This is a genomic window from Cohnella luojiensis (genome assembly GCF_004564235.1).
GTDB classification, from domain to species: Bacteria; Bacillota; Bacilli; order Paenibacillales; family Paenibacillaceae; genus Cohnella; species Cohnella luojiensis.
The window spans coordinates 1-57671 of sequence record NZ_SOMN01000015.1; the positions used below are offsets into that span (position 1 = coordinate 1).

The 57671-nt window shown below is 52.2% G+C and carries 49 protein-coding genes, 1 rRNA gene, 1 other RNA gene, 1 riboswitch and 1 other annotated feature (1 of these 53 running past the window's edge); of the genes, 12 read left to right on the forward strand and 39 right to left on the reverse strand.

All coding sequences use genetic code 11. The features are described 5' to 3' along the window. The 17 genes from E2980_RS12115 to rpoE form a co-directional block, all read right to left on the reverse strand. Nucleotides 1-125 (reverse strand): 16S ribosomal RNA (locus tag E2980_RS12115); the annotation flags it as partial. Nucleotides 126-510: 385 nt separating this feature from the next. After that, nucleotides 511-777: a pro-sigmaK processing inhibitor BofA family protein gene (locus tag E2980_RS12120; RefSeq protein ID WP_135152444.1), complete on the reverse strand. Its 267-nt coding sequence runs from the start codon at nucleotides 775-777 to the stop codon at nucleotides 511-513. Next, nucleotides 774-1031: a DUF2508 family protein gene (locus E2980_RS12125; protein WP_240703008.1), complete on the reverse strand. Its 258-nt coding sequence runs from the start codon at nucleotides 1029-1031 to the stop codon at nucleotides 774-776. Before E2980_RS12125 ends, E2980_RS12120 begins: the two co-directional genes overlap by 4 nt. A 160-nt stretch (nucleotides 1032-1191) precedes the next feature. Next, nucleotides 1192-1791, reverse strand: coding sequence for a recombination mediator RecR (recR, locus tag E2980_RS12130; RefSeq protein WP_135152446.1), 600 nt, complete (start codon nucleotides 1789-1791; stop codon nucleotides 1192-1194). Nucleotides 1792-1829: 38 nt separating this feature from the next. Beyond that, nucleotides 1830-2141 carry a YbaB/EbfC family nucleoid-associated protein gene (locus tag E2980_RS12135; protein ID WP_135152447.1) on the reverse strand — a complete coding sequence of 104 codons (312 nt, stop codon included), beginning with the start codon at nucleotides 2139-2141 and terminating at the stop codon, nucleotides 1830-1832. A gap of 20 nt (nucleotides 2142-2161) precedes the next feature. Beyond that, a complete protein-coding gene (dnaX, locus tag E2980_RS12140; RefSeq protein ID WP_135152448.1) occupies nucleotides 2162-3961 on the reverse strand; it encodes a DNA polymerase III subunit gamma/tau in 1800 nt (599 codons plus the stop codon). 83 nt (nucleotides 3962-4044) lie between these two features. Continuing rightward, on the reverse strand, nucleotides 4045-5172 hold the full coding sequence (locus tag E2980_RS12145; RefSeq protein ID WP_135152449.1) for a two-component system sensor histidine kinase NtrB: 1128 nt from the start codon (nucleotides 5170-5172) through the stop codon (nucleotides 4045-4047). 210 nt (nucleotides 5173-5382) lie between these two features. Continuing rightward, nucleotides 5383-5648, reverse strand: an RNA gene (gene ffs / locus E2980_RS12150) — signal recognition particle sRNA large type. Between the two features lie 72 nt (nucleotides 5649-5720). After that, nucleotides 5721-6125 (reverse strand): hypothetical protein, encoded by a 405-nt coding sequence (locus tag E2980_RS12155; protein WP_135152450.1) that lies wholly within the window; start codon nucleotides 6123-6125, stop codon nucleotides 5721-5723. A gap of 112 nt (nucleotides 6126-6237) precedes the next feature. After that, nucleotides 6238-6435: a 50S ribosomal protein L31 gene (gene rpmE, locus E2980_RS12160; protein ID WP_120979354.1), complete on the reverse strand. Its 198-nt coding sequence runs from the start codon at nucleotides 6433-6435 to the stop codon at nucleotides 6238-6240. Nucleotides 6436-6542: 107 nt separating this feature from the next. Continuing rightward, nucleotides 6543-7793: a radical SAM family protein gene (locus E2980_RS12165; protein WP_135152451.1), complete on the reverse strand. Its 1251-nt coding sequence runs from the start codon at nucleotides 7791-7793 to the stop codon at nucleotides 6543-6545. A gap of 20 nt (nucleotides 7794-7813) precedes the next feature. After that, nucleotides 7814-9130 (reverse strand): transcription termination factor Rho, encoded by a 1317-nt coding sequence (gene rho, locus E2980_RS12170; protein WP_135152487.1) that lies wholly within the window; start codon nucleotides 9128-9130, stop codon nucleotides 7814-7816. Between the two features lie 52 nt (nucleotides 9131-9182). Continuing rightward, the gene (locus E2980_RS12175) at nucleotides 9183-10433 is read right to left on the reverse strand and encodes a UDP-N-acetylglucosamine 1-carboxyvinyltransferase (RefSeq protein ID WP_135152452.1); all 1251 of its coding nucleotides are present in this window, start codon (nucleotides 10431-10433) and stop codon (nucleotides 9183-9185) included. A gap of 116 nt (nucleotides 10434-10549) precedes the next feature. Next, entirely contained in the window at nucleotides 10550-11404 is an 855-nt protein-coding gene (gene fba / locus E2980_RS12180; RefSeq protein ID WP_135152453.1) for a class II fructose-1,6-bisphosphate aldolase, read from the reverse strand. 140 nt (nucleotides 11405-11544) lie between these two features. Continuing rightward, nucleotides 11545-11940, reverse strand: a complete 396-nt coding sequence (locus E2980_RS12185; protein WP_135152454.1) for a response regulator — start codon at nucleotides 11938-11940, stop codon at nucleotides 11545-11547. Nucleotides 11941-12171: 231 nt separating this feature from the next. Further along, complete coding sequence (locus E2980_RS12190) at nucleotides 12172-13776, reverse strand: CTP synthase (protein WP_135152455.1); 1605 nt, start codon at nucleotides 13774-13776, stop codon at nucleotides 12172-12174. 240 nt (nucleotides 13777-14016) lie between these two features. After that, nucleotides 14017-14607: a DNA-directed RNA polymerase subunit delta gene (rpoE, locus tag E2980_RS12195; protein ID WP_135152456.1), complete on the reverse strand. Its 591-nt coding sequence runs from the start codon at nucleotides 14605-14607 to the stop codon at nucleotides 14017-14019. A gap of 465 nt (nucleotides 14608-15072) precedes the next feature. On the opposite strand from rpoE, the gene E2980_RS12200 reads away from it, so the two are divergent. Continuing rightward, nucleotides 15073-16206, forward strand: coding sequence for a S8 family peptidase (locus E2980_RS12200; RefSeq protein WP_135152457.1), 1134 nt, complete (start codon nucleotides 15073-15075; stop codon nucleotides 16204-16206). A gap of 7 nt (nucleotides 16207-16213) precedes the next feature. Here the strand turns inward: E2980_RS12200 and argS (E2980_RS12205) are convergent, their stop codons facing one another. Together argS (E2980_RS12205) and E2980_RS12210 are read right to left on the reverse strand one after the other, a co-directional pair. Next, nucleotides 16214-17890, reverse strand: coding sequence for an arginine--tRNA ligase (gene argS, locus E2980_RS12205; protein ID WP_135152458.1), 1677 nt, complete (start codon nucleotides 17888-17890; stop codon nucleotides 16214-16216). Then, entirely contained in the window at nucleotides 17887-18309 is a 423-nt protein-coding gene (locus E2980_RS12210) for a YwiB family protein (RefSeq protein WP_135152459.1), read from the reverse strand. The genes argS (E2980_RS12205) and E2980_RS12210 overlap by 4 nt, the downstream gene beginning before the upstream one ends. 119 nt (nucleotides 18310-18428) lie before the next feature. Next, nucleotides 18429-18643: a binding site (T-box leader), on the forward strand. Between the two features lie 39 nt (nucleotides 18644-18682). On the opposite strand from E2980_RS12210, the gene argS (E2980_RS12215) reads away from it, so the two are divergent. Further along, nucleotides 18683-20383 (forward strand): arginine--tRNA ligase, encoded by a 1701-nt coding sequence (gene argS / locus E2980_RS12215; protein WP_135152460.1) that lies wholly within the window; start codon nucleotides 18683-18685, stop codon nucleotides 20381-20383. A gap of 70 nt (nucleotides 20384-20453) precedes the next feature. Here the strand turns inward: argS (E2980_RS12215) and E2980_RS12220 are convergent, their stop codons facing one another. The 3 genes from E2980_RS12220 to speE all read right to left on the reverse strand — a co-directional run bounded on the left by E2980_RS12220 (nucleotide 20454) and on the right by speE (nucleotide 24620). After that, on the reverse strand, nucleotides 20454-22679 hold the full coding sequence (locus E2980_RS12220; protein WP_135152461.1) for a methyl-accepting chemotaxis protein: 2226 nt from the start codon (nucleotides 22677-22679) through the stop codon (nucleotides 20454-20456). A 180-nt stretch (nucleotides 22680-22859) separates the two neighbouring features. Beyond that, nucleotides 22860-23732 (reverse strand): agmatinase, encoded by an 873-nt coding sequence (speB, locus tag E2980_RS12225; RefSeq protein ID WP_135152462.1) that lies wholly within the window; start codon nucleotides 23730-23732, stop codon nucleotides 22860-22862. 60 nt (nucleotides 23733-23792) lie between these two features. After that, the gene (speE, locus tag E2980_RS12230; RefSeq protein ID WP_135152463.1) at nucleotides 23793-24620 is read right to left on the reverse strand and encodes a polyamine aminopropyltransferase; all 828 of its coding nucleotides are present in this window, start codon (nucleotides 24618-24620) and stop codon (nucleotides 23793-23795) included. 296 nt (nucleotides 24621-24916) lie between these two features. Between speE and E2980_RS12235 the strand changes: the two genes are divergently transcribed. After that, nucleotides 24917-26974 carry a transglycosylase domain-containing protein gene (locus E2980_RS12235; RefSeq protein ID WP_135152464.1) on the forward strand — a complete coding sequence of 686 codons (2058 nt, stop codon included), beginning with the start codon at nucleotides 24917-24919 and terminating at the stop codon, nucleotides 26972-26974. A 506-nt stretch (nucleotides 26975-27480) separates the two neighbouring features. On the opposite strand, the gene E2980_RS12240 is transcribed toward E2980_RS12235, so the two are convergent. The 3 genes from E2980_RS12240 to E2980_RS12250 form a co-directional block, all read right to left on the reverse strand. Then, on the reverse strand, nucleotides 27481-28536 hold the full coding sequence (locus E2980_RS12240; RefSeq protein WP_135152465.1) for an RNA-guided endonuclease InsQ/TnpB family protein: 1056 nt from the start codon (nucleotides 28534-28536) through the stop codon (nucleotides 27481-27483). A gap of 271 nt (nucleotides 28537-28807) precedes the next feature. Then, nucleotides 28808-28942 (reverse strand): hypothetical protein, encoded by a 135-nt coding sequence (locus E2980_RS25145; protein WP_420808648.1) that lies wholly within the window; start codon nucleotides 28940-28942, stop codon nucleotides 28808-28810. Between the two features lie 29 nt (nucleotides 28943-28971). Beyond that, the gene (locus E2980_RS12250; RefSeq protein WP_135152466.1) at nucleotides 28972-29475 is read right to left on the reverse strand and encodes a YwhD family protein; all 504 of its coding nucleotides are present in this window, start codon (nucleotides 29473-29475) and stop codon (nucleotides 28972-28974) included. Nucleotides 29476-29715: 240 nt separating this feature from the next. On the opposite strand from E2980_RS12250, the gene E2980_RS12255 reads away from it, so the two are divergent. Continuing rightward, entirely contained in the window at nucleotides 29716-31821 is a 2106-nt protein-coding gene (locus E2980_RS12255) for a HelD family protein (protein ID WP_135152467.1), read from the forward strand. A 37-nt stretch (nucleotides 31822-31858) separates the two neighbouring features. On the opposite strand, the gene E2980_RS12260 is transcribed toward E2980_RS12255, so the two are convergent. From E2980_RS12260 to E2980_RS12280, 5 genes are all read right to left on the reverse strand, one after another. Further along, nucleotides 31859-33853: an alpha-amylase family protein gene (locus tag E2980_RS12260; RefSeq protein ID WP_135152468.1), complete on the reverse strand. Its 1995-nt coding sequence runs from the start codon at nucleotides 33851-33853 to the stop codon at nucleotides 31859-31861. 31 nt (nucleotides 33854-33884) lie between these two features. Further along, on the reverse strand, nucleotides 33885-35552 hold the full coding sequence (locus tag E2980_RS12265; RefSeq protein ID WP_135152469.1) for an ABC transporter substrate-binding protein: 1668 nt from the start codon (nucleotides 35550-35552) through the stop codon (nucleotides 33885-33887). Between the two features lie 25 nt (nucleotides 35553-35577). Further along, complete coding sequence (locus tag E2980_RS12270) at nucleotides 35578-36474, reverse strand: carbohydrate ABC transporter permease (RefSeq protein ID WP_135152470.1); 897 nt, start codon at nucleotides 36472-36474, stop codon at nucleotides 35578-35580. Between the two features lie 13 nt (nucleotides 36475-36487). Further along, nucleotides 36488-37447, reverse strand: a complete 960-nt coding sequence (locus E2980_RS12275; RefSeq protein ID WP_167747099.1) for an ABC transporter permease — start codon at nucleotides 37445-37447, stop codon at nucleotides 36488-36490. 142 nt (nucleotides 37448-37589) lie between these two features. Continuing rightward, nucleotides 37590-39893 carry a helix-turn-helix domain-containing protein gene (locus tag E2980_RS12280; RefSeq protein WP_167747100.1) on the reverse strand — a complete coding sequence of 768 codons (2304 nt, stop codon included), beginning with the start codon at nucleotides 39891-39893 and terminating at the stop codon, nucleotides 37590-37592. Between the two features lie 219 nt (nucleotides 39894-40112). Here E2980_RS12280 and E2980_RS12285 point away from each other — a divergent pair, with 219 nt between their 5' ends. The 3 genes from E2980_RS12285 to E2980_RS12295 all read left to right on the forward strand — a co-directional run bounded on the left by E2980_RS12285 (nucleotide 40113) and on the right by E2980_RS12295 (nucleotide 43794). Then, a complete protein-coding gene (locus tag E2980_RS12285) occupies nucleotides 40113-42116 on the forward strand; it encodes a M1 family metallopeptidase (protein ID WP_135152472.1) in 2004 nt (667 codons plus the stop codon). A gap of 11 nt (nucleotides 42117-42127) precedes the next feature. After that, entirely contained in the window at nucleotides 42128-42943 is an 816-nt protein-coding gene (locus tag E2980_RS12290; protein WP_135152473.1) for a hypothetical protein, read from the forward strand. Nucleotides 42944-43155: 212 nt separating this feature from the next. Beyond that, nucleotides 43156-43295, forward strand: a riboswitch (cyclic di-AMP (ydaO/yuaA leader). 4 nt (nucleotides 43296-43299) lie between these two features. After that, nucleotides 43300-43794 (forward strand): C40 family peptidase, encoded by a 495-nt coding sequence (locus E2980_RS12295; RefSeq protein WP_135152474.1) that lies wholly within the window; start codon nucleotides 43300-43302, stop codon nucleotides 43792-43794. 186 nt (nucleotides 43795-43980) lie between these two features. Here the strand turns inward: E2980_RS12295 and fhuB are convergent, their stop codons facing one another. From fhuB to E2980_RS12320, 7 genes are all read right to left on the reverse strand, one after another. Then, on the reverse strand, nucleotides 43981-46086 hold the full coding sequence (gene fhuB, locus E2980_RS12300) for a Fe(3+)-hydroxamate ABC transporter permease FhuB (protein ID WP_135152475.1): 2106 nt from the start codon (nucleotides 46084-46086) through the stop codon (nucleotides 43981-43983). Further along, nucleotides 46083-46739 carry an ABC transporter substrate-binding protein gene (locus E2980_RS25245; RefSeq protein WP_476695913.1) on the reverse strand — a complete coding sequence of 219 codons (657 nt, stop codon included), beginning with the start codon at nucleotides 46737-46739 and terminating at the stop codon, nucleotides 46083-46085. The genes fhuB and E2980_RS25245 overlap by 4 nt, the downstream gene beginning before the upstream one ends. Next, the gene (locus E2980_RS25250) at nucleotides 46717-47127 is read right to left on the reverse strand and encodes a hypothetical protein (protein ID WP_476695914.1); all 411 of its coding nucleotides are present in this window, start codon (nucleotides 47125-47127) and stop codon (nucleotides 46717-46719) included. The genes E2980_RS25245 and E2980_RS25250 overlap by 23 nt, the downstream gene beginning before the upstream one ends. A gap of 59 nt (nucleotides 47128-47186) precedes the next feature. After that, nucleotides 47187-48050, reverse strand: coding sequence for an ABC transporter ATP-binding protein (locus E2980_RS12310; RefSeq protein WP_135152476.1), 864 nt, complete (start codon nucleotides 48048-48050; stop codon nucleotides 47187-47189). Between the two features lie 311 nt (nucleotides 48051-48361). Beyond that, nucleotides 48362-48688, reverse strand: a complete 327-nt coding sequence (locus E2980_RS12315) for a TFIIB-type zinc ribbon-containing protein (RefSeq protein ID WP_135152477.1) — start codon at nucleotides 48686-48688, stop codon at nucleotides 48362-48364. 26 nt (nucleotides 48689-48714) lie between these two features. After that, the gene (locus tag E2980_RS24920) at nucleotides 48715-48846 is read right to left on the reverse strand and encodes a hypothetical protein (RefSeq protein WP_276322271.1); all 132 of its coding nucleotides are present in this window, start codon (nucleotides 48844-48846) and stop codon (nucleotides 48715-48717) included. Then, nucleotides 48846-49628 (reverse strand): YheC/YheD family protein, encoded by a 783-nt coding sequence (locus E2980_RS12320; RefSeq protein ID WP_135152478.1) that lies wholly within the window; start codon nucleotides 49626-49628, stop codon nucleotides 48846-48848. Before E2980_RS12320 ends, E2980_RS24920 begins: the two co-directional genes overlap by 1 nt. Before the next feature lie 161 nt (nucleotides 49629-49789). Here E2980_RS12320 and E2980_RS12325 point away from each other — a divergent pair, with 161 nt between their 5' ends. The 5 genes from E2980_RS12325 to E2980_RS12345 all read left to right on the forward strand — a co-directional run bounded on the left by E2980_RS12325 (nucleotide 49790) and on the right by E2980_RS12345 (nucleotide 55046). Next, the gene (locus E2980_RS12325; protein ID WP_135152479.1) at nucleotides 49790-51019 is read left to right on the forward strand and encodes a phenylacetate--CoA ligase family protein; all 1230 of its coding nucleotides are present in this window, start codon (nucleotides 49790-49792) and stop codon (nucleotides 51017-51019) included. Beyond that, on the forward strand, nucleotides 51019-52002 hold the full coding sequence (sbnA, locus tag E2980_RS12330) for a 2,3-diaminopropionate biosynthesis protein SbnA (RefSeq protein WP_135152480.1): 984 nt from the start codon (nucleotides 51019-51021) through the stop codon (nucleotides 52000-52002). Before E2980_RS12325 ends, sbnA begins: the two co-directional genes overlap by 1 nt. Further along, the gene (locus tag E2980_RS12335; RefSeq protein WP_135152481.1) at nucleotides 51999-52970 is read left to right on the forward strand and encodes a 2,3-diaminopropionate biosynthesis protein SbnB; all 972 of its coding nucleotides are present in this window, start codon (nucleotides 51999-52001) and stop codon (nucleotides 52968-52970) included. The genes sbnA and E2980_RS12335 overlap by 4 nt, the downstream gene beginning before the upstream one ends. A 105-nt stretch (nucleotides 52971-53075) precedes the next feature. Further along, nucleotides 53076-53453, forward strand: coding sequence for an antibiotic biosynthesis monooxygenase (locus E2980_RS12340; RefSeq protein ID WP_135152482.1), 378 nt, complete (start codon nucleotides 53076-53078; stop codon nucleotides 53451-53453). A 381-nt stretch (nucleotides 53454-53834) separates the two neighbouring features. Then, nucleotides 53835-55046, forward strand: coding sequence for an IS4 family transposase (locus E2980_RS12345; RefSeq protein WP_135152483.1), 1212 nt, complete (start codon nucleotides 53835-53837; stop codon nucleotides 55044-55046). A 558-nt stretch (nucleotides 55047-55604) separates the two neighbouring features. Here E2980_RS12345 and E2980_RS12350 read toward each other — a convergent pair. Both E2980_RS12350 and E2980_RS12355 read right to left on the reverse strand, forming a co-directional pair. Continuing rightward, on the reverse strand, nucleotides 55605-57530 hold the full coding sequence (locus tag E2980_RS12350) for an ABC-F family ATP-binding cassette domain-containing protein (protein WP_135152484.1): 1926 nt from the start codon (nucleotides 57528-57530) through the stop codon (nucleotides 55605-55607). A gap of 106 nt (nucleotides 57531-57636) precedes the next feature. Next, nucleotides 57637-57671, reverse strand: partial view of a hypothetical protein gene (locus E2980_RS12355; RefSeq protein WP_135152485.1) — the end only. Its footprint extends 145 nt past the window's final position; 35 of the gene's 180 nt are visible here — the last part of the coding sequence; the start codon falls outside the window, past its right edge — the gene reads right to left on this strand; the stop codon is at nucleotides 57637-57639.

Genomic DNA, 57671 nt, shown 5'->3' on the forward strand with positions numbered 1-57671 from the left:
ACGTGTTACTCACCCGTCCGCCACTAACCTAAAAGTTAGCAAGCTAACTTCTAGATTCGTTCGACTTGCATGTATTAGGCACGCCGCCAGCGTTCGTCCTGAGCCAGGATCAAACTCTCCATAATAGTGAAGCCGAAGCTTCTTATTAAAGAGCCTTTGAGGCTCAATCTGCATTGCTGGTTTGTCTTAGCCGACTCGAAAGTCGACCTCGACGATTGTTTGTTTCTTACGCTCAATGTTCAGTTTTCAAAGAACAATTCGTGTTTCGTTTTCGTGTCTACCGCGCTAACGGCGACTTTTATAATATACCACAGCGCCTATCATCGTTGCAACAAGTAATTTCTGTCAGTTTCTGATGTTTCTTGTCAGCCGTTTAGGCTTGCCCAAGAGGCGCGAGATATAATGTATCACATCCTCGGACAGCCCGTCAACCAAATTACGCGAACAATTTTCGCCAAACGAGCACTCTCCATTGAAACCAATAAAAAATGCCTGCATCGGCAGGCGTTTTCACACAAGCAATGTCCATTGCAATCCCAGTACCAGGCCTATTCCCGGCAACCCGAGCAGCGCAACCGTCCCGATCGTAAAAGGATTCAACGGCACGTACCAGCCTGTCACCAAGCCCGAGAAATTCAAGGCATACAACGCCAGCGCGGCAATAATTAAGTGCAGACTGAAGCGCATCAACCAACCTTTGGGCACATTCCGCTTCAGCAACACGAGTCCTAATGAGGCACCCGAGACGATGAGAAGGACTAGCCAGAACGTTTTCATCCTATACCCTCGCCCTCTTCTACAGTTGCCGGGTGACTCCATTGCCACTTCGCTTGCCTCAGAAGTATGCTAAGTCTTTTCTCCGCGGCCTCTAAGCAATAAATCGCATAGTCTACATGGTCCTCTCCAAGCGCATGCTGAAATGTCCATTCCGCCTGGATCCATTCCTGTTCCGCTTTACGGATATCCGCAATGAGCCTTTGACGTTCAATCGATTGCACCGAGGCCGGTTCGCGCTTTTTTCCCAGTTGCACGACAATCCCTCCCGCGTCTTCATGCGGCGTCGTCCTTCATAGGACAACCCATTACCCTATTTGTATACCCGGGTTAATTCTCTTAGAACTTAAAGCACGGGTAAAAATAAAAAAGACGCCCGAAGGCGCCCGTTAAACGAAGGTGTATTGCAACTCCATGCTAGTAAAGCTCTCTGCGGCCCTCCAAAGCTTTGGAGATCGTAACCTCGTCCGCATATTCCAAGTCTCCGCCAACCGGTAGTCCGTGAGCGATTCGAGTCACTTTAATCCCGAACGGTTTTACCAATCGAGAGAGGTACATAGCGGTCGCTTCGCCCTCGATGTTGGGATTCGTAGCGAGTATGAGCTCCTGCACCCGCTCATCGCCGAGCCGCCTGACCAATTCCGCAATCCGAATGTCATCCGGACCCAAGCCGTCCATCGGGGATATCGCGCCGTTCAGCACGTGGTAATGGCCGTTGAACTCGCGCGTTCTCTCCATGGCGACCAAGTCCTTGGGTTCCTGCACGACGCAAATGACGGATACATCCCTCGATTTGTCCGAGCAAATCCGGCAAGGATCCGTATCGGTTATGTTGCAGCAGACGGAGCAATAGGTCAGGTTTCTCTTCACGTTCACCAGCGCCTTAGCGAAATCAATCACGTCTTCTTCCTTCATTCGCAAGACGTAGAAAGCCAGCCTAGCGGCCGTCTTCGGCCCGATGCCCGGAAGGCGGGAGAAGGAGTCGATCAGCTTGGCAATCGGTTCCGGATAAAACAAGGGCTCCAGTCTCCTCTATTCTTCTTATCTGCGGGCTCTTAGAACAATCCCGGGATTTTCATGCCGCCGGTATACTTGCCCATATCCTGGTTAGCAAGCTCATCCGCTTTGGTCAACGCGTCGTTAACCGCAGTCAGCACGAGATCCTGCAGCATTTCAATATCTTCCGGATCAACGGCTTCCGGTTTGATCTTGATGTCGAGCAGTTTCTTATGGCCGTTAACGGAGACGGTTACGACGCCGCCGCCAGCCGTTCCTTCGATCGTTTTGGAACCCAGCTCTTCCTGGGCTTTCATCATTTGCTCCTGCATTTTCTTCACTTGCTTCATCATTTGATTCATGTTGTTCATCTAATTAGCCTCCTAAATAGTTAGTCATCTTTAATCGTTACTAATTGCTCCCCGAATAATCGAACGGCCTCATCGACCCAAGGTTCGCTCTTGCCCTCGGCTTCATCCTCCGGCACGAGAAGGAGCTCTTCGCCAGCCGCGGGTTCCTTCGGCCTGCCGGCGCTTTCCGCGAGCGCATCCTGCCATTCCTTCTGCATGATGGTGACAAGCTGTGTCGGATTCCCGAAAATAGCGCTCAAAACCCCTTCGATGACCCCTTTGTTAGCTGGCCTCTCCGTCGTCTCGCGATGGATCGTATTCCGGAAAGCTACTACGATAGTGTTGTCCGCGAAAGATACCGGCTCGCCGTCGGTCAGCCAGGCGTGAACGGTGACTCGCTCTTCCTTGACTCGTTGCAGAATCTGCGGCCACTTGGCAAGCGATGCCCCCGAAGAAGCTTGCGCTTCTACATAAGCCGTCAGCTTCTGGCGGGGAATGGAGACAGGACGCGGCGCGCCGGAAGTCCCTGCGGAACTCCCGGACGAGCTTCCTCGTGCTCCCGAGTTCCCGCCGCTCGAAGCAGTGGATGCCCCGGCCGGAGCCGCAGAAATACCTCCGCTGATTAACGCCCCGATTTTATTCTCCAAGGCTGCGATTTGTTGCTTTAACTGGCTTAGCTCGCCGCGGCCCACGCCCGTTTCCGACGAAGAGCTTTTACCGTCTTGAGATGTCGACTCCGATGAAGTCGTTACGCCTAAACTATCCGAGCAAAGCTTTAAGAGAGCAATTTCGAACATCGTTTGCGGATGAGCAGCGTATTTCATTTCGCTCTGATAACGATTCAACAAATCTATGATAGCAAATAACCGCTCCCGAGAAAATCCGGCGGACATCTCTTTCAGTTCGCCCGGATTGGCGATGCGTCCCGAGGAATCTCCCGCATCGGGGGCTAATTGCGCCAACAGCAGGTCGCGGAAATAATGCATAAGCTGCTCTAAGCATTTGTCCGCGCTCTTGCCGGCTCTCATCATCTCGTCGATCTCAAGAAGAACCTTCGACGCATCGTTCTCGCGAATCGCGATGGCCAACCTCGCGAATTGCTCCGAAGGGAGACCCCCGGTCGCCTCGATGGCCTGCTCCAGGCTAACTTGACCGCCCGTAAAGGAAGAAATCTGATCCAGCAGGCTAAGGGCATCCCGCATCCCTCCGTCCGAAAGACGGGCAATATAACTAAGCGCTTCCTCCTCGGCATGGATACGCTCTTCCTCGCAGATTTCCCGAAGCCGTCCAGCTTGCTCCTCTAACGAAACTCGGCGAAAATCAAAACGTTGGCAACGAGAGATGATCGTCGGCGGAAGCTTGTGGGGTTCCGTCGTCGCGAGGACGAACATAACATGTCCGGGGGGCTCCTCCAAAGTTTTGAGCAGCGCATTAAAGGCTTCCGTCGTCAGCATGTGCACTTCGTCGATAATATAAACTTTACGCCGCACTTCCGTCGGCGAGTATTTGACTTTGTCGCGAATATCGCGAATCTCTTCTACCCCGCGATTGGATGCCGCATCGATCTCTACAACGTCCATAACGGAACCGCTTGTAATCCGCTCGCATTGCGAGCACTCGTTACATGGTTCAGGCGACGGACCGCGTTCGCAGTTAACCGCTTTGGCCAATATTTTCGCTGCGCTCGTTTTACCGGTCCCTCTAGGCCCGCTGAACAAATACGCGTGGGAAAGCCTATTCTCGCGAATTGCATTTTGTAAGGTCTGTACGATATGTTGCTGCCCGACCATGTCCTTGAACGTCTGGGGACGCCAGGCCCGGTACAAAGCAAGATGTGCCATTGCTCGTCGCTCCCGTCAGCTTGCCGTTTCACCCATTATACATCATCGGATGACCGCGCTCCACCGCGAGCTGCGAATTCTTGCTAATCCATACGCGCATCGGCATGGGGCATCAAAACCGTAAACTGCGTGCCGCCTTCGTCCGAAGATACCTCTATGCTGCCGCCCAGGTCGTGAACGATCCGCTGGCATACCGAGAGACCCAATCCCGTTCCTAGAGGTTTTGTCGTAAAAAAAGGATCGAACACCTTCTCCAGCACTTCGGCCGGTATACCGGATCCCGTATCGCAAATTTCCACTGCGACCCTATCCGGCTCGTATGGATAACTGCACTCGCGAATTATTAATGTCCCTCCCCCGTTCATTGCTTCGATTGCGTTTTTCCCTAGATTAAGAAATACTTGCTTCAACTGCTCCTTATCTGCCAAGATCGAAGGCAGCTCCGGTTTCGGGTAATACAGCACGGTCACCTTGTAAAGCATCGCTTCACTCCGGATCATGGGCAGGATTTCATGCAGAATTGTCCCCATCCTTATCGGCACAAGCTTGATCTCCTTGGGCTTGCTAAGAAGCAGAAATTCGCTGACCAGATCGTTTACTCTCTCAAGTTCCGATAAGACGATGCTCACGAATTCTTGTTCCTTGCTCATGTCGCGATCCGAGAGGGCTTTATTCAATAGCTGCATAAACCCTTTAATTGCCGTTAACGGATTTCGAATTTCATGAGCGGTGCCCGCCGCGATCTGACCGATGGTTTTCAAACGGTCCGATCGCCTAATTTGCTCTTCCAAAGTCAATAAGTGGGATACATCCCTAAATAGAATAAACGCCCCCGATACCATACCGTTCTCTCGAAGGACTTCGCCGTCCAGCATCAGCTTATGGCTGTGCTTATCGCGTTTCCGATTCAACACCCGGTTACGAAACGTTTTTCCCTCCAGCAAGCTTCGATCAAACGGATGAGGATGTAAGGACAGCGAATCAAACCATAACTCGGCAGATTGATCAATGATGTCAGCTCGGTTAAAACCGAACAGGGAACATATCATCTCGCTGATTTCCACAATGCGGAACTCGGAATCAAGCAGAAGTACCCCGATACCCTCCAACGACAGAAAACCTTGCGCGAATTGCCGTATGTAGAGCTCCTGCTTTATTGATTCCGAATTGACGTGATTGCCTTCCGCGATCAATGCCGAATCGTCCATCATTTGTATTCACCTCCGGTCAACGAGCCAGCACAATTGTAAATATTCGGTATATTTCGTTATTTCCCTCCTTTGGACCTAAGACACCGGAAGTATTTTACGGGTAGACTTTTCGTGAGAGGCCATGCGCAGCACATACAAAAGAAGCATCCCGGCAGGTATGCCAAGATGCTCCATTCACGCTATTCAGCGGTACGTATTCATTTATTAGGACCGTGCACCTGATCTCGATAATTGTGATCCAGCCGAATAGGAGTGAGTCGCTCGGGCCGAGCTACCCTCCAACACAAGAACTAAACCACTTATGGCTGCTTCCTTCCGGACCTGACCGGGTTCATGGCCGTCCCTCGCGGAGGACCCTGCCGTCAACACGGCACGAAGCCTACCGGAACCTGCATCACAAAACCTAAAACAGGAATTCAACCTCGCTGGAGCGGATTGCGAGTTACAGGGCACCGCTACCTCCCCGTCTAGCACGGCAAAACTAAGTATAGCGAATTCATGAGGGAAGTGCAACCGAAGGAAACAGTTCCCTCATGATTGGGCAACTCTTATTTCATTGATGTTACATGAATGGTGTACCTTGGATAATTGAATCTCAACACCGTGGCAGCCTGCTGCTCAACGGTCGGAATCTCCCGTGCTAGCAGCCCTGGCTCAAGCTTGATCGTCACATAAGCGTCGGCCCCGGTGAAAGTAATGTTCGAATCCGCAACGCCGGGTACATTCTCGATCGCTTCCCTCATCGAAACATTATCGACACCATAGTTAGTTACCGCGTGATGCCCGGGAAGCCGCGGCCGGTTATTCGTCATGCCCAGATACCCGTCGTCGCTGTAGCCTTGGGGCCTGACGCCGTTCGCGTTCGTCCCGGCATTGTTCCCGCAGCCAGTTATCAACACCACCGCGCTTAATAACGCAAACGTAAAGCCCATTGCTTTCCAATGCTTCCGCATGAAAAAACCTCCCTTTATATCCGGTAGGATTTCAAGGGAGGCTTATCTCTATACGGAAATTCTTTTTATGACTACCGAGCGTTTCGATCGAAACTTGCTATCGGTTGCATTATTAAATACCGTATTTTTTCTTGAACTTGTCTACGCGACCGCCGGCATCGATAAACTTCTGTTTACCTGTGTAGAACGGGTGGCAAGCCGAACAGATCTCTACTTTAAGATTCGATTTGATCGAACCTGTTTCGAAAGTGTTTCCGCATGCGCAAGATGCCGTAATCACATTGTATTGCGGATGAATGGATGGTTTCAAAGGGTTCACCTCTTTCTGCCCTGAATCAACATGTGGATCCAGAGTAATAAACACATGATGGGATTATAGCACGCATGAGGTTTAAATGACAAGCGTAATGTAACTGGTTAAGCTAGGCGAAGCGGCGGAACATGCGTGTAAGATCCGATGACCACGTCCGGAAGCTCTTGGCGATAAATATCGAGAAGCGCCTTCATCCCGTAGATCTCGCCTTGCGCCGGAGGAATCAAGCTAAGATACGCGTCGGGATCGATATTCAAGTTGCGCATCTGTATTAATTTCAATCCGGTTCTGCGGGCAAAACCGATCATCGCTTCGATCTCTTCCTCGCGATCCGTCACGCCGGGGAACACCAGGTAGTTGATGGAAGTGTAAACCCCTTTGTCCGTCGCGTATTTCAACGATTTCTCCACGTTCTTCAGCGTATATCCCCGAGGCATGTAGTACGCGTTATAATGCTCGTCGAGCGCGCTGATCGTACTGACCCGCATCAGATCCAATCCGGCGTCCGTAATCGCCCTCATATGATCCGACAGGCCCGCATTCGTATTGATGTTAATGTAGCCTAGCGAGGTTTGCGCACGAACTCGCTTCATCGCTTCGACGATCGTGCGGGCTTGCGTGGAGGGTTCCCCCTCGCATCCTTGGCCGAAGCTGATAATCGAATTCGGAGTCTTCAAATGCTCCAGCATGATTTCGACAACCTCGTCGACCTCCGGCTTGAACTTCAACCGGGATTGAGGCGCGACGAAGCCGCTATCGTCAGGTTGCTCGGATATGCATCCGTAACAGCCGGCATTGCAGGAGAAAGAGACCGGAACCGCCCCCTCAAGGCGTTGCAGGAAAGTATTGGATGCCGTAAGGCATTCGTACTCCAATGCGCAGTGGGACAGATGTTTGTACAGTTTGTTGTCCGGATACGTCTCAAGAAGACGCTCGACTTGAATTTCCAAGTCCTTGCGGTCGCAGTTCTCCGGATTCCAAGGTTCGGGATCGTCGCTTTGTCCGGCGGCTACGTAGAACCCGCCATCCTTCCATACGACCGCCGTATAACCGAACAACGGAAACTTCTGCGTCTTGTCCGTCTTGGAGTACCCGGGAACATAGTACCGGGTGAAGCCTTGCGGCAGCAAAGCGCCAACCGCCTGGTAGGCACCGGGAAGCAATTGCATTTTCCCGCTGACCGGATCCATTCCAACCGGACGTGTATAGGGAAGCCCGACTAACGTAGCTCCTGCCGGCAACGGAATAAGCTCTTCATCGAGTAGTTCGACGAGATCATTGCCGCTGCGGGCGATGCCATAAAGCTCGGGATGATCGAAAACATTGCCTTGTTCGTCTGCGTAGACTAGATGCATGGGTTAAGCCCTCCTCCACATTACACTCTAGGCGGGCTGCTTCTCGTCGGGCGGCGTGCTCCGCCGGATCCCATAGAGGATGGACTAGGAGCGCTCGGTCCCCCGCTCGTATCCAGAGAATCCAGGAACTCCTGGTTCGTCTTCGTGTTGGAGAGCTTCTTGAGGAAGCCCTCCACGAATTCCATCGAATCGTTCATGCTCTTGCGAATCGCCCATAACTTGTCGAGCGCTTCCTTGTCGAGCAACAATTCTTCCCGCCGGGTGCCCGACCGCCGAATGTCCAGCGCCGGGAATATGCGGCGTTCGGATAGCTTGCGATCGAGATGCAACTCCATATTGCCCGTACCTTTAAACTCTTCATAAATAATGTCGTCCATACGCGATCCCGTTTCCACGAGCGCGGTAGCGAGAATGGTCAAGCTTCCGCCTTCCTCGATATTACGCGCCGAGCCGAAGAACCGCTTCGGGCGATGGAACGCGGCTGGATCGATCCCCCCGGACAACGTACGACCGGACGGCGGAACAACGAGGTTGTACGCCCTCGCAAGCCTTGTAATGCTATCTAACAGAATGACAACGTCGCGTTTATGCTCGACAAGCCTAAGCGCCCGTTCCAGCACCAACTCGGCAACTTTGATATGGTTCTCCGGCACTTCATCGAAAGTAGACGCGATAACTTCTCCTTTAACCGAGCGCTGCATGTCCGTAACTTCCTCCGGACGCTCGTCGATCAGAAGTACGAATAGGTCGATCTCCGGATGGTTAATCGAAATGCTATTGGCAATTTCCTTAAGCAGCAACGTTTTACCTGCTTTGGGTTGCGCTACGATCAATCCGCGCTGGCCTAATCCGACGGGAGCTACAAGATCCATAATGCGAGTGGACAGATGGGTGGGAGACGTTTCGAGCTTGATCTTCTTCTGCGGATACAGCGGGGTAAGAGCTGGGAAATGCAGACGTTCCGCGGCGGTTTCCGGAGTAACGCCATTCACGGCGTTTACCTGAAGGAGTCCGAAATACCGTTCGCTTTCTTTCGGCGCCCGGCATTTGCCGGATACCAGATCCCCGGTGCGCAGATCGAATTTGCGAATCTGCGAGGCCGAGATGTAAATATCCTCGGCGCTTGGCAGGTAGTTTATCGGTCTTAAAAATCCGAAACCCTCGGGAAGAACTTCGAGAACGCCTTCCATGAACATCAGGCCGCTGCGCTCTGCCTGCGCCCGCAAGATAGCAATAATCAGTTCTCTCTTCTTCATCTGGGCGTAGTTAATGATTGTGTGCTGCTTCGCAAGCTTGTACAACTCGGTCAGCTTCAGCCCTTCCAAATCAGCCATCATTAAATCGGTCAATAGAATCCCCACTTTTAATTAGAAATCAACAATGTACTTATTAGCCTTGCCGCCATACTTCCGCGCCCAAGTTGCTAAGCTGCGTGACTAGTCGCTCATATCCCCGGTCAATGTATTCGACTCCGCTAATTTCCGTCGTGCCTTCTTCGACGGTTAGCGCGGCAACGACAAGCGCAGCTCCCGCGCGAAGATCGGCTGCCCTGACTTTAGCTGCATTAAGAGGTCCGCCTTCGATAATGGCGGATCGGCCTTCCACCCGAATTTGCGCGCCCATGCGGGCAAGCTCGGGAACATGCTTGAACCTGTTGTTGTACACGTAATCGGACAGCACGCTAACGCCGCGAGCTTGCGCAAGCAGGCTGGTCATCGGCGATTGCAAATCCGTGGCAAAGCCTGGGTAGACCAGCGCCTTAACGTCTACCGCTTCGTAGAGAGATTGCCCGACAACTCGAATCGCTTCGTCCATCTCGTACACATGGACGCCCATTTCTTGCAGCTTCGCTGTCATGGCTTCTAAATGCTTAGGAATAATATTATCGATAAGGACGTCGCCGCGGGTTGCCGCAGCGGCTATCATGTATGTTCCAGCTTGTATGCGATCGGGAATAATAGAATGCCTGCATCCGTGCATTTCCTGAACGCCTTCGATTCGGATCGTCTCCGTGCCTGCGCCTTTGATCTTGGCCCCCATGGCGTTAAGCAACGTAGCTACGTCTATAATCTCCGGTTCTTTGGCCGCGTTCTCGATCAAGGTTAATCCCTTTGCCCTAGAGGCCGCCAACATAATATTAATAGTGGCTCCAACGCTGACGACATCCAAATAAATCTTGGCGCCTCGCAGTTCCTTGGCTCTGATCCGAATGGACCCATGATCATTGGTTACTTCCGCTCCCAATGCTTCGAAGCCTTTGATATGCTGATCGATCGGGCGCGGCTCGAAATTGCATCCGCCGGGTAATCCGATCGTCGCCTCTCCGAATCTCCCCAATAAAGCTCCCATCAAGTAATAGGATGCTCTAAGCATCTTGACTCTTCCATTTGGCATCGGCACCGATTTCATCGCGGATGGATCGATAGACATCGTGTCATCCTGCCAAGATACCTTGCCTCCAAGCTCTTCTAACAATTCCGCATAAACCGCCACATCGCTGAGTTGAGGCAGGTTGTCCAGCCTCACTTCGGATTCTGCCAGTATTGCTGCGGGAATAAGAGCGACAGCGCTATTTTTCGCGCCGCTAATTCCGACCGTGCCTCTGAGCGGTCGGCCTCCCCGGACCATCAATTTATCCATGAATGCTGTCTTCCTCCTCGTGTTGTTGTCGACGGAAATCACCGACACATGAAGGAACGGGAAAACGCCTAAAGACGTTTTCCCGCGCATGATACGTTACATAATAATAGGTGAAATTATGCTTTGTTGCTGCTTCCGAACAGGCGGATTTTCTCCTGTACGACTGCTTTCATCGCATTGCGAGCCGGCGTCAAGTATTTGCGCGGATCGTATACGTTGCCGTCCTTCGCAAGTACGGCCCGGATGGCTTCCGTGCAAGCGACTTGGTTTTCGGTGTTCACGTTGATTTTGCCTGCGCCGGATTGGATCGCTTCGCGAATCATTTCATCCGGAACGCCGGAGCCGCCGTGAAGAACGATAGGTACCGGAATTTTGGAAACGACTTCTTTAATGATATCGAAATGGATTTTCACTTCGCCTTTGTACATCCCGTGAGCTGTACCTACCGCGATAGCCAAGCAGTCAACGCCGGTTTCTTCATAGAAACGGATCGCTTCTTCGGGCTTGGCAAGCGCCGCGTGCGCTTCGTCAACGCTGATATCGTCTTCGACGCCGCCGATCGTGCCCAGCTCGCCTTCAACGGATACGCCCATTGCATGAGCGGCTTTAACGACTTCTTTAGTCAAGCGGATGTTATCTTCGAAAGAGTGGTGCGAACCGTCGAACATAACGGACGAGAAGCCGGCACGGATACATTTCATAGCAATATCGAAATTGCTTCCGTGGTCTAAATGCAACGCGATCGGAAGACCGGATTTCTCGGCAGCCGCTTTAGCGATTGCAACCGTATATTCCATTCCCATGTACTTCAAGGCGCCTTCGCTGACCCCGAAGATGAACGGCGAATTTTCTTCGATCGCTGCATCGGTGATCGCTTGCGCGAACTCCAGGTTGTTCATGTTAAACTGGCCGACAGCATATTTACCTGCTTTGGCTTGCGGCAAAAATTCGGACATCGATACTAATGGCATAGTGTACAATTCCTCCTGCGGGTTTCATTCGTTTTCTCACGACTCGTACATACTGCGTTATTATAACACAAAATGACTTCGTGAAGTAAACCGAACGAAGTTTCGCGCCTATAGAGGAGTCGTAACATACGCCATCAGGGCTAGGATCCGGTCGCGAATCGCGAAGCGGAACCTTCTCCCATCTGCATGTTAACCGCGAGCCTCATCTCGTCGATATCGAACGGTTTCGTAAAATGCATCAAAGCTCCCAAGTCGGTAGCTTCCTTAATCATGTCGAGCTCTCCGTAAGCCGTCATCATAATCACTTTAATGCCGCGGTCGTATTCCTTGATTTGCTTGAGGATTTCCAGCCCGTCCATGCCGGGTATCTTCATGTCTAACAACACCAGATCCGGACGATGGTTCCTGACAATTTCTAGCGCCGTTCTCCCATTGGCCGCTTGGAAAGTGTCATAGCCTTCGGTTGCAAAGACCTCTAACAGCAATATGCGGATGCCCACTTGATCATCGACGATTAATAATTTCTTCTTATCCAAAGAGCTCACCCCCGAATCGCTATCTGTACCTTTATTCTAGGCCCAGGGTATAAATTCCTCCTGTTTCCATGTAAAAATTATGTAGAGCAACTTAAATATATATTATTCACCAAGATGCGCTCAGCGCATACAAGAAGGTGGAAACAGCCTAGAAAAAACCGCTCCGGCACGAAGCCGAAACGGTTTAATGGTTATTTAGTTCAGGGTATGAAACCGAAATGGCCTAAGCAATTAGACTTCGGAACGGCGAAGCGCCGCCTTCACGAACTCGCGGAACAAAGGCTGCGGACGGTTAGGACGGGAGGTGAATTCCGGATGGAATTGCACCGCGAGGAACCATGGATGATCAGGAAGCTCGATCATCTCTACCAGGCGTCCGTCCGGCGACGTACCCGAGATTCGCAGACCAGCCGATTCAATACGCTCGCGATACTCGTTGTTGAACTCGTACCGGTGGCGATGACGCTCGTAAACTAGCTCGTCTCCGTAGCATTGCGCAGCTAAGCTGCCCGGAACCACTTTGCAAGGATACAAGCCTAGGCGCATCGTGCCGCCAAGATCCTCGATATCCTTCTGCTCCGGCAGAAGATCGATGACTGGATAAGGCGTTGCCGGATGAATCTCGGAGCTGTTCGCCCCGTCCAGACCAGCCATGGAACGGGCATATTCGACGACCGCCACCTGCATTCCTAAGCAAATTCCGAAGAAAGGCGTTCCGCTCTCGCGGGCGTAACGTATCGCGGTAATCTTGCCTTCGATTCCCCTGTCCCCGAAGCCGCCAGGAACGAGAATCCCATGTACTCCGTTTAACGCTTCGTTCACGTTGCTTGGAGTAATCTCCTCCGCGTTAACCCAGCGGATTTTCACTTCGGAGTCCGCATCGATACCCGCATGGGCAAGCGATTCAACAATACTGAGATAAGCGTCATGAAGGGCAACGTATTTGCCGACGATGGCGATCTCCGTCGTCTTCTTAAGCGACTTCACCCGCGCGACGAGCTTTTCCCATTCCGTCATGTCCGGGGCATCGACGGTTAGGTTCAAATGCTTAACGACATAGTCGTCCAAGCCTTGCTCGCGAAGGTTTAACGGCACCTCATATAACGTAGAAGCATCGCGGCATTCAATTACCGCATTCGCGTCGATATCGCAGAATAAGGCAATCTTGCGCTTCAGGTCGTCCGCGAGCGGATACTCCGTGCGGCATACGATCATGTTCGGTTGTATACCGATGCTGCGCAGTTCCTTCACGCTATGTTGAGTCGGCTTCGTTTTCACTTCTCCGGCAGCCTTGATATAAGGAATAAGCGTAACATGGATGTACATGACATTGTCGCGGCCGATGTCGCTCTTTATTTGACGAATGGCTTCCAGGAACGGCAAGCTCTCGATATCGCCTACGGTGCCCCCGATTTCCGTAATGACTACGTCCGATCCGGCTTCTTTGCCCGCGCGGAATACGCGATCCTTGATTTCGTTCGTGATATGGGGAATAACCTGTACCGTGCCGCCAAGGTATTCTCCCCGACGCTCTTTGCTTATGACCGTGGAATAGATTTTACCAGTAGTCACGTTGCTGTTCTTCGACAGGTTAATGTCGATGAACCGTTCGTAATGTCCCAAGTCTAAATCCGTCTCCGCTCCATCATCCGTCACGAATACTTCCCCGTGCTGATAAGGGCTCATCGTCCCCGGGTCGACGTTAATATACGGATCGAATTTCTGAATGGTCACCTTGAGCCCGCGATTCTTAAGCAACCGACCTAATGATGCTGCTGTTATGCCTTTACCGAGCGATGATACGACACCGCCTGTTACGAAAATGTATTTGGTCACCCTGTACGAACCCCCCACCACATGCCCTTGCGGCATCTTTATTATCGTTACCCATTTTGCGCTTTACCCTCTATGAAAAAGGGCGAAAAAAGAAAAAAGTGTCACCCAATAAATGGGGGCACTTTTTAAATTCTTAACCTATGGAAATACTCACTTCTAAAGCCCAAGCATTAGTTTAACGTGTCGAATCCGCGGTGTCAAGTAAAACGGCTTCGCCGTTTTTGGACGGAGATATACGTTTTATTTGTCGTCTTCTTCCTCGTCGTCCGCCAAGTCTTCGTCATCGTCTTCTTCGAAATCATCGTCCTCTACGCCGTCTTTAACGTCGAGTTCTTCTTCGATTTCAGCGTCTTCGTCTTCTTCGATAATAACCTCTTCATCGGCTTCCGCCGCCTCTTCACCTTCTTCGAACACTTCCTCGCGTTCTTCGTCGAAGAGATCATAGGTTTCATCGTCCGGGGATGCGACTTCCTCATCCTCGCCATACAGGTCGTCATCATCTTCGTCGTCATCGTCATTGATGATGCGAGGACGCTTGGCTCCGCCGTTCATTGGATCATCAGAACGTTCAACCGGATACCAACGCTTCAGTCCCCATACGTTGCTTCCGACGCACGCAAAGCGTCCGTCGATGTTGATTTCCGTATAAAGCTGGGCAATGACATCCGTCACTTGGCTGTCGCTTAAACCGCGCATTTTGGCGATCTCGATCATCAAGTCACGATAGTAAAAAGGGGTATTAGCTGTCTTCAGCAATTCATATGCCAGGTCAACCATCGGCATCTCGCGAATTTTCTCGGAGTCGAGTTTCAGCACGTAGTCGGCGCTCACGTGACTTCCATCCTCTCTGTATGTGAACCAAGCTTAACGGCTTCGCCGTAAAGACCTTCACCTTGATTTGTCAACCTTTAGTAAACCGTATTTCGTATAAAAATGCAAGTCGCAGAGCAGGACTTTTCGCGATTTTATTTCCGGGGGCAATCTTGTCCGAACCTCGACGTCGAAAAAGCGAAGGCGCGTCCCCAGCGGACCGCACCTTCGCTTTTCGACTGTATCCCTTCCCGGCCGCTCCGCGGGCGGAGGAACCGGCATGACCAAGAGTCTCGCCGGGAAACTCTCCATTCATCCTATGTCAGAAGCTCAGAATTGACACGGAACGCCGCCTATTTCCTGCCGAAAAAGGTCACATTCCCAAGCTTTTATTCTCCCCTGCTCATACAGTAGAGGACACGGCAGAATGGCGTGCTTTACGCACCGTCCGCTTAGACTGCACACTCGTCCGGGAGGGAAGCCGCATTGGACGTAAGCGAAATCGTGGAGTGGCTTTTTTCCTCTCGATCTACAGGGGATTTCGGGCGAAGAAGCATCCTCCGTTTCTCTGATCCCGACGATTATGATCAATTCCTACAGGCGCTGCAGGTTAATGGTCCCCTCAGTAAGAAGCTTGAAGAAATTCGTCCTTTGGAAATGATTCAAGCGTTATCCATTCCCTCAAGTTACCGAAGCCTGCCTGCATCGTTATGCGGTAAGGCGTCATTGGAGGAAGATATTCCGGTCAGCGTTGGGGCATTGCCCCAAGGGTCCCTCGTTACCGACAAAGGAATTCCCTGGGGCGTCAAACACATACAAGCGCCGCAGGCATGGAGCCGGACGACCGGGTACCGCGTAAAGGTCGGCGTGATCGACACCGGAGTGGACTTTGGACATCCCGATCTGCGTCATTCTTTGGATCGAGGCATCAATCTGCTTCATCGGATGGCTCTGCCGCAGGACGATAACGGTCATGGCACGCATATTTCCGGAACGATCGCCGCGGCCAATGAACTGCAAGGAATGATCGGGGTGGCTCCCCGTTCGATGATCTATCCGGTAAAAGCATTCGACTATAACGGAACGGCATTCGTGTCCGATATCATTCTGGGTATCGAGTGGTGCATTCGCAATCAAATGGACGTGGTCAATATGAGCTTCGGAATGAAGACGCGCAGCAAATCGCTGTTGAATGCCGTCAATTACGCTTACCGTTCGGGAGTTCTCATCGTCGCCTCGTCCGGCAACGACGGCCGCATAGGAGATATCGACTATCCCGCCCGCTACAACCAAACCATCGCGGTAGGCGCCACCAACCAATTGAGCCGAATAGCCAAGTTTACCAACCGAAGCGGATTAATCGATATCTACGCCCCGGGCGATCGCATCGTATCCGCTTGGTTAAAAGGCAAACACCGCGAAATGAGCGGCACTTCGATGGCCACCTCGCACGTGACGGGAGCCATTGCCTTGTTGCTTGCTCTGAAGCCCGGGCTATCCCCCGCGCAAATCAAGGTGATTATTAAGAATTCCGCCAAGCCTCTAAAAAATAGCAAAGCTCCCCGGACGGCCGGAGAGCTGAACGTCATGCGTATGATTAGAGCGGCGGAACAACTCTGAGCTCGGACTACATTTTATCGGGAGCGGATACTCCGACAAGGGCGAGCGCGTTGGCAATGGCGATTCGGACCGCGGACAGAAGCTGAAGCCGAGCCTGGCTCTGCTCCGCGTCTTCGGTAATGACCCGCTCCGCTTTGTAATAGCTGTGGAACTGCGAAGCCAGCTCATAGACATAGCGAATCATGGTATGCGGCGCATAAATCCGGGCCGCTTCGGCAATCGTTTCAGGCAACTCGCCTATTTTCCTAAGCAGATCGAATTCCTGCTCCGTCGTTAGCCTGTCGATTGACGCTTCCTGCCAAGGCAATACGGCGATTCCTTGCTCCTCCGCTTGACGGAAGATGCTGCAAATGCGCGCATGGGCGTATTGAACGTAGAATACGGGATTCTCGTTGGACTTCGATACCGCAAGATCCATGTCGAAATCCAGGTGGGAGTCCATGCTGCGCATCGTGAAGAAGTAGCGAATGGCGTCGACGCCGACCTCATCCATAAGATCTTCCATCGTGACCGCTTTACCCGTACGCTTGGACATCTTTACCTTCTCGCCGTTCTGGAACAAGCTCACCATTTGCGCGATCAACACCGTCAGCTTCTCCGAATCGTTGCCTAGCGCAGCCATGGCTGCCTTCATCCGGGGAATATAACCGTGATGATCCGCGCCCCAAATATTAATCATTTCGTCATAGCCGCGTTTATACTTATCCATATGGTAAGCCGCATCCGGCGTCAAATACGTATAGCTTCCGTCGTTCTTGACCAGTACCCGATCCTTGTCATCTCCGAAAGTCGTCGAAGAAAGCCAGACGGCACCATCCAAATCGTATACATGACCTTGAGCTCTTAACGCTTCGAGAACTTCGGTAACTTTGTCGTTCTCATAGAGGGATGTTTCGCTATACCACTCGTCGAACTGAACGCCGAAGCGCGCCAAATCGCGTTTGATCTTGGCTAATTCCTTGTCGAGTCCGTACTTGCGGAAAAAGTCGAAACGCTCTTCGTCTCCCAACGTTAGAAGGCGATCCGCTTCTTGCTCCGCCAATTCCTTGGCGAAACCGACAATATCCTCTCCGTGGTAGCCGTCTTCCGGCATCTCCGCCGTTTGACCGAGCGCCTGGCGATAACGCGCCTCGATCGATCTGGCCAGATTATTCACTTGGTTGCCGGCGTCGTTAATATAATACTCCCGCGTTACTTCGTACCCTGCAGCCGACAATACGTTGCACAAGGCATCGCCTACCGCCGCTCCCCGGGCATGTCCCAAGTGCAGGCTTCCCGTCGGATTCGCGCTAACGAACTCGACTTGAACCCTTTTACCTTGGCCGGCATTCACTTGACCATATTGGTTCCCTTGCGCGAGCGCTTCTCCGATAACCGGGTGCAGGTAACTCTTGTCGAGTCGGAAATTGATGAATCCCGGACCCGCGATCTCGGCGGATTGAATGGACGCGCGCCCCGAACCCAGCTTCTCGATGATAGCTTCCGCGATTTGTCTTGGATTCTTCTTCGCGATCTTCGTCAGCTGCATGGCCAAATTCGTTGCCAGGTCTCCATGGGCCTTGTCCTTCGGTACTTCCAACGCGATCGTCGGCAGCTCGTCCTTAGTCGTTACGAGTCCCGCTTCCAACGCAGCTTCGGCCAGCGCCTCCTTCACGGTTGCTTGCAATTGTTCCAATACGCTCATTCCGCTTGTTCCTCCCGAATATCGAGTCGGATATGAAAGCTTCCGACCGGTTGATCTTGCATAAGCAAGTCATATTTCCATTCAATAACCCCACCGGACTCCGCCAGCTCAATGTTCAAATGGGAAGTTAAAGCTTCAACGCTATGCGTCCCATAGGGCGTTTCCATCTTCCCCGGCAACGATTCTCCCTGGCGAAAGCCCTGCTCCAAGAAAATCGTCCCGCGCCTCCTGAGTCTAAGCTCGTTAGCTTCGATGAACAAGGTGTTGATCGCGATGACCCCGTTCTCGTCCGGCGATTCCCGGTAAACCAGCGTCCACCCCAATTGGAGCCGGTACAATTCCCCTTCCAGGGTAAATTGCTGGGCGCCTTCCTGCTGCCAGCTTTGGAAGCCAACCTTCACGCTCCGTTTATCCGGCATATGCCCAACTCCAATTCCCTTTACTCTTGTTAATACTATATACAGATCGTCCGATCAATTCAAATTGAAATTTGGGGTTGTATGCGGACCGGGGAGATGGCTATAATGAGTAAAATAAAAAAACGACGATGAACGAGAGAGTACCTCATGTTTTCCTGTATTCAGCGAGCCGGGTTGGTGCAAGCCGGCACAGGCCATGAGCGAAACGCACTCGGGAGTTGGTTTCCTGAAATCGGAGTAGGGAAATCCGGCAGATGCCGTTAACTTAACGAGTGGATTCCCTATTCGGGAATGCCAAAAGAGTGGTACCGCGGAAACCCCCTCCGTCTCTTACGAGACGGGGGTTTTTTATATTCCAAGGAGGGTTTCCGTTATGTTAATGAGAAGCGCCGCATCGTTATTGGCACCCTACTTCTCCCTGTCGCCGGACGAATTGCTCGGCAAGCTCGAGATTCCGCCCCAGAAGGAGATGGGCGATCTCTCTTTGCCTTGCTTTACGTTCGCCAAGACGCTTAGGCAAGCTCCGCAGATAATCGCGGAACAAGCCGCCGAAAAAATCAATTCCGATCGGAACGACATCCGGGCCCAAGCGACGGGAGGATACTTGAACGTATACTTTCATGCTTCCCGCTGGAGAACCGATATCCTGGCCCGCGCGATCGAAGAGAACTACGGCCGCTCCGGCATCGGCAACGGAAAGCGCGTTATCGTCGACATGTCTTCTCCGAACATAGCCAGGCACTTCGGCATCGCCCACCTTCGCTCCACGATGATCGGGAACGCTCTCGTTAATCTTTACCGCGCGACGGGGCATGAGGTCCTCAACGTTAACCATCTGGGAGACTGGGGAACGCAGTTCGGCAAGCTTATCGTGGCCTACAGAAGGTGGGGAACCCGCGAAGCCTTGCAACGGGAACCGATCAATGAGAGCTTGCGGCTCTACGTGAAGTTCCATGAGGAAACGTCACTTCATCCGGAATTGGACGATGAGGCCCGGGAAGCTTTCGCGCTTCTCGAGCGCGGGGATGCGGAAACCCTCGAGCTTTGGAAATACTTCGTCGACGAAAGCATGAAGGAATTCCATCGGGTATACGAGCGTTTAGGGGTAAGCTTCGACTATTTTACGGGAGAAAGCTTCTACAACGACAAAATTAATCCCGTCGTCGCCCGGTTGCGGGAATTGTCGCTGCTTGAAGAAAGCGACGGCGCTCTGATCGTTCGCCTGGACGAAAAGGATCTTCCGCCTTGTATTATCCTTAAGAAAGACGGATCAACCATCTATGCCGTCCGCGATCTCGCAACCGCACTATATAGAAAGCAAACCTTGCTCGCGGATTCCATTCTCTACGTCGTCGGCGCCGAGCAAAGCCTTCATTTCCGGCAAGTGTTCAGCGTTCTCGGAAAAATGGGGCATAGTTGGTCGGAGCAATGCCAGCATGTGGCGTTCGGCCTTATGACCGTTAACGGGAAGAAGATGTCTACGCGGAAAGGAAGGGTCGTTTACCTGGAAGAGGTACTAGACGAAGCCGTCCAGAGGGCTCTCGAAATCATCAACGACAAAAGCCCCGAGCTGCGGGATAAAGAGCAAGTGGCCGAAGCCGTCGGCGTCGGCGCCATTGTCTTCGGCGATCTGAAGCATCACCGCCAGCTGTCCGTCGATTTTAACCTGGAGGATGTCGTGAATTTCGACGGGGAGACGGGGCCTTATTTGCAATACGCTTTTGCGCGCATCTGCTCTCTGCTTAGAAGAGGAAATTTCGATGCCTTATCGGGCAAGTATCAAGCGGATGGCGCATTCCTCTCGTCGGAGTCTTCATGGGAATGCCTCAAAACGCTATCGCGATACGAATCCGTTCTGCAGGATGCCGTTCGCGATAACGAACCGTTTATCGTCGCTAGATATCTATTGGATTTGGCGAAAGAATTCAACCGTTTCTACAACTCCGGGAAAATCATCACCGACGATGCCGACGAATCCGAAGTATTCTCGAAGTTAAGCCTTGCCGCAGCCGTTGCGAACGTGCTGAAGCATGGACTGGGCATTCTCGGAATCAAGGCGCCCCGGGAGATGTAACGTCACTCGCCGAATTGAAAAAAGCGGCGGAGCGAAGGGGGTTGAACCTCATCGTTCCGCCGCTTTCCCATTATCTCTTCCGCGTCTCGGTCAAACGGAATTGGCCGATGAGCTGTTGCATAAAACCCGTGATCGCTTCCACGTTATTCGAAGTGTGGCGAACGTTTACGATATCGGTTAGCAGCTCTTGGACCCTGCCTTCCACCTCTGTCGAGATGGCGCGGTTCTCGATGCTGACGGTGGCGACCTTCTCCATGAGAACGACCACCTCGTCGATGACTTGAGTCTTGAGGGAGTCGTCCGCCTTGGCATCGCCGAGAGTCTCGGTTGCCGCCGCGACAAGCTCGTTCCCTTCGAGAACCACCTTGGTCCCTTCCGTGATCGAGGAGTATGCTTCTTGCGCATGAATGGAAATCTTCTCGACGAAGCCATGCACCTCTTCGGTCGATTGCCGCGTCATGTCGGCCAGCTTGCGGATTTCGTTCGCGACGACCGCGAATCCCCTGCCGTGCTCGCCGACCCTTGCCGCTTCGATCGCCGCATTGAGGGCAAGCAGATGGGTTTGAGCGGATATCTCCTGGATGACGTTCAATACGCCGCGAATCTCGTTGGCCGTATCCATGAACACGCGAATCGTCTTATTGGTGTCGGCGACTCGTACGGATATCTCGGACATCTTGTCCCCGATTCGTCCGACCTCGCCCTGGGCGATCGTTATCTGCTGCGAGGCTTTTTCTTCCAGCATACGCAACGTCTGCCGCATCTCGTCCGCGACATCCTTAGCGATATCAATGTCCTTCAATTGTCTTCTTATGCTTCGGAGCATATCATTAACCTTGCCGCTAACCCGTTCCGTCGATGAAGCCGTCGTGATCGCGGATTCGCTCAGCAGCATTTGGCTGGCCGACACATCCGTCGTGGCTAGCTTAACCTTAAGCATGATCCCTTCGAGGGAATCGATCATGTTGTTAATCCACTTGGACAATTCGCGCGTCTCGTCGTTGTCGAAGTCCTTCGTATCCAGACGCTGGGTCAAATCCCCTTTCCCCTCGGCATTGATCCGGATAAACCGGTTGATTTTCCGAATGGGATCGACGATTCTTCTGCGCGTGCGGCGATGCACAGACCTGACCGCGAACGCCCCGAAAATAAGATTAAACGCCAACGCGCACAAAGCTATGGATAAAGCGGACCCTTGCTTGGCAATGAGGAACAACAGGATTGCCGAAACGATGCCGAAGCCTCCCACCAATGCAGCATGGGGACGGAATTGGCGTAAGGCGATACCACGGATCCTATAAACTTCCTCCAAATCCCCTTCGCACATCATCCCCCAAACGTCCGGGCAATGCGGCAATTGGAACGTCACTCCTTTGCCGATGACCGGAATGTGACGATAATCCGAATAGCCGGGGAAACCCGCGAACAGATTGCTGCCGTTACGTATCGTATTGGCCACGCCCGGATGCAGTTCGCCAGTCGCCGGGTCCGTGAACAAAAGCTCCAATTCCGTATGCTCCTTGACCGACACGATCCCCCAATCCGTCGTGACGCCATCCTTCAGATTCTCCCCGTGAGTGAAGGTCCGATCCTCGAAGCGGCTGCGCGACAGCGCGGTTCCCAGGGCGATTTGTTTGTTAAGCATGGCTTTAGCCATGAAAATATAGTTATCTCCGGAGTCCGGGTACACGTGTCCGGATTCTCTCTGGATCAAGTCTCCGATTACGTCGTTGGGAACTCGGGCGCAAAGCGCTCCGGACCACACTCCCTCCTTTACGATCGGATGAATGAATAGCAGCGTCATCTTGTCATGAAACGAAGAGGATCGCGAGCCCGTCTCGAGAGTCATCGGGTCGCTGTACGGACCGAACAGGCATGGACGCGGCTCTCCGCTCTCGCCTCTCGAATAATCCAAACCCGCGGAAAGGATAGAACCCGCATCATATACGTGTCCCAAGTGCGGCGAGTGAGTTGAATAGCTGACCGTACCGGCTGCATCCAACAAGAAAATTTCCGTTAAATCGGAAGCCCTTGAATACGTTGCCGCGAACATTCTGTTCCAAGCTTCGGGGTAGCCGTTTCCATTATTCGGCTTGCCGGGCTCTTCAATGGATGCCATCTGCTCAGACAGGCGTTCCAGATGCCTCCAGTATTCCCCCGTCCAATCCTTGAGCACCTGGACTCGGGTTTCGGCTATTCCTTCGAAAATATTCTCGACATCTTCCTTCAATTGCCTGTTCAGCCGATAGGACCACCATAACGGCAACCCTTGCTTCCAACCCAACCAATCAAACATACTCCCACCCCTTATCCCATGAATGCGTATCTATTTATGGAAGCTATTGTAACATAGCTGGCGGGAGTTGAAGTCAAAATATTCTAATTATTTTGAAAAATACGACAAAATATAACATAGCCTCCGAATTCCGCATTTCTGTGGCTCTCGGAGGCCATTGTTTGTTAGAACTATGTTCGCTTACTTTACAAATCCAAGCAGCATCTCGCGAATAATTTTCGATGCGACGATTGGCGTCATTTCCGTAGGATCGTAGATCGGGGCTACCTCGACGAGGTCGAAGCCGACGACGTTTACGCCGGAACGGGCGATCGCGTGAACCGCTTCGAGCAGTTCCTTGGATGTAATGCCCCCGGCTTCGGTCGTTCCCGTACCCGGAGCCGCGGATGGGTCAAGGACATCGATGTCGATCGTAACGTAAACGGGACGGCCTTTCAGGGACGGGAGCTCCCGCTTCAGCGGCTCGGCGACCTCGAACGGATGAAAGTGGATGCCGGATTCTTGAGCGTACGTCCAATCTTCTTTGGAGCCCGAACGGATTCCGAATTGATAAATGTTAGCAGGACCCATCAATTCGGCTGCTTTGCGAAGCGGCGTGGAGTGGGAGAGCGGCTCTCCTTCGTATTCTTCGCGCAAGTCGGTGTGAGCGTCGAAATGGATGATCGCGAGATCGGGATATTTCTTATAAACCTCTTGGATGACCGGCCAGCTGACGAGATGCTCCCCGCCAAGGCCTACAGGGATCTTTCCGTCAGCCAATACTCCGCGGACAAAATCGCCGATGATGTCGAGACTCTTCGCCGCGTTACCGAATGGCAACATAAGGTCCCCCGCGTCGAAGTAATCAAGATCGACGATGCTGCGGTCAAGATAGGGACTGTATTCTTCCAATCCGACGGAGGCCTCGCGAATTCTGCCGGGACCGAATCGGGAGCCCGGACGGAAGGATACGGTATAGTCCATCGGCATTCCGTAGATGACGGCCTTGGAAGCGGCGTAATCGTCGGAGCTGCAGATGAAGACGTTTCCGGAGTAAGCTTGGTTTAAACGCATGGTGAGTCTCCTTCGTTACGACCAATCCGCTAATGCAGGGCACCGCTATATTGGTCGAACTTATTTTGTCAGGTCTTCTACGAACTTAGGAAGCACGAATGCGGCTTTATGCAGGCGCGGCGTGTAGTATTTGGTATCGATCTCGGGAATCGCGCTCTCGTCGACGGCAAGCGGGTCATGCTTCTTGCTGCCCATCGTGAACGTCCACAATCCGCTTGGGTAAGTCGGAATGTTCGCGATGTACACGCGCACGATCGGGAATACTTCCTTCACGTCGCGGTTTACGCTTTGAATCAGGTCCGCCTTGAACCACGGGTTGTCCGTTTGCGCCACGAAAATCCCGTCTTCTTTTAACGCGTCATAGATGCCTTGGTAGAAGCCTTTGGTGAACAAGTTCACCGCAGGGCCGACCGGCTCCGTGGAATCGACCATGATGACGTCGTATGTATTCTTATGGTCATGGATGTGCATGTATCCGTCGTTGACGATCACTTCGACACGAGGATCTTCCAATTTACCCGCGATAGACGGCAAATATTGCTTCGAGTATTCGATAACTTTTCCGTCGATGTCGACGAGAACCGCTTTCTTCACTTTCGGATGCTTAAGCACCTCGCGGATAACGCCGCCGTCCCCGCCGCCTACGACAAGCACGTTCTCGGGGTTCGGATGGGTGAACAGCGAAGGATGCGCCACCATCTCGTGATAGACGAATTCGTCCTTCTCGGTCGTCATGACCATTCCGTCCAGCACCAGCATATTGCCGTACTCTTCGGTCTCGATCATCGCCAATTCTTGAAAATCCGTTTGTTCATGGACCATTGTTTGTTTGATTTTCATCGTTATGCCGAAATTGTCGGTTTGCTTCTCCGTGTACCACAGTTCCATGGAAGACATGCGATCCCTACTTTCTTTTTAGCTAAAGCTACCTTTATATTGTACCAAACAAGTAAAAACGATTTCGTCGCTCTTTGAATCGTCAACCTGTATTATATAAAATCAACGTCAAAAAGCAACCATTTGGAGATTAATTTAATCCCCGCGCTGCAATTCCCTTTCTTAATAGAAGGAATAGCGGCCCGGTTCCTTTTCCATACTAATGAGGTAACCTTCCCTAGCAACGGGGAAACAGGCTTTGCCGATAAACTTTTCCTTCCCATCGTTCTAGTAAAGGGGCCCTCATCATGGATGATACAGAAAATAAAGAACGTCCCGTCGTACGCCCTCTAACCAGGTGGAGTAAGCTTAGGCGCAGGATCGGGTGGATGACCTTGTTCGCCCTTCTGGCATTGGCCGGCACCGGCGCCCTGCTCCTTCGATACGCCCCCTTGCCGGCCGGGGCAACCATGCAATCGACGAGAATCGTCGACTACGACGGGAAATTAATAGCTTCATTGCAGGGCGGGGTAAACCGTCAAATCGTCAAGCTATCGGATATTTCCCCATGGCTCGTCAAAGCGACGCTTGCCGTCGAAGACCGTCGCTTCTATGAGCATGCGGGCGTCGATCTTCACGGACTCGCGAGAGCGGCATGGGTGGACGTGCGCCATATGTCCAAGCAGCAAGGAGCGAGTACGTTGACCCAACAGCTCGCCCGCAACTTGTACCTGTCGCACGAAAGGACCTGGACTCGCAAGCTGAAGGAGGCTTGGTATGCGGCCAGACTTGAACAAACCTACTCCAAGAACGAAATTCTGGAGCTATACCTGAACCAAATCTATTACGGTCATGGGGCATACGGTGCGGAGGCGGCTTCGAAATTATATTTTAACAAGCCCGCGAAAGAGCTGACGATTGCGGAAAGCGCGCTTCTGGCAGGCATACCGAAAGGCCCCCGCTACTATTCGCCGCACCTTCACCCGACCGATTCGCAAGCGCGGCAACGGAAAGTACTCCAAGCGATGCAGGAGACAGGCCGGCTGTCGAAAGAGCAAGCAGCTCTTGCAGCTCGACGTACCGTCAACGTGCGGCCGTTGCCGGAGGAAGAGGAGCGTGCGGCTCCCTACTTCGCGGATTACGTAAAGAAAATCGTCATCGACCAGATAGGAATAGAAGAACGGTTATTGAACGAGGGAGGCTTGACCATCCGCACGACTTTGGATGGGCGAATGCAGGAGATGGCCGAGGCCGCCGTCAAGAAAGGACTTAAGGGCGGCAATCCTGAACTGCAGACGGCACTAATTGCCCTAGATCCCCGCAACGGTTACATAAAAGCGATGGTCGGAGGAAGAAATTACCGCAACAACCAGTTCAATCGCGTGTTCGCAAGCACGCGCCAGCCCGGCTCTTCGTTCAAGCCGATTATGTACGCCTCCGCGTTGGAGGAGCACGCCGTGACTCCGGCAACCCGGTTCCGCAGCGAACCGACTTTGTTTTATTTCGATCACGATCGTCAAATCTACCGTCCGAGCAACTACAACGACCGCTATTTCAACGGGGAAATAGGAATGCGCCAAGCGATCGCCGCATCCGATAACATTTATGCCGTCAATACGATCATGCAGGTGGGCCCGGATGCCGTTATCTCGATGGCGCGGAAGCTTGGTATCACTTCCTCTCTCAAGGCAGTACCCTCCCTTGCGCTCGGAACGTTTCCCGTGAGTCCCTTCGAGATGGCTTCCGCATTCTCCGTATTCGCTAACGAAGGCCGCAGATCGGAGCCAATTGCGATCACCAGCATCGTGGACCGCAACGGTAAGGTTCTGTATGAAAGCCATCCACGCCAGGAACAAGTGTTATCCCCCGCGCTGTCTTACGTGACGACGGGATTAATGGAGAGCGTATTCGATCGCGGCGGCACCGCGCATCGAGTGGCGAACCTGCTGAAGCGTCCGGTCGCCGGCAAAACGGGCACGACCGATTCGGATGCTTGGTTCGTCGGCTACACGCCGGAGCTGACGACGGCCGTGTGGGTCGGTTACGATCGGGGGCGCTCGATCACGTCAAGCGAAGCGCATCGAGCCGCGCCGATATTCGCGCAGTTCACGGAATCCGCCCTCGAGGGTACGCCTCCGCACGTATTCCCGATGCCGGAAGGCGTCGTCAGCGTCTATGTCGATCCCGCCACCAACTTGCTAGCTTCGCCGCAGTGCCCCGGACAGGCTGTTCTGGAGACGTTTCTCTCGGGAACCGAACCTAAGGAGTCTTGCGCTCCTCTTGGGGGTTCTTCAGACGGGCGGGATGAAGACGGTTCTGGGAATCGATCGATATGGTCGAAGTTCCGGCGTTGGGTTGGGGTTTAGACGTTTCGAGCGAGTTCGACCGTTAAGTTTCGCATCGGTTAATGCCGATGTTTGCGGTTGCTCGGTGACTCTTAACGGCACGGCGTGCCGCTATCGCGCATGTTTGCTGTTGCTCGGTGACTCTTAACGGCACGGCGTGGCACGGCGTGCCGCTATAGCCGTTCCCACCTCTAACTACCCAAATACCTGCGCCAGGAACGCTTATTTCGCCGAAACTACCTCCAACCAACTAAATACCCGCGCCGGGAACGCTTATTTCGCAGAAACCACCTCTAACTAGCCAAATACCCGCGCCAGGAACGCTTATTTCGCCAGCATCCAAGGATTCGCGGATAACGCTAGAAGCGGGTTGCCAACGTCTCTCGATCTCGTCTCCGTCAAAGGCGCTCAAGTCACGGCGTGGGATTCTTAGCTAGTTAGTACGTCCGCAGTCTGTTTCCAGTTTGGACAACTGCTAAGGTTGGGGCTGTGCCATCAGCCAATCCTAAGACAGTGCGTATAGCATCTTAGGCTGACAGACTGTTACCATCTGTCATAGGTTGTCGCATAATATTGATTGCGCCAACCCGATCACGGTGTGCGTGAAACCCGCATGAACACCTATACGTTCGGTCCATTGCCTTGTTTCGCTTCGCACAAATAGGGCAAGTTTGTGAGGTATAGGCAGGATTCACCTCTAGTACCCGAATACCTGCTAATGCTGCTTTGTATGCGATAAACATTTGCAATTGATAGAACGACCAGTTGTGCAGGTTTTTGGCGTTTTTACGACTTGTTCTTGTCGTCTGGCGAATGTTTGTTAATTTCTCGATCTTGATGACCGATACTTGTGCATCAATCGCCATGTTCACAATCTGTCGGCTGATTTTATGGTTTTGGTCTTTCATGTAGCGGTGTTCCTTGTTTTGTTGCTTGCGGATGGCTGACAGCTTCTTGAGTTTACCCAACTTCCTTCGACACGAACTGTACTTGCGGCGGATGTACTTATTTTGTCTGCCGTTGCCGACAAACTTTGTTTTACCTGTGGATGTGACAACGACTGCCGGTACTTTCAATCCAAGATCAATACCCATTGTTGCATCGCCAGTCGTTTGTCCGAATTGTTTTTCAACAGAAATTTGAACGTACCATTTACCCGATTTTTCCACGACCTTCATTAGTCCAAGTTTTCCGCTTGATAGAATGTTATACTCTCGTTCGGTCAAACGGGATGCAACCCTGAGTCGCTGTACTTTCCCATCCATCATGACTGGAAATGCGACTACGTTGCCGTTAATCGAATAATTTTGATTGTTCACGTAGTAGGCTCTACGTTTTAATATCGGACGTTTCCCTTGCTTATTCGTCTTCTTATGTATGCTTCTTGCATCGCGAATGATTTGATTCCGTACCGCTGAAGGCAGCTTCGCTTCAATGTCTTTAGATGTTAGATGGGGGAATATTCCTGCTCTTTCTGCTTGCATGGCGAGTCGGTTCGTCGCTTCGATATATGCGTTACCATGTTCGCGCAACAATGTGGGATTGTCAGGAAATATGCGAATCTGAACGGTTATGGTTTGCATCTGATCACCTCCTTCACGGATATTGTACCAAACAAATGTTCGTATAAAAAGGCTTATTGCACAATGACTTTGATGTCCGCTTACTCAAACGATAACAGTTGAGATGTGTAGGACAATTAAGCTGTTTAAAGACAGCCCTTGTCCTAAGCCGATTCATCCCATGCCTGAAGGCAAGGGCTTTCTCGGCTTGATTCTGTAACGGCGATCGGACCCGCAGCATTGGCTGCTTGATTCGATCAACAAGCTCCAGCATGGCGAAAGTTTCGGTAGTTTAGGCTTGCACCTGGCCATCTTGCTTGGCTTCGCCGCCGCATTCGCTTTGATCGCCATCTATTGCTTCAGCCGCAATAACGATACCCGATTGTTCGTATAGAAAAGAAAAAGGGGTTGTTCCCGAGGTCCGCATGGACTTTTAGGAACAACCCTATTTCAATATTAAGCGAGTAAATCCTTCAGAGCTTGGGGAGAATTATCCCACCATTCCTGATTGTGTTCTACTAGCAACTTTCGTAGAGCTTCCTTCTCCACTGGGCCGATATTATCTAACATATATTTGCGCTTGAGAGAAGCATCAAGACGGTTTACGTGATCCGGGAGCAGCTTCCAGCCCTTTCTGGCTTCCGCGTCGATCAGCATTTCGCAAGAGGTCGCGCCTGCGTAATAAGGTCCGTTTTCATTGCGATCGACGGCCACCCATACGATCCATGCGGGACGTCCGTTAGGAACGATCGCTTTGTCCGGGGAAAATTTGATGCCCTTCTCGATCTTGCTCTTCGCGTGCATGGCGCCGACATCGATATAAGCTTCGCCTTCGTCGATAATGACGCAGGACACCTGGCTCAAATCGATCGTACCCGCCCCGAAACCTCTGTGTTCCTTGTTGCTGACTACGTTAAGCGCTAGTTTCTTTTTCTCGACCGGTTTGTCCTGATTGTCCATGTTCATCCTCCTGCATATCCAGTTAAATATGAAAAAAACCGGGCTCCAGACCCCTTAATATCGAGATCTACCCGCTTTCTCTTGCTTGCTTATGGATGGGAACGTGTGTTCTACCTATTTTAGGCAATCCTGTACTCAACATCATAACAAACCGGAAAACATAAGTCTATTGTTTTTCTCGAAAATAAGCCACAATAAGTGAATAATATTATTTATCGCATGCAAGGAGGCACCGTTATTATGATTTCGCAGAACCCCACGCATCAGGAAGAGCATCGTCGGCTTCAAGACACTTTTCAGGAAATCGACAAGCAACGCTCCGATATCGGCCCTGTCTATCGAGGCAAAGATTACGTCGAACAATTGCTTGAAGCCAAGAGAGAGGAATCCCGCCAGCGGCTGGACTTGCTAGACAACGAGCCTTACTTCGGGCGACTGGACTTTCAGGAAGAGGGCAAAGAGGCTCCCCTTCCCTTGTACATCGGCAAACGCGGCTTAGACCGCAAAGAGACCGGCGAACCCTACGTCATAGACTGGAGAGCTCCGGTAGCAAGCTTGTTCTACTCTTTCACCGGAGGCGACGCACCGGTAACCTATGAGGCTCCCGATGGCACGATTCAAGGCGACATTTACCGCAAACGCAACTTATCCATCCGGGACAAAACGCTTGGGCGGATCGTGGACAGTTACGAGCGCGGGGGAGACAATATCGGGCTGAACGACGAGTTTCTTCTATATAAGCTCGGCGACAAGAAGGATAATCGTCTGCGCGATATCGTGTCCACCATCCAAGCCGAGCAGGATCTGATTATCAGGGCACCCCGTTACAAGGCTCTTATCATTCAAGGGGCTGCAGGATCGGGAAAAACTACGGTCGCCTTGCATCGCTTGGCATTCCTTCTTTATCAGTATCAACAGCAAATCCGCGCGGAACGAATGATTATTTTCGCGCCGAACACGATGTTCCTCGATTATATCTCCGGCGTGCTTCCGGAGCTCGGAGTCGGCAACGTAAAACAGACGACTTTCGCGGAGTGGGCGTTGGATCGACTCGACGCGAACGTCCGGTTGGCAAAAGGGACTACGGAGGGGAATGCCTGGTTCTCTCTCGAAGGAACCAGACCGCCTATCACCGACGATACTCCGGGACGGTTTAAGGGTTCTCTTGCTTTCAAGTCGCTCCTGGACGAGAGACTTAAGGAATATGCGGAGAACTTCCTGGCGGATCAGCCTTTCGAGGCTTGGGAGGGCCGCGTCTTATCGGGCGAAATGATCCGAGAATGGTTCGAGGTCGAATATCGCCATTATCCGCTGGCCGCTCGTCGGGAAAGGTTATCCGCGCGGATCAACCGTTGGCTGGAGATGCAGCTTACGAACATCGGCGATCCGAAAATTCGCAAGGACAAGAGCAAGACGGGCAAGCAACGGCTTCGCGCCTATATGAACAAGTTGCCGAAAGCCGATGCTCTCTCGTTCTATCAAAGTATTTTCGCCTCGGGCGTTAAGATCGGCATTCCGAAAAAAGTACTTGATGCCACGCAGAAGGATTTGAAAAAAGGCTTCGTCCACCCCGAAGACTTACCTGCGCTAGTTTGGATCCACTATGTATTCAACGGTACGGAGAATCTGGCTTTCGATCACGTGGTCGTGGACGAGGCGCAGGACGTCTCTCCTCTGCAAATCGTGCTCCTGAATACCTTCATGAACGAGCCTTCGTTCACGATTCTCGGGGATTTGGCGCAGGGTATTCATGCTTACCGAGGCGTTCAGCGCTGGGATGAGCTCTCCGCCGTGTTCAGCGAAGAGCATAACTCTTACCACGTGTTGAGGCAAAGCTACCGGTCCACATTGGAGATCATCGAATTCGCCAATCGAATCCTTCCGCATACGGACACGGGACTCCCTCCTGCGGAACCCGTATTCCGGAGCGGAGAACCTGTCGAAGTCATCCAATTGGAACGCGAAGAGGAGAAGATCCCTTTCATCCGCGACTTCATTAGCGACAATCAGGGGCGAGGAATGCGAACGATTGCGATTATCGGCCGTACGGACGAGGAATGCTCGCATCTCCACGAAAAAATGGCGCAAGCCGGCATAGAAGCCAACCTGATATCCGAAGGGCAAGCCCAATATCGCGGAGGCATCACCGTCGTGCCCGTCTATCTGGCGAAAGGACTCGAATTCGATGCCGTATTGGTTACTAACGTGAACGATAGGCAATACGCTTTGACCCCACAGGATGCAAAGCTGCTATACGTCGGTTGCACCCGCGCGCTTCACCGATTGACGCTGATTCATCTTGGAGCATTAACCCCTCTGCTTAATGATGAAGGAGCCGTCTCATAGATTGCTAAGACGGCTCCTTTCGACTCCCAATGGCGAATTAGCGAAGAAGAACCATCTGGTGAGCTTCCAAGCGCGGGATTACAAACGTGACTGTACCTTCGGAATCCTTCTCGCAGGCAAGCGGCTGTTCTCCCGGAACGAGGAGCGCTTCCTGAATATTCAGCTCCCGATGTACCTTCACTTTCACATCCGCGATTACGGGAAGATCTTCGATCAACTGAGTGTCGCCCCGTTTAATTGGATTTGCATAAAGCAAGTGCAAGACGAAATCATTCCTGCTTGCGGAACGTACAAGATTCAATTTGCCGCAGGAAGGCAGCGAAGTTTCGACCAGCCGTTCGGGAAGTAGTTGCTCTACGCACCGCAGGAACAATTCCCGATGAAGCCGCATGCCATGGTGCCGGTACATGCGGAAGATGGGCTGCGAGATATAAATGGTTTTTCCGTGACGGATGACGGACGGATAATCAGCCTCTTCCGCAGCCGGCGCATGAAGATGCGAATTGAAAGTCGCATATGTCCGGTTAAAATAAGGACGGTATGCCTTGGCGAGCACTTCCGCGCCATTCGTACGCACCCGCCAGCCAGTCTCGTAGTTGAGGAACGGCGAAGCAATCAGATCGTCCGCCAGCCCGTTCGTGACTTGCGTATAGTCGATATCCCACGGAGATTTGCCTTCAGGGACTGCACCTACATCGACAACAAACGATGTCCTATCATCGTTCAAACCGCTTTCGTTACTGAAAATCACCTTGCCTCCGGTTGCCGAAAACATCTCCAGCTTCGCTTGAAGCTCAGTAGATATTCTCGCATAGTCCGGCACGATAAGCAGCTTGTAACGGGAGAAATCCATCTTCTCGTCAACGATGTCGAAGAGATAATGCGCTTCTTCAAGCATCATATACGCGCCCATATCGCTGTCACGGAAGGAACCGTCCCTGTTCACCGCGACGGTGGACAGAATGGCGATTTCAGCTACGGGTTCGGTATTGGAGCACCATTGCTCCTTCATCTCGACGTCCCGATAGGCTTCTCCGATCAAACGGTAGGTTTCTTCGTCCATGATGCCGTTCGGATGAAGCTGATCCCCGATGCAGCACTTTGCGCCGAAGGCGATGATCTGACTGCATTCAAACCGAAGCGCTGCAGGATGTTTAAATCCGCCGAATTCACCCCACGACTTATGGAACTTTCCGGTCATCCCCAGGTAATCCATTCCGAGATTGCGGACATAGCGGGCAAAGCTCGTAAAGTAATCATATCCCCATCCCCCCGATGGGAGCGATTCGATATCGTAGTGGGAGTAATAGGGATACATCTCGTTCATCCCGATCCGCTCCGTACAGCAATTATGGTACACCTTCGCGGAAGGTTCGATGCTCCAGATCAGCTCGGATGTCCGTTGTAAATAATTCAGGTATACCCTCTTTGCAAGCTGTTTCCGGTCAGCTTCGTTAGAAGGATCCAGGCCTTCCCTGCTCATTTGTTCCTTACAGAATGAACACAGGCACGGATATTCTCCGACAATATCGTAGAAAATGCCGACCGGTTGAAACCTTTCCATAACCTCGCGGGTATACGCAAGAATATAATCGAGATACGGGGTATTCAGGCAAAGCATATGCCAGCCTGACCACCCTTGCGGACGAGGCGTATCCGGCGAAGCATCCGGAGGACCGTAAAGGTCCCCCGATTCCGAAACGACGATCCATTCCGGATGCTCTCGCGCAGCCAATTCGTTAAACCCGACGGTAATATAGATCGGAGCATCAATATCGTTCTTTTTGCATGCGCTGACCATACGGCTTAGGAGGTTCGTTGCCAAATGAGGGTGCGCCTTGCCGACCTTGGTATCGAAATAGCTCCAACCGTGGTGGCACATTGCAAAAACATTGACCGTATCCGCTCTCGCTTGGCGAAGGGAAGTGATGAACTGCTCCTCCGAGAAATCTTTGCCGACGTCCCGAATGTGCTCGGAGGTATGGAAATCGAGATGCACCTGCCTATAACGTATGGGATCGAATCTGTTCAACGCGCTCACTCCTGTCCAAGAGTACTTCGGATTATTTTTTATACTTGCTATCGTATACTCCTTGATAAATAGACAAGTAATGATCCAGCTTCATTTTTGCTAGATTATCTAAATACGAATCCCAGTCTTTATCCAAGTCGGCATCGCCGGTGACGAACCGGGCAATCATTTCGTTGACGTAATCGTTAATCGTCTTGGACAAATCCGCGATCTCTATCGCTTCGTCGTTGGTGAAGAACAACGGGGGCAGTACTTGCTCAGGCTTCTGCTTATATGGCTCGTAATTGTTTTTGGCTTCCTCGTACATGACGATTTCCAGCGGTTTTTCCGGGTTCGCCACCTCGCCTAAACGCAAGTCGTTGGTGCGTAGGGACGGTCCTGTTTGACCCCAGTTGAAATTCTGCACTTGCCCCCAGCTGGCTATCTGTTTCCACTTGGCCTGCTTTCCATTAATGCCCATTTCACCGTCTTCTGCTTTGACCCATTCGGTCCCCGGACGTCCGATGACGGACCGAAGCGTAACCTCTTCATTATACAAATAGTCGGCTAACCGGAACGCGGCTTCGGGATGTTTACTGGATTTCGTAATGAGATAGGAACCGCCGCCGACCATGTGATAAGCTTCGAAGGGTGCGATCTGCAAACCGTTTGGTCCTTTAAGGGGCGGAACGGTCTTGTATTCCAGCCAGCGGTTGCTTGCTCCGTAAAATTCGCTGAAGACGCCCATATGCATGCCCGCCGTGACACCCATAATGGCCATGTCGGGGTTCTCGCCAAGCTGTTTTAATTGATTCTCGTCCTGAGTCAACGATTGAGGGTCAAGCAGCTTTTCCCGGTACAGCTTGTTCAGAAAAGCTAGCCCCTCGCGCCATTCCGGCTTATTGAAAGGAACGACTACTTTGCCGTTCTCCAGGTACATCCTGTCGCCGCCGGGATTATAGGTAAAAGCATTCATCAGGAACGAATCGATGCTGGCGTAGAAGCCGGTTGGTGATCCGGACAGTGGAATTTCATCCGCTTTACCGTTGCCGTTCGGGTCTTTTTCCTTAAACGCTTTCAACATCTCGTAAAACTCATCCGTTGTCGCAGGCATTTGCAAATCGAGCTTATCCAGCCATGGCTGATAGACCCACATTCTGCGCGGAAGCGTACAATGGAAGCATTCGTTCGTATGGGGCAAGGCATAAATATTGCCATCCGGCGCCGTTATCGTATCCTTGACGACTGGCATCTGCTCGAACATCTTTTTCGTCTCGAAGCCGTATTTGTCGATCAATTCATTAAGCGGCAGGAAGATTCCCTGACTTCCATAGATCATCTGCTGCGCGTTGGAAACGCCGAATCCCATGATGACATCGGGCAAATCCTCTCCGCTCGATAGAACGAGATTCAGCTTTTCCGCCGAGGACTTGCTCGGTACGACATCCCATTCGATATGGATATTCGTTTTTTCCTCTAAATATTTCGTGAATTCATTGGTGGCGAATTCTTCGACGACCGGATTGGCCGGAACCATTACGCGAATGGTTGTTTTCTGCTCGGTTATAGGCAGTTGTCCGGCTGCGGTAACAGGTTCGGTACCGGATTGTGCTCCTGTAGGCGCATTCACGCCCGTATCGTTGTTCGATTTCGAGCAAGCGCTGAGAAGTGTCGTGCCCAGTATTGCAATCGCGAACAAGACCGACATATTTTTTTTCATTCCATAACCCTCCCCAAAGTTTTAGTTATCCTTTTAACGATCCGATCATGACGCCTTTTACAAAGTGCTTCTGCACGAACGGATAAAGAAGCATGAGCGGTAAGGTGGACACGACGATGAGCGAATACTTCAGCAGCACGCGCAGAGCTTCCCGTCTAGCGGCATCCTGGATATCGCTGAGCATGAGGGCGCTCACATCGTTCTGGATGAGAATGTCGCGCAAGATGATTTGCAAGGGATACATATTTTGTTTATCCAAAAAAATAAGCGCGCTGAAAAATTGATTCCAGTGGCCAACCGCATAAAACAGGGTGATGACGGCCAGAATCGGCCCCGCTAACGGAATGATGATTTTCCATACGTACTTAAAATCGTTGCAGCCGTCCATCTGGGCGGCTTCCAGCATTTCGGGCGGGATTGCCGTCTGAAAATAAGTGCGCGTTATGATGACGTTCCACACGCTAAGCGCTCCGGGTAAAACCATCGCCCAAACGGTGTTTAGCATATTTAGATCCTTGACGAGAAGATAGCCGGGAATAAGGCCTCCGGAAAACATTGTCGTGAATACGAACAGAAACATAATCGCATTCTTGCCGTAAAAGTCTTTGCGCGAAAGCGGATAAGCAGCCAGCAGCGTCATAACGACGTTAATCGCCGTACCGAATGCGGTGTAATAAAAAGAGTTTAAGAATCCCGATCCGATCAACTTGTGTTTAAATACCGCCTCGTAACCCATCAAGTTCGGCTTAACCGGCCACAGCCATACTTTGCCGGAAACGACGGCAGAAGGGTCGCTAACGGAAGCGCTTAAAACAAAAATCAAGGGATACAGAATGATCAGAAAAAAAACAGTCAGCAACGTATAATTGCTTATCGTGAACATACGGTCGCCGGCCGGTTGTTTCATCCGGACATACTCCATTACGAAATCCTCCTTACCACAAGCTTGCCTGATTGGCTTTCTTGGCGATCTGGTTCACGGTAATAATGAGAATGAAGCCGATGATGGATTTGAACAACCCGATGGCCGCCGAATAGGAGTAATTCATCGCTTGCGAGACCAAACCGACCTTATAAACGTAAGTATCGATGACCTCCGACGTTCGAAGATTAAGCGGATTTTGCATGAGCAGCACTTTCTCGTAACCCACGTCCAGCATGTAGCCCATGTTCAGAATGAGCAAGATTACGGCCACCGGCAATATTCCGGGCAAATCGATGTGCCACACGCGCTGGCGCTGGGACGCGCCATCCATAACCGCAGCCTCGTGCAGCGACGGATCAATGCTCGAAAGCGCCGCCAAAAAGATAATGCAATTAAATCCCGCGCTCTGCCATATGTTCGACCAGACGTAGATGGACTTAAAGTAATCGGGGTTTCCCATAAAATCTACCGTGCCGAAACCGAAAGCTTGCAAAATATTATTGATAAGCCCGTTTCGCGGATCGAGCAGCTCGAACATCAGCCCGACCATTACAACGGTAGATATAAAATGGGGGGCATAGGTAATCATCTGCACCGTCTTTTTGAACCAGCGAACCCGAATATAATTGAGGCTAAGCGCGAGTAAAATCGGGAACGAGAACCCTGCGGCAAGGTTATAGAAATTGAGAACCAGCGTATTTTTGATTACTTTCACGAACTCGTACGAATGGACAAAACGTTCGAAATGTTTGAGTCCCACCCATTCGCTGCCCCATATCCCTCTCGTTACCACAAAATCCTTGAACGCGATCAGTGCCCCGTACATCGGAACATACTTAAACACGATAAGGTATAGGAACGGAAGCGACATCAGTACATACAGCTGCCAAACCCTCCGTATTTTCTGGCCGGCCGATGCAATCGGAAAAGTCTTTCCAGTCGAACTGGAAGTCATTCGAAGCGCTTTCATTTGTTTCACCCCCTCTCCGGTTACCTAACTATAAGAGGGGAGCGCCAAAGAAGAAATCAGCAATCGGAAAGATCATATGCAGATGTTAACATTGACCTTATTCATTTGCTTCGCGATTATTCAATCGTTAAGCTTTGAGGAATCAACCCGTGTTTATCCCCCCCGCGGAACCGCGGTACGCCGTCGCGCTGATGCCGTTAATGCGCTTGAAGGCCCTGCAAAACGAGTTCGCGGAATTATAGCCCGTCTGTTGGGCGATTTGGTTGACGGTAAGCGTCGTATCCGCCAACAAGACGCGGGCTTTATCCATGCGCAGGTTTTCCAGATAGTCCGAGAAATTAACGCCTGCCTGTTCCTTGAAGAAATGCGACATGTATACCTTGGATATGCCCATCCGATCCGCAGCGGCATCCAGATTCAAATCGGGATTCATGTATAACGTTTGGAGACAGTGAATGATATTTTCAAGCAACCTGACATTTTGGCTTTTCTTCCGTTCATTCGTTCGGCGGCAAATGCCGGCGTAGATTTCTCCCGCGTATCGAAAAGCTTCGCTAAGCTCTTCGGATGAGTCGGCTTGGTTTAACAGCGATTTGACGTTGTCGCTTTCTTCGATGGACAACTGCTCCCGAAGCTTCATCAGGCTTCCGGCCATGTCGTAAATAAGGAGCCTTTGAATGGATGGAGAGAGGTTGCGCTGAACGAAATTCCGTTCGTAGACATCGTCAAGCAAGGCGTTGACCTCATCCATATCGCCGGCTTTGGCGTGGTTCATCAGACGCGTTTCGATTTCGCCAGGGTAATAGTGGCTATCCGAGATCTGCGGCAGATCGTAGAACCATACGATGCCGGTTCTTTGCTGCCGCAATATAAAGTTCAAAGCATGTTTCGCTTCGCCGTACGACCTGGATACGTCCAACAACGATTCGTATACGCCTCCCGCGGCTATATTCAGATTCAAGTCGAACGGAGAGCGGCTGACGTCCCTCATTCTGGCGAACAAATCTTCCATTTTATGCTTGCAGGAGTCCGGCGTCAGTTCGCTCTCCAGAAACAGCAGCACGATCATATCCTCCGCGGCGTCATGATAGTAGACCGATTGCTGCTGATGAGCACGGAGCATTTCTTTAATAATGACCCGCTGACGGTCCAATTCCTTCAGAATGACTTCGTCGTAAGCGTCCTTCGGAGCAAAATTTACGATCGCCGCGGCGGCGGATTTGACTTCAACCGATAGATTTTGATGTTTGAGCAAGCTCATGATCTCGTTGCCCGCAACGAAATCGCCCTTCAGCAGCCGTTCGAAGAACGTGGCTCTCAGCAAGGGCGCCTGCTTCTCTATTTCATCCTGCAACGCTTGATTGTTGTCGATCAGCCGGGATACGGCGTCATCAATAAATCGATAAGCGTCGTAAGTACGATCCGTTTCTCCCTGAAAACGGTCGCGGATGGTGTTCATGATTTTTTTTAACGGCTTGCTGTTGCGATAAGTGAAGAAGTATGCCAATACAATTCCGATGATCAGGAAAATTAATGCCGTTATAAAGGTGATGCGTTTTATGTAATTTACTTTTTCCAACACCACCTGGGGAGACTGCGCGAGCACGTAAAACCATCCGTTTACAGCCGAGCGCGAATAGGTGATCACCTTCCCGTTAGTTAGCCTCGACTCCTCGATATACCCTTCGTTTCCCTTCAAGGTGCCGGGAGCCAGCTGCACGTACTCCCCGGTTGACGTGATGACATTCCCTTGTTCGTCCGCGATATAGGTCCATCCGCCGTCCTTGATATCGAGCCCGCCCAGAAGCTTCAAGATTTGATTGTTGTCGATGAGCACGATGATGCTCCCCAGGGCTTGACCGGGAAGATTGCCCAACGGATGCCTGTAGGTTACGATCGAGTGCGGTTTGCCCAAATAAGTCGCCTCGGAGGCGGGGAAGTAACCTTTGCGGTTATTTTTCTCGAAAAACAACTCATGCCATTGCTCGTAATTCAAGTCGTTATAGTTCAGCACGTTCCGATAAAATTTTTCCGATTCATACAGCAGAGTGGGAGCGATAACGATATTGCTGTTCCGATAAAAGATCAGGTAGTTCAAAATAAAATTGTTTGAAATGCTGAAATTGTACAGATCCTTCTGCGTAGCCCATATTTTATAGGTGTTCGTCCCCTCGAAGGGATTGTTCAACTGCTGCAGACGTACGATTTTGGGATCGTTCGCGGCTTGCATCACGATTGTATCGATTTCCGATAACCGGCCGTCAAGCGTCGTTTTCACTTGCTGCAGCAGATGCAGGTTATTAACTTTGGCTTCCTTGTCGACCAGCACAAGCGTTCTTTCGTATATGAGCCAACCTAGCAATAGGGCCAGAAAAATAAATAAAACGTACGGAATTAGAAGACGCAAAAACCATTTATATTTGTCGATGAGCCGATAGAAGTCCATAACATCCCCCTTCTTTCTAAGGCATGACATGCGTTTCTCTATTATAAAATACATTGGTCACCGTGTGAACGCGATAATGTAAGCGCTGTACCAGTCATCTCCATCCGACTCAACCGAATCCCTTTGCGCAATTCACGCATTCTAACGCAACACAGATATAATCCGCGGACAACCCACATATATATCTCGTAGATGCTTGTCAACGGGAGGGTTATCCGTATGCCTAAGCGCCGTTCGCTGCGAATGTTACTTTTCGTCGCTGCCGCTGCTGTACTTGTGTTTTCCTTTCGATTCGGGTTTGCCGACGCTTGGGTGGACCAATATGCTTTGCCTGCTTCCTCATGGTCCGAGCTATCCGAGCTTCCGGCCGCGGCCGCGCCTGCGGTCGTGAAGCCTAAAGCCGATCCGGGACCGGATATACCGTTGAAGCCTCAAGCCGTCGTCCTCAGCCAACGCGTAACGGAGTATCATATTTCCGTTGCCCTTGACGAGCAGGCCGGAAGCCTAACCGGGGTACAAACCGTCACCTGGAAAAACCCGGGTCACAAATCCGTCTCCGAGATGTACCTCCATCTGTATCCGAACGCCTTCGCGCCCGGAAGCACCTTCATTAAAGAGTCCAAAGGCCAGTTAAGAGGCGACAAAATGACGGCCGGCGGATACGGAAGCATGGAGCTGACCTCTTTAAGGACGGAACAGGGCGAAACCCTTCTGCCCCGGCTGCATTTCGTTCAGCCGGATGACGGAAACAAGAATGACCGGACGTTGGCCACGTTCCGACTTCCCGAACCGGTCAAGCCCGGCTCCTCCGTCACCCTGCGCATGAACTTTACGGTGCAGCTGCCGGACGTATTCGCAAGGATGGGCAAAGCCGGAGAATTCGTGATGGCCGGTCAATGGTTCCCTAAGGTTGCCGTGTACGAAACCGCCGGCATGCGCGGCAGGGCGAACGAAGGATGGAACCTGCACCAGTACCACGGCAATTCGGAGTTCTATGGAGACTTCGGCATCTACAGCGTCCGGATCGACGTTCCCGCGACTTACAAGGTTGCGGCGACGGGCTTCCAGACGAAGTCGCCGGTGGTGTCCGGCGGACGCAAGAGCCTGCAGTTCTATGCCGATGACGTCCATGACTTCGCCTGGTCGGCTTCTCCCCACTTCGAATACGTGGAGGATTCCTTCTCCTCTCCCGGCATTCCCGGAGTGCGGATCAAGCTGTTTCTCGACCCTCTGCACATGCACCTGAAGGACCGCTACCTGCACGCGGCGAAATCCGCGCTGGCCAAGCTCGGAGCGTGGTATGGCGAGTATCCTTACTCCACGCTGTCGGTCATCGTGCCTCCGGCTAACGCCAACGGCGCCGGCGGAATGGAATATCCGACGCTCGTTACCGCCGCCGCCGCTCAGGATGACAATCCCGGCTACGAGCTGGAGCGCACGCTCGTTCATGAGATCGCGCATCAATATTGGTACGGGCTGGTCGCTTCCAACGAGTTCGAAGAAGCTTGGCTCGACGAGGGCTTTACTTCCTACTCCGAAGACAAGTTAATGGCTAGTATCTATGGCGTGGTGCCTAATCTTCCGATCGAAGCCAGCTACATGACCAACCCTGAACCGCTGAACCTATCCTCATGGCGATTCAGCTCATCGGACGGGTACGCGGAGAACGTCTATCTCCGCGGGAAGCTTGTGCTTTCATCACTAGAACGGCAAGTTGGCGACAAGATGATGAGCAAGATCCTTCGGACTTATTTTCAGAAATACAAATTCAAGCATCCTTCCGCCTCGGACTTCCAGAAGGTCGTGGAAACCGTTACGAAGACGAAGTGGACCGATTTCTTCCAAGCTTACGTGCAACGAGGGGAAATGGCCGACTTCGCGATCGATTCCATCACCACTCATAAGACGGAGAGCGGATATGAAAGCCTCGTGCTCGTGCGACGCTACGGAGGCAGCGCGCAGCAGGTCTCCCTCTGGCTTCAATTCCAGGACGGCCAGTCGGTACGCAAGAAGTGGGACGGCGTGCAAACCCACGTTCAGCTTAAGCTTCAATCCGAGACTCCTCTCGTCTATGCCGCGATCGATCCTAGCTTGAATGTCGTTCTCGACAACCGCAGATACAACAACTATTTGCAGGCGGAAGTACCCAAGGAGCAGCGCACGCGGTTTGCGTCCGGCATCACGCAAATTATCGAAGGCCTGTTCGGGACCATGGTGTGGTGAGGTGAGTAAGAATGCGTCGATTGTTAAAAAAGGGATGGGACATGACCGTTCGGCATAAATATGTATTGGTTCTCCTGTTTCTGTATCGCTTGCTGTGGGGTTTCTTCCTCTACCGGTTCGTCGATTCGGTCGTAACGCCCATCTTGGCGCGTTATCCCGAGGAGCATCCCCACTCCGACGCGGCCCATCTGTTCTTGGTCGAAGCCCAATTCCGCCTGCTAAAAACAGACCTTGCCAATGAGGTTCTCTGGCTATTGGGCGGATTGCTCCTTCTACGGATGGTGCTTACTCCCCTGCTCAATGCAGGCGTTTACTATTCCTTCCACCATGCGGTCGAAGGAGAAGGGACGCGGGTATTGTTCGGGATGAGAAAAGCATGGAAACCGGTAACCCTGCTGTACTGGTTGGAGAACGGGCTCATTCTGCTTCCCGCCGTATGGCTGCTGCCGCTAGCAAAAGACCGATTTTTCTCAGAACCCTCCTTAACGGCTTGGCTTCAGGGACTGCTGCCCTATGCTGCCGCTTGGCTGGCGCTAGGGTTCATGCTTCACCTGCTGTTTCAGTTCATGCAGTTCGGTGCGGTCTCGCGGGAAGGAATCTTCAAGGGTCTGGGATTGGCGCTTCGCCGGGCGTTACCTCTAATCGGAATAACTTTCATCATGCTCGGAATCGGTTTGGCAGTATCCGCTACGGCCTGGGCCGTCTCGTTGCTCTGGTCGGGATTTCTCGCCGTGGCGCTGCATCAAGCTTTTCACTTCGTTCGCTCCCTCTTGACGCTGTGGACTACCGCTTCGCAGTATCAGGTATGGCGTAAGACGGAGGCGTGAGCTTGTCATGTCCCATTTCGACAATATTTTTACCGGGACATTCCCCGGTTGCCGCCTTTTTTGGGCCGCAACCGGGGTTTGGCGTTATTATCGGCGGGTTAAAATGAGGCGAAAGGAGGAGTTTAATTCCTAGCTATTCGGTTTAGATTAAGGAATTCTAATCTAGAAGATGCAGGAAATTCGTCACAATCCCCGAATATTTAATGCTAAGCAAATAAAAACTGCCGAGTTTCCGCGAAACGGAAAACGGGGGAACCATCTTTTGGGTGAATTGGTCTCGCTTCACAGTGACCATAGGGGAACCTTCTACCGAACCCTCCAGCTAACCTCGTAGGCATTGGAAGGAGTCACCTGTTTTGCGCAAAGCTTCAGTGTTTTTGTTTTCCCTTGCAGTACTGCTCGCTTTCCAAGTGGGCAGCGCGTTCGCTGACTCCAAGCTTGACCAAACGGTTGATAAGCTCATCGGAATTGACTACGATTACGGCGGTACGACAACGAGCGGATTCGACTGCTCCGGATTTACGGGGTATGTATTCAAGAAGCTCGGCATCAACCTCCCACGTAGTTCGAGAGATATGTTCAGCTGGGATCAGGGCAAGAAAGTCGATCGCGATGATCTTCGAGCCGGCGATCTCGTATTCTTCAATACGAGCGGCAATGGCGTTTCGCATGTCGGCATTTACGTTGGAAACAACAAATTCGCCCATGCGGCATCCAAAGGCGTAACGATTACTTCTATGAGTGAGAGTTACTACGTCAAGCGCTATCTAGGCGCACGCCGTATCATGGATACGGCTACGTACGAGAAAGTGGCTACGGAGCAAGAAGCCGTTGAGGTTGCAGTTAAGTAAAGCAGTACTTAGCATTTCTAGCAATATGGTGAAGGCCCGCATTTGCGGGCCTTCATTTTGTTTTAAACCCGCTAACTCTTCTATACCCGGAACGCATCGGAATGAAACAATTCCGGTTGTCCCGCCAAAGACGATCATCACCCACATACGTTATTGTTAGGTCCTATTTCACAGTCGGCATAGATATTAATGCCCTTTCCTGCTTGCCCTGTACATCAGGAAGGCAAGATATGGGGCGCCGATCAAGGCCGTGACGATTCCGGACGGAAGATCTCTGGGCATAATCACGATTCTGCCGATCCAATCGGCCGAGGCAAGCAAGACGCCCCCGAGCAAAGCGGAGATGACCATTGCGCGGCTGTGATGGGCGCCGACCAGTATTCTAGCCGCATGCGGAGCTAGCAGTCCGATAAATCCGACGGCTCCAACATTCGCCGCCGCGATGGAAGCCAGTAATACCGCCACGATCGCGACGTATAGCCTTACGCGCCGGACTTTCAACCCCAAACCCGTCGAGCTCTCGTCGCTGAAGGAAAGCAGATCCACTCTGCGACCTAGCCGCCAGCCGATAGGCAGAAGAACGAGAACCGTAAGTGCCATCTGCCATACCTCCGGCCAGCCCCGGCCGTAAGTGCTGCCCGCCATCCAAGCTAGCGCGGGAGCCGCTTTCATCTCTGCCTGAACGACAAGGAGATTAATAATAGCCGCTCCCGCCGCCGACACCGCGATCCCGACAAGCGTGAGAATCGTGGGATTAAGCCCCCGGCGCCAAGATACGGAGTACACGATGGCGGCGGCGCCTACCCCGCCAATCACCGCTGCGACAGGCAACCAGCTTATCGAAATCTGGGGAATGGCGACCATTAGAAGCAGAGCCCCGACTCCCGCGCCGCCGGTTACCCCGATGACCTGCGGATCCCCAAGAGGATTGCGAACCGCGCTCTGCAGCAAACTGCCGCTGACTGCGATAGCCATCCCGGCCAATCCCGCCACGAGCAAGCGCGGCAATCGGAAATCGATGAGGATTTGCCGGTACAGGTCTTCTCCTTGGCCGGACAAGACCGCTAATACTTCCGATAGAGGAATGCGCAATGTACCGCTAGTTAAACTGGTGATCCAGACTACGGCTAGCAAAATACTGAAAATAACGACAAGAGTACGATAAGGAATTCGCCGTTGCAAGCTGCCTACGCTCATCGAGGAGCCTCCGGAGCTCGCGTTCATTTGTGACTTATGCGAAATCCTCAGCGCCAGCCAGATCAGCCACGGAGCGCCGAGCATAGCCGTAATGGCTCCGGCCGGCAGTTCTCCGTAAGCGTCTACGACCGAGCGCGCTATCGTATCCGCGCCAACGAGAATCGCGGCGCCCCATAACGCGCTCACGGGAATCAACCACCCGTGCTTCGTCATTCCGGACATGCGCACGACGTGCGGCGCAATCAATCCGATAAATCCGATCGGCCCCACGACGCTTACGCTAACGCACGCGATGAGAATGGCGATCGCCATTGCGAATATCCGCGTACCCGCAACCTTCTGTCCCAGAGAACGCGCCGTTTCTTCGTTTAACGTCAACACGTCGAGATGGCGGACCGCCAAGCAGACGAGCGCGATTCCGCCGACGATCCATGGCCACAAGAAACCAACGCCGTCCCAATCATTCTGAATAAGCGAGCCCGATCCCCATAGGAAAATGCCTTTAACCGATTCCTGGTTCAACAGGATTAAAGCGCTAGTGAACGAGGAAAGCACCAGCGTGATGATCATTCCCGATAACGCGATTCGTAAGGGCGTACCTTTGCGTGCTCCGCCAAGGGCGTAAACAGCCATCGCCGCCAGCGTTCCGCCGATTACCGCGAAGGGCAGCGAATATTGGTGGAGAACCGCAGGCATGAAAATCGATCCGATGGCGACCGCTAGATAAGCACCCGCGTTCACCCCAAGAGTCGTCTCGGAAGCAAGGGGATTCCGCGTTACGGTTTGCATGAGCGTTCCCGCCACGGCTAAAGCAGCACCGGATAGCAGCCCCATAATGGTCCTTGGGAGTCTTACGCCGCGAATCATATTATGATCGATCGTATCCTGCGGGGAGATCAGCGCCTGAACGACCGACTTAACGGATATATCCGCCAGACCTTGCGTTAAGCTGACAAACGCGAGAATCAGTAACGCGCTCAGTCCTCCGAGCATCACCCATAGCGGCTTCCAGCCCGCTCCCGTACTGGCAAGTTGGGCTGTATGAGCGTTCGGCACGGAAGCTGAAGCCGGTGCTATCCGCTTCGGGAGACTCATTTGCTAAGCAGGTCAGCCGTTGTTTCGGCCATGATTTGAGCGGACAATGGCCCGCCGTATGGCCACATGTCTCCACCTAATGCGTATACGCGATTTTCTTTCACGAAGTTGAGGCCTTTCCATACCGCGTTATCTTTCAATTGATTTTCGATCACGTTGTCGCTTTCTTGGATCATATGAAGGAAGTTCGCGTCTTGCAACGCAGGAAGAGCCTCAACATCCGTCGTGGAAAAACCGTACATCTCGAATTTGTCGGATTTATGCGCGTTCGTGAGACCGATATGCTCCAAGATTTTCACGGCCATGGAGTTGTCCGTGGATAACCGGAACGTTACCGCGTTCTGGTTGCTATATGCCATAGCGAGAACAAATGGCGTTTTGTCCTTGCCGGACGCCGCGACTTTAGCCTTCGCGCCTTCGTACGCTTTGTCGAGGTTCGCCAGAACCGCTTCGGCCTCCGGTTTCTTGCCCAGAACGTCGGCGATTTGGTTAAAGGAATTGACCATCTCTTCGTATTGGTCGCCTTGCCCTTCCGGCGGATAAGCATCGTAGACGAGCGTCGGAGCGATTTTGCCGAATGTATCGTAGGTCTTCTCGAGGTTGAATTTCGTGCCGATGATAAGGTCCGGCTTAAGCGAGGCTAGAAGCTCCATGTTCGGCGCTCCGCGATCTCCCAAGTCGGTAGGACGCATCGATCTTCACGGGAAGCCTGACCCATTTGTTCATGTTCTCTATATCCGCAATGCCTACCGGCTGAACGCCGAGCGCCAGCACGTCTTCCGCATGAGTCCATTCCAGCACGACGACTCGTTGGGGAATACCGGTTATCGTCGTTTCGCCTAATACGTGCTTGAAGGTACGGGTTTCGTTAGCTGCGCTGGCGGACTCCGCAGCTGCCGGAGATGACGACTCGGATGCCGCTGGCTGGGATGCCGACGGCGTTTCGCTAGCGTTGGAATTATTGTTGGAATTGCCGCAAGCGGTAAGAACGAGAACGAATGAAAGAATGATCATTGCCGTTGAATGTTTGAATAAGCGCACAGCAAATAGCCCCCTAGAATAGTGGTTTTTATAAAAATTAAGTATGTAGCGTACGATGATTATGCCATTGCTTGTATTCTATCTTCGGAATAAGTGGTGATTGTTTCTGCGGATGCCGTCGTTGAGGGTGCCGTCTCTTCCTCTGCCAGCCCGTATGGGAGGCATAATGGCGCGCCCGTCCGAGGGTCCGGAATGACGTCCGCGTCGATGTTGAATACATCGCGCAGCATCTGGGGAGTCATGACGACTTCCGGGTTTCCTTCGTAGAGTATCGTTCCGTCCTTCAACGCAACGAGATGCTGAGCGTATCTTGCGGCATGGTTCAAGTCGTGGACGACCATGATGATGGTACGCTTCTGTTCCTTGTTAAGCTTCTCGAGCAAGGTCATGACTTCCATCTGGTGAGCCATGTCCAAGAATGTCGTGGGTTCGTCGAGCAACAATACTTCCGTCCCCTGCGCTAAAGCCATGGCAATCCAAGCCCGTTGACGTTGTCCGCCGGACAGCTGATCGACGGGCCTCATGCTAAACGCCGACATTCCGGTCGCTTGCAAGGCCCATTCGATCATGCGGTTGTCTTCCGCGTTGAGATTCCCGAACCCCTTCTGGTGCGGGTATCGCCCGAACGATACCAGCTCGCGAACCGTCAATCCTTCCGGAGAGGACGGGTTCTGCGGCAAGATGGCCAAATGCCTTGCCACTTCTTTCGTCGGTTGACGATGAATGATCTTCCCGTCCAAATAAACGCCACCCTGCATGGGGGTAAGAATACGCGCCATCGCTTTCAGGATAGTCGATTTACCTGATCCGTTAGCTCCTACGAGCGCCGTGATCAGACCGTCTGGAACGTGCAAATTCAGCTCCTGCACAATCTGCCGGCTACCATATGCAAGGGATAACTGATTTGTACTTAACCGTGACATCTCGCATCCATCCTTCATTGAAAATTGTTCTCAATTGAGTTCTACTTTTGAATGATAATGGTTCTCATTACCATTGTCAATGGTTTGTTATTAAACATACACATGTTCCGTTCCGACTTTTTGGTTGGCTGCACGCGACCGCCAAGGGTGGAGGTGGAATTTAGCAAAGTTACTTTGTTATCTCGGACGTTCCATGCCGCGAAGAGCGGAATTAGTAAAGTTACTTTGTTATCCCGGGTGCTTTAGCGTAACTTACCTAATAAAAAAACCGCCTGCGATGAGCGAAGCGGTTGGTGAAGCGAAACTACTCTTTAATCGAACAAATCGCCGAAAACGTCCATGACGCTTTTCTTCTTTTTCTTATGATGATATTGGGAATGGCCGTGATGAGAATTGTAGGGTTGCTGTTGAGGAGTATACGGTTGTTGCGGAGGTTGCGAAGTTCTTTCTTGCTGTCTAGACGAGTCTCCGTAATACCATTCGTTATACTCCTGGCGGACCTCCCGGACATCCCCCATCAGCTTGTCCAGCTCTCCCCGATCCAACCATACTCCTTTGCATGTCGGGCATATGTCGATAAGAATTCCTTCCTTCTCTACTTCCCTCATGCGGGAGCCTTCGCAAACCGGACAGTTCATACCCATTACCTCCTTGTTTTTTTCTATTACTTCTCTAATACGAAACAGAAGCCGAAGTGGTTTCTCTTGGAGTATGATCCGCTAAAGATACGAAGAAAATCCGATGCTTTGGCATCGGATTGATTAACCGCTAAGGAAGCATTGTCATCCCGCGTCATTACGTTCCTCTTCTCGCCTTGCCGCAGTGCAGGTTATAGGTCCGACCATATCCTCGGGCATATCTGATCATCTCGCGAATCATCGAAGGATCATCCAATTTGGTGAAGGGGCAGGGGTCAGGTCTCGTATTCACCTCTAAAATCCAAGGCCGATGTTGGCGATCTACCGCGATATCGATTCCAAGCTCATTCATTCTCGGATAGACCGTGCCGAGTCGATGCGCCGTCTTGTATGCTATGCGATTGAACTTTTTCATTATCCGCGTTGCTTGCTTCGGGCCGGCGGTCCGCTTCAGCAACGATTTCGCGCCATAGATGCTTCCTCCTTGACTGCCGTTCGTTACCGCCTTTCGGGGATGAGCGACCCGTGCCGCCACTCCGGTTACCTTCCAGCCGTTCTTTTTCCCCTTCTGAATCATGACGCGGAAATCGAACGGCCTCCCCTGGTGCCTAAGAACGTGAATGCCTTTCTGAGCCAAATAGGTTTTCCCCTTCATCCGCTCTCTTAGCCATTCGAACATCGCCCTATAGGTAGCGAAAGAACTGCGGCCCGTCCCCGCGCGTACGATCCACTTGCCTTTCTTTCGGTCTATGCGCATGACGCCGATTCCGAGGGAACCCGAGTCCGGCTTGACGTAGATCATTCCGTGCCTTTTTAGCAACTTTTTCAACGATCCGGCATTCAGACGCCGAGTTTCCGGTATATGGGATGCCAGCGATGCCGAACGGACAAGCACTTTGGTTTTCACCCACTTGCTCGTTACGGCCGTCTGTGTGTTCATTCTCGCCACCTCCTTATAAGCCTAAAATCATAGCTTGCTAACATACTGTATGGCAATACCCGTCAGAAGGAAGGTGCGCTCGCCTAACCCAAATGAAGAACCTGCTCGGTTCCCTCACATATACATGAGTATCCATTCATGACGGACGGAGGGTACGGAAATTGGATGAATTCTGGATTCAGCCTACGGTCGAACGTTTTCTGGGTATTTTCCCATGGTACGGGCCGCTTCTAGCGGAAAAAGGTTTGGATAGGCACTCGATAAAATCCGTGAACGAACTGCCCCTGCTCACCTCCGAGCTTCTGGAACGGTATTACTACGGCGCGGATCAGCCCTTTGGCGAGCTTGACGGCGTCACCTCGTACAGAACTTCCGGCACCAGCTCGCTGCGCCGTAAAACAATCTACTATTCGAATAAGGACGAAGAACAGTATATCGGGATTAAAACGGATATTTTCCGGAGGATTCTCATAGGATCCGGCGTCGCTACGGCATTATCCGACATGGGCACGGGCCATGCAGCCAGTACCGCCTTGGACATCTTCGGGCGGATCGGGATGACGGCGGAATCAATCGATTTCAAACAACCGATAGAGCAGCACCTCGCCAAGCTGCGGGAGCTTCGCCCCCATATCCTCTATACGATGCCCTCCCTGCTAGACCGTCTTTTATCGGCGACTATGGACGATCCGACCTCCTATGGCATTCGCCAAGTCATACTTGTCGGGGAGATCGCTTCTCCCGCATGGATAAAGAGCGTGGCTCATCGATTGGGGATAGTTGAAAGGGACATTACCGATACGTACGGCTCGATCGAAATCGGCACGATTGCCTTTTATTCTCATGAGTACGGAAGGTATTTGTTCGCGGAAGGGATCGAGGCTGAAGGAGTTGGGGTGGAATCGTTGTTCGTGGATACCGAGCCTCTGAAAATGGGAGAGTCGGTGTTGGTGCTAACCTCGTTGGTTCGTGACCTGTTCCCGGCACTGCGATACGTCACTTACGACGTTGTGAGGGATTTGCGGCCCATTCTCGTGGACGGACAGTGGAGACAGAGTTTCGAAGCCATCGTCAGGCGCATCGGTCCGGAGCTAAAGCATGGAGAGAAGATCAGCGTCTACGATATTGAAGACGTCGTCTATCGGCACCTGAACGACGCTCGCGTCCGCATTCATGTCCATGCCAACAAGCTGTCCGTGCACGTGGATAGCAAGGACAAGAACCCAGAGCTGTATAAGAGAATCGAACGCGAGTTGTCGGAACGGATTCCCGAGATCGGCATCATGATCCAGGGCGGAATGCTGGAAGCGATGCAAGTAATTCCTTCGGACGTTAGGTTCGACGATACCGTTCTTAAGCATAAGAAAATTTTCTATGGAGGGGTGGAGTGATGTTACCGAACATTATGGACGGCATAGGTAAGACGATCGGTCGCACCCCCCTCGTGCCTCTGCGGCGATTGTTCGCGAATACTCCTTACCAGGTATACGGCAAGCTGGAAATGATGAATCCGGGCGGCAGCGCCAAGGATCGTCCAGCGCTAAACATTGTTCGCGAAGCCATTCTCTCCGGCGAGATCGGCAAGGGCACGACCTTGATCGAATCGAGCTCCGGCAACATGGCGGTCAGCTTGGCACAAATCTGCCGGTACCTTGGATTGCGATTCATCTGCGTCGTGGATCCGCGAACGACGGATACCCATCTGAGGGTAATTCGCAGCCTACACGGGGAAATCGAGCTAGTGGTTCATCCTGATCCGGTAAGCGGCGACTACCTGCCCGCACGAATTGCGAGGGTGAAAGAGCTGCAGCGGGAAATCGGCGATTGCTACTGGACGAACCAATACGGCAATCCCAACAATTATATGGCTCATTACCATACCACGATGCCGGAAATTCTGGGCGCTCTACCTCAAGTCGACTATTTGTTCTGCGGGGTTAGTTCTTGCGGGACGATACGGGGCTGCGCGGAAAGGCTGAAATTTGAGGGCTTGACAACGAAAATCATTGCCGTGGACGCACTTGGCAGCGTGATCTTCGGAGGAGCGAAAGGGGCTCGCCAGTTTCCCGGACTAGGTGCCGCGTTGACCCCGCCGATAAGTCGACAGGAGCTGATCGACCAGGTCGTTTATGTATCCGAACACGAGTGCGTCGAGGGATGCAAAGACCTAGTCCGGCACGAGGCGATAATGGCCGGCGCTTCTTCGGGCGGCGTTGTCGCGGCCATTCGGGCCATGCACGATGATATTCCGGCTGGAGCGACATGCGTCGCTATTCTACCGGACCGTGGGGATCGGTATCTGGATACGGTCTATGATGAGGATTGGGTGAAGCGGCATGTTACGATTCGTTCGGAAGGAAGTGCGCCAGGGTGATTTACTTAAATGACGGGCATATCCGCGAGCTCGGGACGGATTGGCATCGGCTGATGGATCGTATCGAGTCCACGCTGCGAATCATGGATACCTCGGAAGTCGTTCAACCGTTAAAGCCCTATTTAAGGTTTAGAAATGCTGCCAATCGCATTATCGCCATGCCCTCTTTCGTAGGAGGAGACACGGATATTAGCGGCATTAAGTGGATCGCCAGCTTCCCAGGGAACGTGATGCAAGGAAAGCCGCGGGCGCATAGCACCATTATTCTCAACGATACCGATAGCGGCGTTCCCGTCGCGGTCATCAATAGCGGCATATTAAGCGAGTTAAGGACAGCTACGGTAAGCGCGGTGATGCTGCGACAATATCTGTCTTTAGAACGGAGAAATTCCTATCGGGTGGGCATGATCGGATGGGGTCCGATCGGGCGTCGACATCTGGAGATGCTTCTTGCTTTGTACGGGGGTAAAGTCGAAAGCGTAAAGTTGTATGATATTCGCGGCATTGATTCCGCTAAACTCGGGGAATCACTAGGCACCTCGGAGGTCCGCGTCGTTGATAGCTGGCAAGAGGCCTACCGGGAAAGCGATATCGTCTTCACCTGCACCTCTTCTACCGTCCGCTATATCGACGAAGCTCCGCTGCCGGGTTCGTTGCTCATGAACATCTCCTTACGGGAGTACATGCCCGAGAGCGTGAAAGGGATTAGGACGATTGTCGTCGACAAGTGGCAGGAAGTGTGTCGCGAAAATACCGATATCGAACACCTTCATAGGGAGACGGGGCTGAGCGAGGGGGATACCCTAAGTTTGAGTGAGGTTATCCATAGAGGGGCACTGCAGCACGCTGACGCTTCCGAGCCGGTATTCTTTAACCCGATGGGGATGGCCGCTTTCGATATGGCTATTGCGGCTTTCTATTGGCGCGAAGCGGAACGGCTTGGCGTGGGCGTTCGTTTAGAAGATTGATTGATTTATGCGGAAAACGTGTAAGGGTTGGCCCCTTCCATTTCGGATTGCTCCGTAAGTTTGCTACACTACTAAGGAGCAACCATATGGAAGGGGATTCTATCGATGATAGTCGCGATCAATACAATAAAGATTAAATCAGGCAATGTCGACGAAATTGCCGAACGGTTCAAAAACCCGAAAGGCGTGCAGCATGCGCCAGGGTTCATCCGCATGGAGCTGCTGACCGAGGCAGGCGAAGAGCACGACGAGCTCAAAGTATGCACCACTTGGGAGAGCCGCGAAGCTTTCGACGGTTGGGTGAACAGCGATGCCTTCAAACAGGCGCACCCCCACTCCCGTCCCAAGCCCGATGCTGCAGCTTCCGGTGGAGATCAACCTGGTCATGGCCAAAGCCATGGCGAACAGCCGAAGCCGGGCGCGGGAATCATGCTAGGGGCCAAGCTTAGCGTTCACGAGGTGGCGTTCACCTTCCCCGGTTAGCGGATAGCGGAACCTCGTTCCGTTATCGCGGCCGGCGGCGGATGTTTCCGCGGAATAGCGGAACCTCGTTCCGTTATTGCGGCCGTTGGCGGCTGTTTCCGCGGAATAGCGGAAACTCGTTCCGTTATCGCGGCCGGCGGCGGCTGTTTCCGCGGAATAGCGGAAACTCGTTCCGTTATTGCGGCCGTTGGCGGCTGTTTCGGTGGAATAGCGGAAACTCGTTCACTGGCGTTGCATTAAAGTTAACACGAAAATATTTGTTCTATAAATTACTATATTTGTAATTTTATGATAGTTTTTCGTGAATGGACAATAAAAAATCCCCTATTGTAGTAGTGTAGGTTGCAATCCGTACACCACTACAAAGGAGACTAGCCGTCCTTGAGTGTATCGGATTCTACAACTGTTCGTCAATGTTTGTCTTTGTTGCCACTTACTGATTTTGCTGCTCCATGCTTGGATTATCGTGTTCGTAAGCTTCGATGCGCTAATTTGCTTAAAATCTTCATTGCTGCGCAAATCTGTGGTTGGGATTCTCTGCGTCGGATCGAAGAAGAGATTGAAGCAGATCCCCTCCTACAAAATGAGTTTGGTTGCGCCATTAGCGCTTCCCAACTTAGTCGTCGCATCGATGATTTCCCCAGTTGTGTGCTCGAAGCCTTGTTCCATACTCTGCTATCACGCATTCATCAGACAGCAGCTCGACAAAAGAAAATGCCTTCCAACAAACTGTTCATCATCGATTCCACGAATCTGCGCTTGCCGCACCAGTTGGCCGATTGGACATATGTCACACGGCATCGCAGCGGCGTGAAGGTACACACGCGTCTGGTTGTTTTGTCGGATGGGTCCTGCTTTCCAGATCGTGTGGTACCATCCACAGGAAATGTGAGCGACTATGAAGGTTCCGATCTACTTGTCGTCGACCCAGACGCGACATACCTTATGGATCGAGGGTACGTCAGCTACCGCCGAATGGATAGATGGTTGGAGCAAAACTGTCGATTTGTTACTCGAATTAACAGCCACCATCTGGTTAAACAGGTGCTCGAAGAATACCCGACAGACGCTTCTGATCCCAACTTACTCCGTGATGCTATTGTCTACTTGGGCGGGACATTTCGCTGGATGGAGCATCCCGTTCGCATCGTGGAATTTAAGGATGACCAAGAACGTGTATACCGTGTTGCCACTTCCCGATTTGATCTCTCGGCCAGGGAAGTTGCGGACTTGTACCGCCAGCGGTGGCAAATCGAACTGTTCTTCCGCTGGATGAAGCAGCATCTGAAGTTCGCAAAGCTATACAGCTACCAGCCGCAAGCAGTCTGGAACCACATCTTGCTTGCAATGATTGCTTATAGCTTGATGTTTCTAATACGAATGCAGACGCAAACATCCAAGACAGTTTGGGAACTGCTTCGATTGGTACGGGTGTATGCCTTCCGAAGCTGGGAAGCATTTCTAAATGCTGTAAACAAACGTCCAAGTTGGAAGACAAAAGGTCGCCAGAAAAGCAAACAACCACCTAGGCAGCTAAAGCCTATAGGATGCGAAGTTGCATTGGTGAAGCCTTCGAAGAAGCAAAGACAATAAACCCAAAATTTGGATGACGCAACCTACATTAGCTTGCATGTCGACTTTTTGGAACTTGTGCAGAAAAAGTCGATGTAAAATTTTACACAATAATCCTTATTAGAGAAATTGCGATTTTTGTGTCAGCATTAGCGCAACGCCAGTGAAACTCGTTCCGTTATTGCGACCGTTGGCGGATGTTTCCGCGGAATAGCGGAACCTCGTTCCGTTATTGCGGCAGTTGACGCTACCTGGTTGGAGTCCAGTTCGGCGGAATAGCCGCTTCTGGCGCGGGTATTTGGTTGGTTGGAGGCCATTTCGGCGGAATAGCTGCTTCTGGCGCGGGTATTTGGTTAGTTGGAGGCCATTTCGGCGGAATAGCCGTTCCTAGTGCGGGTATTTGGTTAGTTGGAGGCCATTTCGGCGGAATAGCCGTTCCTGGTGCGGGTATTTGGTTAGTTGGAGGCCATTTCGGCGGAATAGCCGCTTCTGGCGCGGGTATTGGAAAAAAAGCATGCGAGCACTCCTCCCCCCCCCCCCCGGGGAAGAATAATCGCATGCTTTTTCGCTTTTCCGCGTTCAAGATTTTCCGCTCTTGTTCGCGGCGATCTGTTCTGCGAGCTCGTTCAGATCCGTCCAGCGCTCGAGCAGCCCGTCCAGCTTTGTCGCCAGCCGCTGCTGCTCCTCTGCAAGCTGTTGCAACCGCACGGAATCGCTGCTGGATGCTTCCATCTGTCCGGCAACGGAGTTAATCGCGTCTTCCGTCTCCGCGATCCAGCCGTCGATTTGTTCGAAGTCCTTCTGATCCTTGAAGGACATTTTTACAATCGGCCGTTCCTTGCTCTCAGGCTTAGCTGGAGTTAACGCCGCTTTGGCAGGGGCTGCCGCCGCCTGCTTCTGCGCCTCTTGCCGCTCGGCGAACTCCTGATAATCCGAGTAGTTGCCCACGTGATGCGTGACGACTCCTTCGCCCTCAAAGGCAAGGATGCGATCCACGGTGCGGTCGAGGAAATATCGATCATGGGATACGACGATGACGACGCCGGGGAAATCGTCCAAATAATCTTCTAGCACCGTCAGCGTAGCGATGTCCAGATCATTGGTCGGCTCATCCAGCAACAGCACGTTAGGCGCGTTCATTAACACGCGGAGCAGTTGCAGACGTCGTTTTTCCCCGCCTGACAGCTTGCCGATTACACTCCATTGCATAGAAGGCGAGAATAAAAAGCGCTCCAGCATCTGCCCCGCGGATATTGTTGAGCCATCAGAGGTTTTGACCTGGTCGGCTTCTTCGCGGATATATTCCATAACCCGAAGCGACTCGTCCATCTCTTCATGCTCTTGGCTGAACCAGCCTAGTTTGACTGTCGTACCCAGCTCTACGCTACCCCCATCGGGCGCAAGTTTGCCGGCAATCAGCTTAAGCAACGTGGATTTCCCGCTTCCGTTGCGCCCGACGATGCCTACTCTGTCTTCCGGCACGGCAATATAGCTAAAGTCCTTGATCAAAGTGCGATCGCCATAACGCTTGGTAAGCTTCTCGATTTCAATGATTTTCTTGCCCAGCCTCGATGAAGCGATGGACACGTCCATTTTGCCTGCGGCAGCCTTAGGTCCTTGCTCCTTTAACGCCTCGAACCGGTCGATCCGAGCCTTCTGCTTCGTCGATCGTGCCTGAGCTCCGCGGCGTATCCAAGCTAACTCGTTACGCAGCAGGTTCTTCCTTTTCGCCTCCGATGCCGTTTCTCGCTCTTCCCTCTCTAGCTTCAGCTCCAGAAACCGACTATAGTTTGCTTCATAGAAGTAAGCACGCCCTTGATCAAGCTCGATGACCCGATTGCTGACCCGATCGAGGAAATACCGGTCATGCGTGATCATTAGCAAGGCGCCTTTGCGCTTCTGCAGCATTCCTTCGAGCCAGGCGACCGAGTCGTTATCGATATGATTCGTCGGCTCATCGAGAATAAGCACGTCGGAAGGTTGAAGCAAAGCTGCAGCCATTGCCACCCGCTTCCTTTGCCCGCCCGAGAACGTCGACACTTTGTCGTCGTAATTAAGGATGCCTAGTTTCGTTAGCGCGGTTTTAGCCTCGCTTTCCAGCTGCCACGCCTCCAGCTCGTCCATCCGCTGATTCGCCGCGATCAACCGCTCCTGAAGCTTGGCATCATCTGGATGGAGCGACAAAGCTTCCATTACCTCGGCGTATTCCCGAACCGCGGCCAGTTGCGGAGAGTTCCCGCCGAGAACGTGCTCAAGAGCAGTCTCCTCCGGCGCGAACGCCGGATCTTGCGCCAGCATCCGGAGCACGACCGAACGGCCGATCGACACTTTGCCCGAATCCGCGGGCTCGAGTCCGGCAATCACCTTGAGAAGCGTGGATTTTCCGGTCCCGTTAACGCCGATAATACCGATCTTGTCTCCGGTCTCAATACCGAAGGTAACGTCCTCGAATAGAATTTTGTCGCTATAGCTCTTCGATATATTTTCAACCGATAATAAATGCATGAGATTTCCACCAACCCACTTGTACCAAGAATATGAATACGAAACACTGAAACGGAACAATCCTCCGTATCATATCACAATTCGTCTAAAACCTTCAGCAACTAAGCTAAACCCGTCCTGCCCGAAAAGCGCGCACCAAAT

Bases quoted from the DNA above. Each gene is read 5' to 3' on its own strand.
- argS (WP_135152460.1), top strand. From the start codon at position 18,683: ATGTTAATGAGAAGCGCCGCATCGTTATTGGCACCCTACTTCTCCCTG.
- E2980_RS12235 (WP_135152464.1), top strand. From the start codon at position 24,917: ATGGATGATACAGAAAATAAAGAACGTCCCGTCGTACGCCCTCTAACC.
- E2980_RS25145 (WP_420808648.1), bottom strand. From the start codon at position 28,942: ATGCGGACCTCGGGAACAACCCCTTTTTCTTTTCTATACGAACAATCG.
- E2980_RS12310 (WP_135152476.1), bottom strand. From the start codon at position 48,050: ATGTCACGGTTAAGTACAAATCAGTTATCCCTTGCATATGGTAGCCGG.
- E2980_RS12165 (WP_135152451.1), bottom strand. From the start codon at position 7,793: ATGCATCTAGTCTACGCAGACGAACAAGGCAATGTTTTCGATCATCCC.
- E2980_RS12120 (WP_135152444.1), bottom strand. From the start codon at position 777: ATGAAAACGTTCTGGCTAGTCCTTCTCATCGTCTCGGGTGCCTCATTA.
- E2980_RS12220 (WP_135152461.1), bottom strand. From the start codon at position 22,679: ATGTTTGATTGGTTGGGTTGGAAGCAAGGGTTGCCGTTATGGTGGTCC.
- E2980_RS12250 (WP_135152466.1), bottom strand. From the start codon at position 29,475: ATGGACAATCAGGACAAACCGGTCGAGAAAAAGAAACTAGCGCTTAAC.
- speB (WP_135152462.1), bottom strand. From the start codon at position 23,732: ATGCGTTTAAACCAAGCTTACTCCGGAAACGTCTTCATCTGCAGCTCC.
- E2980_RS12285 (WP_135152472.1), top strand. From the start codon at position 40,113: ATGCCTAAGCGCCGTTCGCTGCGAATGTTACTTTTCGTCGCTGCCGCT.
- speE (WP_135152463.1), bottom strand. From the start codon at position 24,620: ATGGAACTGTGGTACACGGAGAAGCAAACCGACAATTTCGGCATAACG.
- E2980_RS12255 (WP_135152467.1), top strand. From the start codon at position 29,716: ATGATTTCGCAGAACCCCACGCATCAGGAAGAGCATCGTCGGCTTCAA.
- E2980_RS12210 (WP_135152459.1), bottom strand. From the start codon at position 18,309: ATGCCGGATAAACGGAGCGTGAAGGTTGGCTTCCAAAGCTGGCAGCAG.
- E2980_RS12340 (WP_135152482.1), top strand. From the start codon at position 53,076: ATGATAGTCGCGATCAATACAATAAAGATTAAATCAGGCAATGTCGAC.
- E2980_RS12175 (WP_135152452.1), bottom strand. From the start codon at position 10,433: ATGGATAAATTGATGGTCCGGGGAGGCCGACCGCTCAGAGGCACGGTC.
- sbnA (WP_135152480.1), top strand. From the start codon at position 51,019: ATGTTACCGAACATTATGGACGGCATAGGTAAGACGATCGGTCGCACC.
- dnaX (WP_135152448.1), bottom strand. From the start codon at position 3,961: ATGGCACATCTTGCTTTGTACCGGGCCTGGCGTCCCCAGACGTTCAAG.
- argS (WP_135152458.1), bottom strand. From the start codon at position 17,890: ATGAGCGTATTGGAACAATTGCAAGCAACCGTGAAGGAGGCGCTGGCC.
- E2980_RS25245 (WP_476695913.1), bottom strand. From the start codon at position 46,739: ATGGAGCTTCTAGCCTCGCTTAAGCCGGACCTTATCATCGGCACGAAA.
- E2980_RS12280 (WP_167747100.1), bottom strand. From the start codon at position 39,893: ATGGACTTCTATCGGCTCATCGACAAATATAAATGGTTTTTGCGTCTT.
- E2980_RS12145 (WP_135152449.1), bottom strand. From the start codon at position 5,172: ATGATGGACGATTCGGCATTGATCGCGGAAGGCAATCACGTCAATTCG.
- fba (WP_135152453.1), bottom strand. From the start codon at position 11,404: ATGCCATTAGTATCGATGTCCGAATTTTTGCCGCAAGCCAAAGCAGGT.
- rho (WP_135152487.1), bottom strand. From the start codon at position 9,130: ATGATGGCTGATTTGGAAGGGCTGAAGCTGACCGAGTTGTACAAGCTT.
- E2980_RS12270 (WP_135152470.1), bottom strand. From the start codon at position 36,474: ATGGAGTATGTCCGGATGAAACAACCGGCCGGCGACCGTATGTTCACG.
- E2980_RS24920 (WP_276322271.1), bottom strand. From the start codon at position 48,846: ATGACGCGGGATGACAATGCTTCCTTAGCGGTTAATCAATCCGATGCC.
- E2980_RS12265 (WP_135152469.1), bottom strand. From the start codon at position 35,552: ATGAAAAAAAATATGTCGGTCTTGTTCGCGATTGCAATACTGGGCACG.
- fhuB (WP_135152475.1), bottom strand. From the start codon at position 46,086: ATGAGTCTCCCGAAGCGGATAGCACCGGCTTCAGCTTCCGTGCCGAAC.
- E2980_RS12240 (WP_135152465.1), bottom strand. From the start codon at position 28,536: ATGCAAACCATAACCGTTCAGATTCGCATATTTCCTGACAATCCCACA.
- E2980_RS12275 (WP_167747099.1), bottom strand. From the start codon at position 37,447: ATGAAAGCGCTTCGAATGACTTCCAGTTCGACTGGAAAGACTTTTCCG.
- E2980_RS12320 (WP_135152478.1), bottom strand. From the start codon at position 49,628: ATGAACACACAGACGGCCGTAACGAGCAAGTGGGTGAAAACCAAAGTG.
- E2980_RS12350 (WP_135152484.1), bottom strand. From the start codon at position 57,530: ATGCATTTATTATCGGTTGAAAATATATCGAAGAGCTATAGCGACAAA.
- E2980_RS12155 (WP_135152450.1), bottom strand. From the start codon at position 6,125: ATGCGGAAGCATTGGAAAGCAATGGGCTTTACGTTTGCGTTATTAAGC.
- E2980_RS12290 (WP_135152473.1), top strand. From the start codon at position 42,128: ATGCGTCGATTGTTAAAAAAGGGATGGGACATGACCGTTCGGCATAAA.
- E2980_RS12315 (WP_135152477.1), bottom strand. From the start codon at position 48,688: ATGAACTGTCCGGTTTGCGAAGGCTCCCGCATGAGGGAAGTAGAGAAG.
- E2980_RS12135 (WP_135152447.1), bottom strand. From the start codon at position 2,141: ATGAACAACATGAATCAAATGATGAAGCAAGTGAAGAAAATGCAGGAG.